46 protein-coding genes and 1 pseudogene (1 of these 47 running past the window's edge) are annotated in these 57,671 nt (G+C 41.0%); 28 read left to right on the top strand and 19 right to left on the bottom strand.

Annotated elements, in window-relative coordinates:
- From FBQ94_RS01120 to FBQ94_RS01095, 6 genes are all read left to right on the top strand, one after another.
- On the top strand, positions 1-2,212 hold the 3' portion of the coding sequence (locus FBQ94_RS01120; protein WP_007220349.1) for a DNA polymerase III subunit alpha. The gene continues 1,256 nt to the left of window position 1, outside the view; the window shows 2,212 of its 3,468 coding nt (coding positions 1,257-3,468); the start codon falls outside the window, past its left edge; its stop codon occupies positions 2,210-2,212.
- Positions 2,213-2,326: 114 nt separating this feature from the next.
- Complete coding sequence (locus FBQ94_RS01115) at positions 2,327-3,517, top strand: nucleoside-diphosphate kinase (RefSeq protein WP_007220350.1); 1,191 nt, start codon at positions 2,327-2,329, stop codon at positions 3,515-3,517.
- Positions 3,518-3,521: 4 nt separating this feature from the next.
- Complete coding sequence (locus FBQ94_RS01110; protein ID WP_007220351.1) at positions 3,522-4,196, top strand: MBL fold metallo-hydrolase; 675 nt, start codon at positions 3,522-3,524, stop codon at positions 4,194-4,196.
- The gene (gyrA, locus tag FBQ94_RS01105; protein ID WP_007220352.1) at positions 4,189-6,696 is read left to right on the top strand and encodes a DNA gyrase subunit A; all 2,508 of its coding nucleotides are present in this window, start codon (positions 4,189-4,191) and stop codon (positions 6,694-6,696) included. Before FBQ94_RS01110 ends, gyrA begins: the two co-directional genes overlap by 8 nt.
- A gap of 181 nt (positions 6,697-6,877) precedes the next feature.
- The gene (locus FBQ94_RS01100) at positions 6,878-7,381 is read left to right on the top strand and encodes a cytochrome P460 family protein (protein WP_007220353.1); all 504 of its coding nucleotides are present in this window, start codon (positions 6,878-6,880) and stop codon (positions 7,379-7,381) included.
- Positions 7,382-7,625: 244 nt separating this feature from the next.
- On the top strand, positions 7,626-8,042 hold the full coding sequence (locus tag FBQ94_RS01095) for a Fur family transcriptional regulator (RefSeq protein ID WP_007220354.1): 417 nt from the start codon (positions 7,626-7,628) through the stop codon (positions 8,040-8,042).
- Between the two features lie 620 nt (positions 8,043-8,662).
- Here FBQ94_RS01095 and FBQ94_RS01090 read toward each other — a convergent pair.
- The 3 genes from FBQ94_RS01090 to hslV form a co-directional block, all read right to left on the bottom strand.
- On the bottom strand, positions 8,663-9,364 hold the full coding sequence (locus FBQ94_RS01090) for a gamma-glutamyl-gamma-aminobutyrate hydrolase family protein (protein WP_007220355.1): 702 nt from the start codon (positions 9,362-9,364) through the stop codon (positions 8,663-8,665).
- A gap of 92 nt (positions 9,365-9,456) precedes the next feature.
- Entirely contained in the window at positions 9,457-10,791 is a 1,335-nt protein-coding gene (hslU, locus tag FBQ94_RS01085; protein ID WP_007220356.1) for an ATP-dependent protease ATPase subunit HslU, read from the bottom strand.
- Entirely contained in the window at positions 10,791-11,330 is a 540-nt protein-coding gene (gene hslV / locus FBQ94_RS01080) for an ATP-dependent protease subunit HslV (protein WP_007220357.1), read from the bottom strand. The genes hslU and hslV overlap by 1 nt, the downstream gene beginning before the upstream one ends.
- 199 nt (positions 11,331-11,529) lie before the next feature.
- Between hslV and FBQ94_RS01075 the strand changes: the two genes are divergently transcribed.
- The 3 genes from FBQ94_RS01075 (at position 11,530) to FBQ94_RS01065 (ending at position 15,984) form a co-directional block, all read left to right on the top strand.
- The gene (locus FBQ94_RS01075) at positions 11,530-11,937 is read left to right on the top strand and encodes a CBS domain-containing protein (RefSeq protein WP_007220358.1); all 408 of its coding nucleotides are present in this window, start codon (positions 11,530-11,532) and stop codon (positions 11,935-11,937) included.
- 316 nt (positions 11,938-12,253) lie between these two features.
- The gene (locus FBQ94_RS01070; RefSeq protein WP_007220359.1) at positions 12,254-14,455 is read left to right on the top strand and encodes a heavy metal translocating P-type ATPase; all 2,202 of its coding nucleotides are present in this window, start codon (positions 12,254-12,256) and stop codon (positions 14,453-14,455) included.
- Positions 14,456-14,679: 224 nt separating this feature from the next.
- Positions 14,680-15,984 (top strand): IS4 family transposase, encoded by a 1,305-nt coding sequence (locus tag FBQ94_RS01065; protein ID WP_007220360.1) that lies wholly within the window; start codon positions 14,680-14,682, stop codon positions 15,982-15,984.
- Between the two features lie 103 nt (positions 15,985-16,087).
- Here FBQ94_RS01065 and FBQ94_RS01060 read toward each other — a convergent pair whose 3' ends face one another.
- The 11 genes from FBQ94_RS01060 to FBQ94_RS01010 all read right to left on the bottom strand — a co-directional run bounded on the left by FBQ94_RS01060 (position 16,088) and on the right by FBQ94_RS01010 (position 31,121).
- Positions 16,088-17,107: a C13 family peptidase gene (locus tag FBQ94_RS01060; RefSeq protein ID WP_007220361.1), complete on the bottom strand. Its 1,020-nt coding sequence runs from the start codon at positions 17,105-17,107 to the stop codon at positions 16,088-16,090.
- A 22-nt stretch (positions 17,108-17,129) separates the two neighbouring features.
- Positions 17,130-17,966, bottom strand: coding sequence for an NHL repeat-containing protein (locus tag FBQ94_RS01055; protein ID WP_040543195.1), 837 nt, complete (start codon positions 17,964-17,966; stop codon positions 17,130-17,132).
- Between the two features lie 551 nt (positions 17,967-18,517).
- Positions 18,518-18,754: a carboxypeptidase-like regulatory domain-containing protein gene (locus FBQ94_RS01050; protein WP_007220363.1), complete on the bottom strand. Its 237-nt coding sequence runs from the start codon at positions 18,752-18,754 to the stop codon at positions 18,518-18,520.
- A gap of 347 nt (positions 18,755-19,101) precedes the next feature.
- Positions 19,102-20,388 carry an OmpP1/FadL family transporter gene (locus tag FBQ94_RS01045; protein ID WP_007220364.1) on the bottom strand — a complete coding sequence of 429 codons (1,287 nt, stop codon included), beginning with the start codon at positions 20,386-20,388 and terminating at the stop codon, positions 19,102-19,104.
- A gap of 324 nt (positions 20,389-20,712) precedes the next feature.
- Entirely contained in the window at positions 20,713-22,905 is a 2,193-nt protein-coding gene (locus tag FBQ94_RS01040) for a hypothetical protein (RefSeq protein WP_007220365.1), read from the bottom strand.
- A gap of 595 nt (positions 22,906-23,500) precedes the next feature.
- On the bottom strand, positions 23,501-25,411 hold the full coding sequence (locus FBQ94_RS01035) for a caspase family protein (protein ID WP_285441933.1): 1,911 nt from the start codon (positions 25,409-25,411) through the stop codon (positions 23,501-23,503).
- 861 nt (positions 25,412-26,272) lie between these two features.
- Positions 26,273-27,049, bottom strand: a complete 777-nt coding sequence (locus FBQ94_RS01030) for a hypothetical protein (protein WP_040543199.1) — start codon at positions 27,047-27,049, stop codon at positions 26,273-26,275.
- Positions 27,021-27,881, bottom strand: coding sequence for a HEAT repeat domain-containing protein (locus FBQ94_RS01025; protein ID WP_007220368.1), 861 nt, complete (start codon positions 27,879-27,881; stop codon positions 27,021-27,023). The genes FBQ94_RS01030 and FBQ94_RS01025 overlap by 29 nt, the downstream gene beginning before the upstream one ends.
- A gap of 2 nt (positions 27,882-27,883) precedes the next feature.
- The gene (locus tag FBQ94_RS01020; protein WP_285441932.1) at positions 27,884-29,410 is read right to left on the bottom strand and encodes a phosphomannomutase/phosphoglucomutase; all 1,527 of its coding nucleotides are present in this window, start codon (positions 29,408-29,410) and stop codon (positions 27,884-27,886) included.
- A gap of 132 nt (positions 29,411-29,542) precedes the next feature.
- Positions 29,543-30,121 (bottom strand): flavodoxin family protein, encoded by a 579-nt coding sequence (locus FBQ94_RS01015; protein WP_007220370.1) that lies wholly within the window; start codon positions 30,119-30,121, stop codon positions 29,543-29,545.
- Between the two features lie 10 nt (positions 30,122-30,131).
- Complete coding sequence (locus tag FBQ94_RS01010) at positions 30,132-31,121, bottom strand: UDP-glucuronic acid decarboxylase family protein (protein ID WP_007220371.1); 990 nt, start codon at positions 31,119-31,121, stop codon at positions 30,132-30,134.
- Positions 31,122-31,328: 207 nt separating this feature from the next.
- Here FBQ94_RS01010 and nadB point away from each other — a divergent pair, with 207 nt between their 5' ends.
- The 5 genes from nadB (at position 31,329) to FBQ94_RS00985 (ending at position 37,540) form a co-directional block, all read left to right on the top strand.
- Complete coding sequence (gene nadB, locus FBQ94_RS01005) at positions 31,329-32,933, top strand: L-aspartate oxidase (protein ID WP_007220372.1); 1,605 nt, start codon at positions 31,329-31,331, stop codon at positions 32,931-32,933.
- A 158-nt stretch (positions 32,934-33,091) separates the two neighbouring features.
- Positions 33,092-33,505 (top strand): secondary thiamine-phosphate synthase enzyme YjbQ, encoded by a 414-nt coding sequence (locus FBQ94_RS01000; RefSeq protein ID WP_007220373.1) that lies wholly within the window; start codon positions 33,092-33,094, stop codon positions 33,503-33,505.
- Positions 33,506-33,603: 98 nt separating this feature from the next.
- Entirely contained in the window at positions 33,604-35,670 is a 2,067-nt protein-coding gene (locus FBQ94_RS00995) for an FAD-dependent oxidoreductase (RefSeq protein WP_007220374.1), read from the top strand.
- Between the two features lie 120 nt (positions 35,671-35,790).
- Positions 35,791-36,495 (top strand): methylenetetrahydrofolate reductase C-terminal domain-containing protein, encoded by a 705-nt coding sequence (locus tag FBQ94_RS00990; protein ID WP_007220375.1) that lies wholly within the window; start codon positions 35,791-35,793, stop codon positions 36,493-36,495.
- Positions 36,496-36,589: 94 nt separating this feature from the next.
- A complete protein-coding gene (locus tag FBQ94_RS00985; RefSeq protein ID WP_007220376.1) occupies positions 36,590-37,540 on the top strand; it encodes a methylenetetrahydrofolate reductase in 951 nt (316 codons plus the stop codon).
- Positions 37,541-37,659: 119 nt separating this feature from the next.
- Here the strand turns inward: FBQ94_RS00985 and FBQ94_RS00980 are convergent, their stop codons facing one another.
- Complete coding sequence (locus tag FBQ94_RS00980) at positions 37,660-39,231, bottom strand: bifunctional folylpolyglutamate synthase/dihydrofolate synthase (RefSeq protein WP_007220377.1); 1,572 nt, start codon at positions 39,229-39,231, stop codon at positions 37,660-37,662.
- A gap of 46 nt (positions 39,232-39,277) precedes the next feature.
- Positions 39,278-40,423, bottom strand: a complete 1,146-nt coding sequence (locus FBQ94_RS00975; protein ID WP_007220378.1) for a Fic family protein — start codon at positions 40,421-40,423, stop codon at positions 39,278-39,280.
- Positions 40,424-40,625: 202 nt separating this feature from the next.
- Between FBQ94_RS00975 and FBQ94_RS00970 the strand changes: the two genes are divergently transcribed.
- From FBQ94_RS00970 to FBQ94_RS00935, 8 genes and pseudogenes are all read left to right on the top strand, one after another.
- Positions 40,626-43,382, top strand: a complete 2,757-nt coding sequence (locus tag FBQ94_RS00970) for a DEAD/DEAH box helicase (protein ID WP_007220379.1) — start codon at positions 40,626-40,628, stop codon at positions 43,380-43,382.
- Between the two features lie 84 nt (positions 43,383-43,466).
- Positions 43,467-44,057: a BglII/BstYI family type II restriction endonuclease gene (locus tag FBQ94_RS00965; RefSeq protein ID WP_040543201.1), complete on the top strand. Its 591-nt coding sequence runs from the start codon at positions 43,467-43,469 to the stop codon at positions 44,055-44,057.
- A complete protein-coding gene (locus FBQ94_RS00960; protein WP_007220381.1) occupies positions 44,041-44,733 on the top strand; it encodes an MT-A70 family methyltransferase in 693 nt (230 codons plus the stop codon). The genes FBQ94_RS00965 and FBQ94_RS00960 overlap by 17 nt, the downstream gene beginning before the upstream one ends.
- A 416-nt stretch (positions 44,734-45,149) precedes the next feature.
- Positions 45,150-46,577, top strand: a complete 1,428-nt coding sequence (locus tag FBQ94_RS00955) for a DNA methyltransferase (protein ID WP_007220382.1) — start codon at positions 45,150-45,152, stop codon at positions 46,575-46,577.
- Positions 46,550-47,544: pseudogene (locus tag FBQ94_RS00950) on the top strand (AvaI/BsoBI family type II restriction endonuclease). The gene FBQ94_RS00955 and the pseudogene FBQ94_RS00950 overlap by 28 nt, the downstream one beginning before the upstream one ends.
- 196 nt (positions 47,545-47,740) lie before the next feature.
- On the top strand, positions 47,741-47,920 hold the full coding sequence (locus tag FBQ94_RS00945; protein ID WP_007220384.1) for a thioredoxin domain-containing protein: 180 nt from the start codon (positions 47,741-47,743) through the stop codon (positions 47,918-47,920).
- A gap of 15 nt (positions 47,921-47,935) precedes the next feature.
- A complete protein-coding gene (locus FBQ94_RS00940) occupies positions 47,936-48,400 on the top strand; it encodes a thioredoxin fold domain-containing protein (protein WP_502872681.1) in 465 nt (154 codons plus the stop codon).
- Positions 48,401-48,518: 118 nt separating this feature from the next.
- Positions 48,519-48,926 (top strand): bacteriohemerythrin, encoded by a 408-nt coding sequence (locus FBQ94_RS00935; protein ID WP_007220386.1) that lies wholly within the window; start codon positions 48,519-48,521, stop codon positions 48,924-48,926.
- 30 nt (positions 48,927-48,956) lie between these two features.
- Here the strand turns inward: FBQ94_RS00935 and FBQ94_RS00930 are convergent, their stop codons facing one another.
- Positions 48,957-49,526, bottom strand: coding sequence for an OsmC family protein (locus FBQ94_RS00930; RefSeq protein ID WP_007220387.1), 570 nt, complete (start codon positions 49,524-49,526; stop codon positions 48,957-48,959).
- 294 nt (positions 49,527-49,820) lie between these two features.
- Positions 49,821-51,116 carry a hypothetical protein gene (locus FBQ94_RS00925; protein ID WP_007220388.1) on the bottom strand — a complete coding sequence of 432 codons (1,296 nt, stop codon included), beginning with the start codon at positions 51,114-51,116 and terminating at the stop codon, positions 49,821-49,823.
- Positions 51,117-51,720: 604 nt separating this feature from the next.
- Here FBQ94_RS00925 and FBQ94_RS00920 point away from each other — a divergent pair.
- Positions 51,721-52,314: a hypothetical protein gene (locus FBQ94_RS00920; protein ID WP_007220389.1), complete on the top strand. Its 594-nt coding sequence runs from the start codon at positions 51,721-51,723 to the stop codon at positions 52,312-52,314.
- Positions 52,315-52,589: 275 nt separating this feature from the next.
- A complete protein-coding gene (locus tag FBQ94_RS00915; RefSeq protein WP_007220390.1) occupies positions 52,590-54,224 on the top strand; it encodes a hypothetical protein in 1,635 nt (544 codons plus the stop codon).
- 241 nt (positions 54,225-54,465) lie between these two features.
- Here FBQ94_RS00915 and cysC read toward each other — a convergent pair whose 3' ends face one another.
- Positions 54,466-55,080, bottom strand: a complete 615-nt coding sequence (gene cysC, locus FBQ94_RS00910) for an adenylyl-sulfate kinase (RefSeq protein ID WP_007220391.1) — start codon at positions 55,078-55,080, stop codon at positions 54,466-54,468.
- Positions 55,081-55,792: 712 nt separating this feature from the next.
- On the opposite strand from cysC, the gene FBQ94_RS00905 reads away from it, so the two are divergent.
- The 4 genes from FBQ94_RS00905 (at position 55,793) to FBQ94_RS00890 (ending at position 57,537) form a co-directional block, all read left to right on the top strand.
- Positions 55,793-56,152, top strand: coding sequence for a hypothetical protein (locus FBQ94_RS00905; RefSeq protein WP_007220392.1), 360 nt, complete (start codon positions 55,793-55,795; stop codon positions 56,150-56,152).
- A 108-nt stretch (positions 56,153-56,260) separates the two neighbouring features.
- Positions 56,261-56,407: a hypothetical protein gene (locus FBQ94_RS00900; RefSeq protein WP_285441930.1), complete on the top strand. Its 147-nt coding sequence runs from the start codon at positions 56,261-56,263 to the stop codon at positions 56,405-56,407.
- Between the two features lie 62 nt (positions 56,408-56,469).
- Positions 56,470-57,177: a hypothetical protein gene (locus tag FBQ94_RS00895; RefSeq protein ID WP_007220393.1), complete on the top strand. Its 708-nt coding sequence runs from the start codon at positions 56,470-56,472 to the stop codon at positions 57,175-57,177.
- 222 nt (positions 57,178-57,399) lie between these two features.
- Positions 57,400-57,537 carry a hypothetical protein gene (locus FBQ94_RS00890; RefSeq protein WP_285441929.1) on the top strand — a complete coding sequence of 46 codons (138 nt, stop codon included), beginning with the start codon at positions 57,400-57,402 and terminating at the stop codon, positions 57,535-57,537.
- The last annotated feature ends 134 nt before the right edge of the window (positions 57,538-57,671 follow it).

The raw sequence follows: 57,671 nt of genomic DNA, 5'->3' as shown, positions 1-57,671 counted from the left end.
ATACGGCGGGGATAGCAATGTAGCTCAAATCATTACCTTTGGAACAATGAAGGCAAAGGCCGTTATTCGCGATGTAGGCCGGGTAATGAATATCCCTTTGTCGGAAGTAGATAAAGTGGCTAAACTTATTCCCAATACAATCAATATAACTTTAAAACAAGCCCTGGAGCAGGAACCTGCATTAAAGACACTCTATGAAGGCGAAAAACATATCCGTGAACTGTTCGATATTTCTAAAAAGCTGGAAGGATTATGCCGCCATGCATCAGTGCATGCAGCAGGTATTGTAATCTCAGATGAACCACTCACCGAGTATGTACCTCTGGCAAAAAGCGGAGACGTTGTTACAACGCAATTCTATGATGAAATATTGGTAGATAAAATTGGTTTGTTAAAGGCCGATTTTCTTGGCGTCCGGAAATTAACCGTCATCGATAAGGCCATAAAATTAATTCATGAGACTACCGGGAAAGATATCGATCTTATGAAAATTCCTATGGACGATAAGCGGACGTATGAATTATTAGCCCGTGGGGATGTAAAAGGGATTTTCCAGGTAGAAACCAGCCGCGGATTCAGGGAATTGTTAAAAAAGCTAAAACCTGATAAATTTGCTGATATTTTACCTCTCGTGGCCTTGTACAGACCAGGTCCACTGCAGAGCGGGATGGTAGAATCTTTTATTAACCGGAAACACGGAAGAGAAGAGGTAACGTATCTTCATCCTTCGCTGGAACCTCTCCTGAAGGAAACCCACGGAGTAATTTTATACCAGGAGCAGGTTATGCGTATTGCCAACCGCCTGGCCGGTTTTTCTCTCAACCAGGCTGACAATCTCCGTAAAGCAATGGGAAAAAAGAAACCTGAGATTATGGCAAAATTTAAAGACCAGTTCGTAAATGGGGCTATCGCATATGGGATTCCTGAAAAAACTGCAAGAAGTATCTTTGAACTGATGGAATATTTTGCAGGATATGGTTTCAATAAATCCCACTCCGCAGCGTATGCGGTAATCACTTATCAGACTGCCTATTTAAAGACAAATTACCCTGTTCAGTATATGATTGCACAGTTGAGTTGTGAAAAAGAAAATACGGATAAGATTGTAGAGTATATTGAGGATTGCCGCCGGATGGGTATCGAGGTGATGCCTCCGGATGTCAACGAAAGTCAAAATGATTTTACTATCTCAGATGGAAATAAGATACGGTTTGGACTGGGAGCTATCAAAAATGTAGGGGACAAAGCTATCGAATCAATCGTCCTGTCCAGAAATAAGGGAGGACGATTTACCTCAATCCTGGATGTATGCAAACGGGTTGATATGCGGGTCGTTAATAAGCAGGTAATCGAATCGATGATCAAATCAGGATGTTTCGACTCGTTGCATGATAATCGCGCGCGGCTGCTTGCAGGGCTTGATACAACTATGCAGATGGGAAGCGTAGCAAACAAAGATAGGCGTACCGGTCAAAAATCCTTGTTTGCTATCGACACCGATATGGATATGTTTGGGAAAGGCAACCCGGGAAAAGACAGCGATACGAACCAATGGTCAGAAAAGGAACTGCGGCAAGCAGAAAAGGAGAGTCTTGGCTTCTACCTGAGCTCTCATCCCTTGCATGCCTATCATGAGAAAATCAAGCAATTATCCACCACGTCATCTGCAGAGGTATCGGAACTTTCTGAAGGAGATGAAGTAGTTATAGGGGGAATTATTACAAATCTTCGGCAAAGTACTACAAAACGAGGCGACCCCATGCTCTATATTACTCTCGAAGATACGAAAGGCATAGTTGAGTGTATTGCTTTTCACAAAGAAACAAAGACGTATAAGCCACTATTCAACATAGATGAGGTTGTTTTTGTGAAAGGCCAGGTCGGCTTCCAAAGCACTGTCCCCACCGTACGGATAAAGGAAGTTATTGCCGAAAAAGATGCATTCACACGTCTTGTTACATGCGTAGCCATTCGCTTTGATGCCTCTCATTTTGAAGAGACAAAATTCCTGCAATTAAAAGAGATTATTAAGCTCCACAGCGGCACATGTCCCCTGTTTTTTACTATCATCACTGCTCAGGGTGCTTATCAAATCAAGACATCCCGTCAATATTTCATCTCAGCAACAGATGCCTTCGTATCGCATATACAAGAACTCTTCGGTTCGGATGCGCTTCTGATAAATCAGACGGAATACGAAACAACGGCTTAAAAATGTTTGACCTGCCTCAATTATTGTGTTATAGTTAAGTGTTTATTATTTATAATTATATGCTTATTCTTATATCATTAAATATCATTCTGAATCTTGGAGAAAAACAAATTTATGGCGGATGAACTTACGTATGCACTGATTACTCCCTACAGCCTTCTCAAAAGCCGGACTGGCGGTATTCTGGGGCGTCTACTTTCGTTAGCAAATCTTGAGCTTATCGGGGCAACAATGTTTGCGCCAAGTGATGATTTCGTCGATAAATATTGTGCAACTATTGAGGAACAGGATATCAAACAAGCATGGAAGAAAGTTATGATTAACTATATCAACAGTAACTTTCGTAAGGAAAATAAATTTGGGATTACCAACCGGACGGTATTGCTTTTCTTTAAGGGTTCCCATGCTATTGAAAAGTTAAAGGATGATGTAATCGGACCTATTACCAGTTTCCAGGGACATACCATTCGGGGCAGCTTTGGAGATTTTGTAGAAAATTCTGATGGCACCATGGAGTATTTTGAGCCGGCCGTCGTCACTTCAGCGGACCCTATTACTAACGATAAACAACTTTCCTTATTTGCCGAATATCTGCCAAAAGACGGAGGCGTTTTGGAAGATATCATTAAGTTTCCCGAAGGGGTAAAGGCAGAAACAACTTTGGTTATCCTGAAGCCGTTTGAGGAACAAAGTCCGCTACCCGGCAATATCATCGATATGTTTTCCCGAACGGGTTTATTCATTGTTGGACTAAAGCTTTTAAGAATGAGTATTGCACAGGCTGAAGAATTTTATGGCCCTTTAATAAACATATTTCGTGAAAAACTAAAGCCAAAACCAGAAAAAATAGCAGAAAAATTAAAAGAAAGTTTTAAATCCTGCTTCACCTTCGAAGTACCAGATGCTATTATTAAAAACCACGCAGCAGAATTATCAGAACAATTAAAAGATATGAATGCTATGCATGAATTCAATAAGATCATACAGTATATGACAGGCCTGGACCCTGAAAAGACAAGCCCGTCCGATAAGGAAAAACCAGGGACTGCGCGTTGCCTAGCCCTTTTATACCGCGGGCCGGATGCCATCCGTAAAATCAGAAATATTCTGGGGCCTACCGATTCAAAGAAAGGGGAGCCTGGTAAAGTCCGCAGAATTTACGGAGAAGATATCATGAAGAATGCTGCTCACGCCTCAGATGCTGTGGAAAATGCTGAGAGGGAACGAAAAATTATCGGATTGTGGGAGAACAAGGAGCCGTATGAGCTTAAGGAAATAATCGAAGATTATTTACGGAAAAAGTAGAACTATGTTTATTCACAAGATACCTGTAGGACCATTAAAGGTATGCTGTTATATTGTTGCAGGTAAAATCTCAAACGATGCAATGATCATCGACCCGGGCGCAGATGCAGAAGCTATTATTGATTTTCTGAAAAAAGGGCGCCTAACACCTAAAATTATCGTACTTACCCATGGTCATGGCGATCATATCGGCGCCAACACTGGTCTTAAAAAAGCATTTCCCGATATTCAAATTTGTATACATGAGGAAGATCAGGATATGCTCCCTTATCCGGCAAAAAACCTTTCTATCCTTTCCGCTTTTTACGGCGGCCCAACGGTACGGTCACCCCTGGCAAACCGATTACTCAGGGATGGAGATACGATCACCGTGGATGAACATATCTTTGATGTAATCCATACACCGGGGCATACCCCTGGCGGAATATGCCTCTCCAGCAAAAAGCGGGAGAACGGAAGACCTCCCATATTATTTTCCGGAGATACCCTATTTAAAGAAAGTATCGGCCGGACAGATTTTCCGGGAAGCGATCAGGAAAAACTCCTTCGCGCTATCAAGGAACGATTGTTTGTTCTGGATGAAGATACAATTGTATACCCTGGACATGGTCCATCAACAACTATTTTAGAAGAAAAGAAACATAATCCATTTGTTACCGAGGTAACTATGCATGGTTGAAAATATAAAAGACTTATTCATTGAAGAAGAGATGAAGGATTCGTATCTGAATTATGCCATGAGCGTCATCATGAGCCGTGCACTTCCCGATGTAAGAGACGGCTTAAAGCCATCACAAAGACGCATCCTCGTTGCCATGAATGATCTTGGTTTGGGCCCTCGTTCCAAATTCAGAAAATGCGCTAAAATTGCGGGTGATACTACGGGTAATTACCATCCTCACGGCGAGCAGGTAGTCTATCCGACCCTTGTCCGTATGGCACAGGATTTTAATTACCGGTATCCTCTTATCCAGGGACAAGGAAATTTTGGTTCTATCGATGGTGATCCTCCTGCAGCTATGCGTTATACAGAGGCCCGCATGACGGAAGTCACTATGATTATTATGGAAGATCTTGAAAGAGAAACTGTTGATTACGTGCCTAATTACGATGATACGCGGCAGGAACCGATTGTCCTTCCATCGAAATTCCCCAATCTATTGTGTAACGGCTGTTCTGGCATTGCGGTGGGCATGGCTACCAGTATCCCGCCACACAATGTACATGAAATTTGTGATGGAATTATTAAAATTATTGATAATCCTGATGTCACTATTGATGAATTAATGCATATTATCAAAGGGCCGGATTTTCCTACAGGCGCATTGATTTGCGGTACTGAAGGTATTAAAGAAGGGTATCGGACGGGACGCGGAACGATTACGGTACGGGCACGCGTACATACAGAAACCACGAAGAGCGGGAAAAAAAGTCTTGTGGTAACCGAAATACCCTATCAATTGAACAGGGATAACATCCTGGAACGAATTGCTGACCTGGTAAAGGAAGACCAGCTTAAAGGTATCTCAGATATCCGTAACGAGAGTGACCGGGAAGGAAGCCGTCTGGTTATCGATTTAAAAAAGGGTGAGGATGAAGAAGTAGTTCTCAATCAACTTTACAAGCACACAAAACTTCAGGATAGTTTCAGCATTATTATGATTGCCCTGGTTAACAACCGGCCGGAGACGCTTAACCTAAAACAGATGTTAGTGTACTATATTGAGCATCGGAAGGTTGTTATTATACGCAGGACTCAATATTTACTGGCAAAAGCACAAGCGAGAGCTCATATCCTGGAAGGATTGAGGATCGCACTCCAAAACATTGATAAAGTTATCCAGTTAATCAAGACCTCCAGCTCTGTCGATCATGCACGACAGGAACTTATCAGTCAATTTTCCCTTTCCGAGGTTCAAGCGAATGCTATTCTGGATATGAAACTTCAAAGATTAACCGGTTTGGAGCAAGAGAAGATTGAGGAAGAGTATAAAAAACTGTGCGCCGATATTAAAGAATACGAGGCCATTCTTGCCAACGAAAAATTAGTATTGGCTATTATCAAAAAAGATATTGAAGAAGTTAAAGAGCGTTTTGGCGATAAGCGACGCACAGAAATTGTTAATGCAATTACCGAACTCAATCTGGAAGATCTTATCGCGGAGGAGAATGTCGCCGTTATCATTACCCATGAAGGGTATATTAAACGGCTGCCACTTACCTCATACCGGAAACAACATCGCGGCGGTAAAGGCGTTACCGGCGCCGAAATGAAAGAAGGAGATTTCATAGAACATCTGTTTGTAGCATCAACGCATGATTATATCCTGTTTTTTACTGACCAGGGCAGGGTTTACTGGCAAAAGGTTTACGATATTCCGCAAATGGGCAGGACATCAAAAGGGCGGGCGCTCATTAATTTGTTAGAACTGAAAGAAGACGAGAATGTAACCTCTCTCATTCCGGTACGGGATTTTGATGAACGGCAGTTGGTTATGGCAACCAGCAATGGCATTATTAAAAAGACGCCGTTGTGCGCTTATGGCAATCCGAAAAAGGGTGGTATTATTGCCATTACCCTCGACGAAGGGGATAAATTAATCTGTGTTAAATTAACCAACGGTAAACAAGATATTATTCTGGGCACAGAACAAGGAAAAGCCGTGCGTTTCTCCGAAACAGATGTAAGAACTATGGGGCGTGTAACTCATGGCGTAAAGGGAATAACGCTCAAGGACAGTGATAAGGTCCGGGGTATGGTAATTGTAGATGAAAACGCTTCCCTGCTGACCGTTTGCGAGCACGGCTTCGGAAAACGTACCGATTTCGGAGAGTATTCGGCTCACCATCGGGGTGGTCAAGGCGTTATTAATATTAAAACCACCGATAGAAACGGAAAGGTTGTGGCGCTGCTTGATGTCAGGGATGAGGATGAATTGATAATGATAACTGCAAAAGGTATGGTTATCCGTACATCGGTAAATACTGTTCGTGCCATAGGAAGAAATACCCAAGGGGTAAAACTCTTCTCTGTAGTAGAAGGTGATAAACTCGTTTCCGTTGCCCGCGTTGTCCCGGAAGAGGCAACTTCTGAAGGCGGTATAGAAGAACCATTGGCAGGAGAAATTACCAATAAAGAGATGACGGAAGAAAGCTCCCAGGAAGAAACGGAAGAGTAACAGAATAAACAAAACGAAAGAAACATGGTAATTGCTTAAAAATAAGGTGTAAATGATAGTAAGTAATACGGGGCAAGCATATTCGTACCTGTTTTTGCAAATACTTCTTCCCTTCTCTTCTCATACGTAATAATCTCAAGAAAACACTTCATTCCAATTTATGACAACCTGTTAACTCAATATGATACATAAATATCGGATATACAACATATTCTATTTAGCTTTTCTGCTATTCCTGCCTTCAGGGGTTGGAATTGGAGAAATATTAGAGAATAAAGATAAGATACACGCGCACATGTTATGGCACTATATAACCAGAGAAAAACCATACAAAAATTACCCTGCCTGGCCTGGCAAAGAAGGTTTTTATGAAAGTACCATGCCGCCGGGTAATATCCTTAAATTATATATAAATGAACTTGCCCTTGACACGGTTCTCCACAAGAAGGGAGTGTTTCCAGACGGCGCACTCTTAATTAAAGAGAACTATACGGATAATGGAGAGCTGTTTTTAATTACGGTGATGTATAAAGCAAAAGGATTCAACCCTGCAGGACATAACTGGTACTGGGTAAAGTACAAACCGGATGGAGAAGCGCGTCTGGAAGGCAAGGTTGATGTATGTATCAGTTGCCATGTAGGGGTAGCAGGAAACGACTATGCATTTACCGGTAGTATAAAGTAAATAAAACCAGCACTATTTCATCAGAGTTTCAATAAGAGAGACCATAGGGTGCTACCTTCCAAATCCTGCTACGGCTGATTTATCATAAACCAATAAGTATAAGCTCGCGCTATCCAAAAAGTTCAAATAGTAGCTGTTATTGTGAGAGTGTTACCCGAAGCAATCTTTTTTGTTGACATCTCTAAACCATTAAATTATATTTTATATTAATTAACAATCATTTTTCTTTATAATTTATAATACTATGGAATCTGTAGAAAAATTAACTCATGTATTACGAAATAACGGTATGAAAATCACCCCACAACGGCTGATGATTTTTAAAATTTTAGAGAATAACACTTCTCATCCATCTGCCGAAGAAGTTTTTAAAAGGGTAAAGAAGATCTATCCTGCCGTATCATTTACCACAATCTATAAGACCTTAGAAACCTTAAGAGATCTCGGTGAGGTTAAAGAGCTTATTATCGATGAAGACCGTAAACACTATGACCCCAACACGAACTCTCACCATCACTTCATCTGCTCTACCTGTAAAAAGATACTTGACATCTTTGAAGATTTCTCTTCACATATTAAATTACCTGATTCTCTCAAAAGTGATTACACGGTTTTTGGATTTCAGATATCCTTCTACGGTATCTGCAAAGAGTGCGGTTAAAAAACTTGCACGGCAAGGCAGTCTAAAGAACAAAATTCCGAAGGCTGTTATCATTCCTACATACCCTTATTTTGCGCCATATTTTAACTATAGATAACTTTATGAGAATTATGGTATATTTTGGTTTACTGTTGAGGAATTTCAATTTCGTTCCGTAGGGCAAGGGGCTAAAGCCCATATGCATCAAGTTATCGTTTAATCAAGGGTGGCACGGACAAACTTTGTTTGTCCGTGTGTTCTATTCCCTATCAACGCTGGCATTTGAAGCAAGCACGGACAAACAAAGTTTGTCCGTGCCACCCTGAAAACCGCTTACATAAAATGAAAATTCCTATACAATCAAGCTAAGCTTTAGTTGCTTGTTGGCTTGTTCCCAAACTCTTCCCCATTTACATGAGAACATAGTTTGGGAACATACTTGTACGGAAAACTCTGTTTTCCGAATTCAGAAGTACCTGATCGGATGATTCCTCAGGAGGGACAGGGTTGAAACCTATTCTTACTCGAAACAGAGTTTCGAGGCAATTGCGTTCCCAAACACAGAGTTTGGGAACGAGTTACACATGAAGCTCATGGGCACAGAAATCCTTAGCTTGATGCATATGGGCTAAAGTCTTGCCCTATGAGGCATGAATAAGGGCTTGAAATAAGGATGCATGACATGGATTTTCTATCATACGTTCAGGATGCCATTGAACCCCTAAAAGGAATGGATAATCATCTGCCCATTCAACAGCTTCTATAATACTATCAACAGCATGGGCTGCATCTTTTAAACCATTACCCAATCTTTTAATAGCCTGATGGTGTATGCTGTTAGTCTCAATAGAGCCTGATCCGATAATGCTGTAAAGGAGAGAATCCTTCTCTACCATTACAGAGTGAGTATAACTCTTGTTGTGCGGGTCATTATGAAGGATTGAGGATTTATATTCTGAAGGTATATCCTGTATAAGAGAGCCACCTAAGACAACATTTACCAGTTGAACACCATAACATATAGCCAGAATAGGCTTTTTCATTTCAAGGGCTGTTTGTAACAGAACGAAATCGGAAGCATCTTTATCAGAATGGACACATACAGTTTTTGCATGTCTTTTTTCCTCATAGCGTTCGGACGGAACGTCGTTTCCACCGGTGAGAAGCAGGCCATCAATCCTTCCCAGAAAGGACTCTACATCGCGTTTATCCTTAATTACGGGTAGTAGGAAAGGGATTCCGCCAGCCCCAATGATGGCTTCACTGTAATCTCTATACAAAAAAGAATAGGGTAACCTGCCTTCCTCTTCGTAATCGCAATTTATACCAATAACTGGCTTCATATTTTAACCCCATATTTCACCGGTAAAAGATTTTATTTTTAAACTTTTTATTTATCTGTGTAATCTGTGAAACCTGCGGTTTCAAATATCTTTTATAAAATATACCGGCTCAAATCTTCGTCTTTCGCTATGGCTTGTAATTTATTCTCCACGTACTTCGCATCAATAATAATCTCTGCGCCATTCATATCCGGCGCATCGAAAGAAGCATCTTCCACCAGTTTCTCCATAACGGTATGTAATCTTCGCGCGCCAATATTCTGAGTACGCCTGTTAACCTGCACAGCAATATTGGCAATAGCTTCAACAGCATCATTTTCAAATCGTATCTTAATTCCTTCCGTCTCAAGAAGCGCCTTATATTGTTTAATTAAGGCATTTTTTGGTTCGGTTAAGATACGCAAAAATTCTTCTTTTCCGAGATCCTCTAACTCCACGCGAATGGGAAAACGTCCCTGAAGTTCGGGTATTAAATCTGAAGGTTTGGAGACATGAAATGCGCCTGCTGCAATAAAGAGAATGCGATCCGTTTTAACGATCCCGTATCTCGTGTTTACCGTTGTGCCGTCTACTATCGGCAATAAATCTCTTTGCACACCCTGCCGGGACACATCGGGACCATGAGTAGATTCACGTCCTGCAATCTTATCAATTTCATCAATAAAGATAATGCCAAACAATTCGGTTCTCCGGATTGCCTCCTGCATAACCTTTTCCTTATCGATAAGCTTCTCAGCCTCCTCTTGTATCAAGATCCTTCTTGCTTCGGGCACGGAGACCTTTCGCATTTGCGCGCGCGGAGGAACCATTTTTTCCAGCATATTCTGGAAGTCCATTCCTATCTCTTCTACCCCTGCCACAAAACCCTGAAGTACATAGGGTTTTTCGTGAATAGTTAATTCCACGGTACGATTTGAAAGCTCACCATCCTGTAATTTTTTCCGGAATTTTTCCCGCGTACTGAGACGCTGTTCTTCAGCTTCAGTAGCAGGCTGCTCGGTATTTTTCGGTAAAGGGGGCAAGAGTAAATCGAGGAGCCTTTCCTCTGCCATCCTTTCTGCTTTTTCCTGGACACCTTGTATCATTTCCGCCTTGACCATATTCACACCGATCTCGGTAATATCACGTATCATAGACTCCACGTCCCGTCCGTGGTAACCAACCTCAGTATATTTTGAGGCCTCCACTTTAAGAAAGGGGGCTTTGACAAGGGCAGCCATGCGTCTGGCAATCTCTGTCTTCCCTACACCGGTAGGACCGATCATAATGATATTCTTCGGCAATACCTCTTCTCGTAATTCATCAGCAAGTTGATGCCTGCGCCATCGGTTACGAATAGCAATTGCCACCGCGCGTTTGGCATTTTTCTGACCGATAATATATTTATCAAGAGCTTCTACGATCTTACGGGGTGTCAGTTTATCCACTACTTGATCTCCTCTACCTTGATATTTTTATTGGTATAGATACAAATGTCTGCTGCAATGTTGAGGGATTCTTCCACAACCTCTTTTGCTGTTAACGACGAGTGTTTTATCAATGCCCTGGCTGCTGCAATCGCGTATGAGCCGCCAGAACCGATACCAATGATACCATCATCTGGCTCGATTACATCACCGCCGCCAGATATTAAAAAGGAGTAATTTTTATCTACGACAACAAGCAGAGACTCCAATCGCCTCAAAATTTTATCCGTTCTCCACTCTTTCGCCAGTTCATGAGCGCTGCGCAGGACATTCCCCTGGTACTGTTCAAGCTTGGCATCAAACCTTTCCATAAGGGCAAAAGCATCCGCTGATGAACCGGCAAATCCAACAATGACCTTATCGTGATAGAGCTTGCGAATCTTTTTCGCGTCTTTTTTAACTACCGCAGCGTTCATGGTAACCTGACCATCGCCGCCAATAGCAACATGTCCATTCTTCCGAACTGCTAAAATTGTTGTAGATATAATGGTAGGTTTCATAATACGAGCCCCTTTTTTAGTATAGAATATTTCAGATGATGAACATAAATGTTATCAATTTGCTTAGGAGTTAGCAAGGCTTTTCTCATTTCTTACTGTTTGACAAACAAGGGATTAAGCGTATAATAAACTTAAATTTCTCCGCATGTTAAGGAATAATCTGAAGGTAAATAAAAACCTAATTAAGGGAGGTTATATCATGATAAAGAAGACAGCCAAAGATATTATGAATAAAATTGTTACTGCAGCAAAAAAGAAAACGATTGGCAGAGATCTGGCTGTAAAATTATTATCGGGTATGTATAGTGGTTTACCTGTTGTGGACGATAACGGAAAGGTCATTGGGATAGTCAGTGAATTTGATCTTTTAAAGGTCATAAAAAATGGGAAGGCTTTGGAACAAGTAACGGCAGAGGAAATCATGTCAAAAAACCCTATATGCGTTTCTGAAAATACCTCAGTCGATGAGATTATAGACCTCATGACAAAACATAATATTATTCGTATCCCTATTATAAGAAACGATGTTCTGGTGGGAGTCGTATCAAGATGTGACATCCTCAGCAGCATTGTGGAACCTGAATTTGTCACGGTTTTTGCCGATTAAGGTATTAAGAGCCATTGCCTTATGGTAAGGGAATTGGGTATTTAGGCTTATTTGCAAGGCTTTACAGGCTGTCCGAGAATTCATTGGCGACCTTAAACATATACTATTTATTGTCTAATATTAACACAATCGGTCAATATATAGTATAGCATCTCGTGTTCAAAGTAATTCTCGGACAGCCTGTTGAGCCTTGCCTCCCCCACCAGAATATATGCACCGGGATAGCAACCCGAAAGGGTTGCCTTACAGAATTGCAATTCCTATACATTACATGAGGCCTTGGACAACTTTTTTAAAACACTGAATAAACTGAAAAATGGCTGAACAGACTATAAAATTTGATATTACCGGTATGCACTGCGCCAATTGTGCCATAACTATTGAGCGAAAGCTGAAAGATGTTAAAGGGATTAAGTCAATAAGGGTTAATTTTTCCAGCAATACAGGGATGGTAACCTATGATACTGATATCATAAACAAGGCCCACATTTTTAAACAAACGAAAGATATCGGTTACCCTGCAAAAGAACGGTTCCAGTTAGATCAAACCTCAGCACGATATATTCAAATGGGATGGCTTATCTTGAGTATTGTAGCTTCCATTGCTATTATGATCCTGATGTATATACCTTTCCCCGGTTTAACACATACGCACATATCCTATACCATGATGATCATTGCTACCATAACGATACTTGGACCAGGAATGGATTTTTTCATAAGCGCATATAAGTCTATCAAAAACCTCTCCGCCAATATGGATGTGCTGGTCTCCATAGGCGTATTATCCGCTTACCTCTATAGTGTTTTAGCCCTGTATGGCATCTTTGGTATGACAGGTCACTCATTTTTTGAAACAGCCGTAATGCTAATCGCCTTTATTCGTATCGGGAAATATATGGAAGAACGGGTAAGGGGAAGGGCAGGACAGGCGCTGCAAAAGCTCCTGAGACTACAAGCGGGCAGGGCGCGATTACTGTCACCGGAAGGGAAAGAGCTGGAGGTGGATGCATCCGCCATTCAGAAGGGTGATGTGGTAGCGGTCAGGCCCGGAGAGATTATTCCTGTAGATGGCGAAGTTACGCAGGGTATCTCATCTGTGGACGAATCGATGGTAACAGGCGAATCAATGCCTGTCGTAAAACAAAAAGGCGATACGGTAGTGGGAGCAACAATTAATAAGACAGGATTCCTCATCGTGAGGACTACGAGGGTAGGTGAAGAAACCATCTTGTCACAGATTATTAACATGGTTGAAGAGGCCCAGATGGATAAACCACCCATCCAGCGATTTGTAGACAAGGTAACGAACATATTCGTACCGGTGGTAATAGGACTTTCTCTCGTAACATTTATGTGCTGGTACTTTCTTTTCTATAATTTTATTGGAGAACACTATTTTCTCTGGGCATTAAAGACAGCAATCGCCGTATTGGTAATCGCATGCCCCTGTGCAATGGGACTGGCCACTCCAACGGCCATTATGGTCAGCAGTGGCATAGGTCTCAACCGCTCTATCCTTATAAAACGCGCCAGCGCACTTGAAAAGATCGCGCAGCTCAATATCATAATCTTAGACAAGACAGGAACAATTACTGAGGGGCATTTTGCAGTAACGAACCTTATCGCATCAAAAGCCGCTCATGAAACTGAGTTCCTTGCAATCGCAGCAGCCGGATGTGCCTTTTCCAATCACCCCCTTTCCCAATCGGTTATAGAAGAGGCAAAGAAAAGGGGGGTTGCATGGGATACCGTGCAGGATTTTCAGGAAGAGCCAGGAGCCGGCATTACCGGTAAATATAACGGGAAGGATGTATTCATTGGAAATAAAGGCCTTATGACCTCGCATCAAATAAGAACCGACGAAGTAGATGATAAGGCAAAAGAATTAGAGATTCATGGAAAGTCGCTCATCTATGTGGCTTATGATCAAGCGCTTTTGGGTATTGTGGGTCTCATGGATACGATAAAGCAGAATGTACACGATGCGGTGAGATTATTAAAGCACATGAGCATACAGACCGTTATGATAACCGGCGATAGCGAGCAAGCGGCAAAAGCAGTGGCGTCAGAGGTTGGTATTGAGGAGTACCGGGCCAGGGTATTACCATCGGAAAAGATGGAGATTGTGAAGGGCTTTCAAAAGGACGGCATGCAGGTTGGAATGGTCGGAGACGGCATTAACGATGCCCCTGCGCTGGCGCAGGCCGATGTAGGGATTGCCATAGGAGCGGGGACGGATGTCGCAAAGGAAACTGGTGATATTGTCCTGGTAAGAAACGACGTGATGGATATTGTAAGGGCTATTCAGTTAGGGCGGCAGACATTAACCAAAATAAAGCAAAATCTTTTCTGGGCATTCTTTTACAACATCATCGGAATCCCCATCGCCGCCGGAGTACTGTACCCATTCTTTGGTATAAGCCTGAAGCCTGAGTATGCAGGGCTAGCAATGGCATTTTCATCGGTATCGGTAGTAACAAATTCCTTATTATTAAAACGCATTTCCTTTACATAGGATTACATACCTATTATAAAGTCTCCTTGCGGGTTCAGGTTTGCAACCCAATGTCATTAAGTTAAGAAAAACACGTGAAAATACAGCATATCATCTTGATTATCAATAAGCTATGTGATATCATTGTTGTGTATTAAATGCAATTTGCCAGGATCGTAAACTTTATCGGGAGGACAAATACATGTCAGAAAAAGTATCAAATACCTTAGAAAATGGCATGAAAAGTGGTTCGCGATTTATGTGCCGCAACTATTACGTTTCTTAAAAAGAAACTGCTCTCGCAAGAATTTATTTCCCGCCATAAACAAAACCTTGCTGATTTTACCAGAAAACGATCCCTGCCATTCCATATACTCTTTACCTTTTTGATAAACCTTATTAAATCCTCCTTGCAAAATGAACTGGCCATGTTCTTCAAACAGATTCACCATACCGATATTCCGCAGAGAAAGGTTACGGCAAGCGCATTATCCCAGGCAAGACACAAACTCAAGCATCAAGCATTCATTGAGCTCAACCATGAAACCACTAAACATTTTTACGATACGTATTCTCCCAAAACATGGCATGGCTTTCACCTTATAGCCATTGATGGCAGTACGGTAAAAGTTCCACAAAACTCCACATGTAAAGAATACTTTGGTACATTACCGGTCCGGCAAGCAGAGCCACGCGCACTTGCCAGAGTATCTCACTGTTTCGACGTTCTTAACCATATTACCAGAGACGCACTTATTGATTCTTTGCATATCGGTGAACGAGATTTCGTAGTAAGACATTGTGCACACTTGACCCCTAAAGACCTTATTCTCCTTGACAGAGGATATCCAGCATACTGGTTGTTCCGCTTCCTTAGGGAAAAAGGAATTCATTTTTGTGCCAGATTGTCCATTGGCAAATGGAACATTGCAAAACAATTTCTCACCTCCGGTCTATCTCAGCAGAATATCCAATTAGATCCAATCGCAGATTCTCAAGAGAAATGCCGGGAACTTAGCTTATCCCTTAAGCCCATACAACTGCGTCTTATTCGTATTCATCTTGAGGGTGCACAAGAACCCATAGTACTTATTACCACCCTGACTGATTCAGATTTCTATCCCTATGAATTGTTTCATGATCTTTATTTCCAACGATGGCCGATTGAAGAAAACTACAAAGTCTTAAAATGCCGTATTGAGATTGAAAATTTTAGCGGAAAAAGTGTAGAAACCGTATTGCAGGATTTCCATGCAAACATCTTTATGCGCAATATTACGGCAATCCTGGCTTTTCCCGTCCATTCCCATATCGAAATGGATGCTCAAGAAAAAGAACTTGATTACAAGATCAACTGGACACAAGCTTTGGCAAAAATGAGAAATTGTGGTATTGTACTTTTCTTCAGAAAACATATTTTGTCTCTCATTAAAAAACTCCACAAATTATTTATTGAAAACAATTCTGCTATAAGAAAGGGAAGAAAATTTCCAAGAAATGTTCAACCACGTAAAAAAATTTTCGCTTTTCCTTATAAACCAATCTCTTAACTTAATGACATTGGGTTACAAACCCGAACCCGGCGTGGACGAAGTGAATCCACCATTGCATCTTAATGACATTGGTGTGCAACCTGAATCCATTTATGAGCATTTATTGCAAGTGGGTTGAACAGCTTATCCTGTCATGATCTCCCATCTGAGGCGTTGATTCCATCATTGCCATTGTATTATATTCATGCACCTCCAATAACGATATATGACCGTCACCGTTTCCGATTGCATCCGATGGGACATTTCTACCACACGGATCCTGCTGACACAGGGCGTTTGTTAGTTCATAATTAAATTCTGCATGAAATAAGTCATCACAGTCTGAATAAATACTGTAAGAATTTTCCTGACATGCTGATGAAGTAAGGGTTACGGTTCTGTTATCTTCAACATCCATATTATCAATGATACCTTCAGAGTAGCAAGTCATTACAGCAATAGCTCGTTTTTTATAATGAGAAACACGATTAATACATTCGCTCAGTTCTTCATCGGTAAACTCTTCGGTCGTACCACTAATAGGCAGGGTCAATTTGCAAGTATCTGATTTACTCCCATGTCCCATCCACCATACATATAAAAGATCATTTTCCTTTATTAAATCACTTAATTCATCAAATACTTCTCCAATATTCTTTTTGGTTACAGGTCTATTTGTAATTGAATGCCAAAATACACTATCAAAATCGTGCCCTCTATCATAAAGAACGTAAATATTTTCTTCTGGAAATCCATTCATTATTAACATCTTATATTGCAATACAAGGTCATCCCAATATTCGGAGGCAAGCATTACACCTTTTTGGGCTACACCAGCACTGATTAAAACTGCATATATATTTGCGAATTCATAAGTCGATTCTAGTTCACTCGTTATTGATGCCAGTTCAGGCGCAGATTCAAGGGTAAGTTCTGGCATAGGCTCTGTAACGGATTCCACAGCAGGTTCTGTAATGGGTTCAGCTATGTTACCTGAACAGCAATTACAACGATAAGCATGCTTTGGCGCTAACGGGTTTTCAGATACAAGCTTACATTTGGATTCAACTGTGAAGCAGCCTACGGAAAAGATAAAACACAGAGTAAAGGCATATTGCAACTTCTTTAAATGTGATTGCATGATACTTTCCCCTTTTTAATGTTTACCTTATTGGAGCAGGTGGTTTAACAGGCGGTTTGACAGGTTTTATAATAGTCGGCGTAACCCTGATAATCCTTTTTGACATTCTGTCTGCATACCAGAGATGTTTACCATCGAAGACAAGGCCTGTCGGTTCAGCATCTTTATCTATATCCTCGATGAATGTACGCGAACGTAACATTTTATGATCTTCCTTGTCCATTTTTCTCTTATCTATCTTTGAAGGAAATTTGTTCATATTGTAGCAAATGCTCCAGAGCTCCTTTCCATCCGTCGCAATTCCCCGTGGATAGCAATCAGCAAACATACTCCTTTCGATTTCTCCAGTCTTAAGATTAATCTTGTTGAATGAACTTGAAAATCCAGCATACATAGCAAGCCAGAGGTATTCACCATCCCATGCAATGCCCTCAATGGAATCAAACCTTACAGGAATTTTCATCGGTATTGTTTTTAACGTCTTTCCATTCGAAGGGTCGAGCAACATCAGTGTTTTTTTTCCTTCATCAGCAGTCCAGAGTGCTCTTTCTTTTTCGTCAAAGGATAAGCCTTTTAGTTTTTTCTTTTTCAAAACAAGTGATTGTACCAGTTCACCTGAATCAGGATTAATCCGATGGATTTTTTCTTTCTCACCATCTAACACGAAAAGATTTTTTCCATCCCAGGCAATTCCCTCGACTCTTTTAACTTTGGGAATGGGGATTTGTAGTAAATAGTCTTTTATTGGTGTTAGTTCTGCATAAGTAAGATCTGACACTATTAGAATCGAAATCAGTGTTGCAAAAAAAAACAGCATATTACACACCTTAAACGGTTGCTTCCTGATCATATTTTTCATATAGCTTTCCCCTCTTTTCTTGTTAAGCATTGTTCAGGACTTCTGTTATAAAATCTTATCTGTTTCTGGAAATTACGACTAAATAATCAGATCTATCAAGTACATACGATATTGTAATCGTAAGAAAAACTACCGCTATTCAAAAATATCTTATACTACTAGTAGCCAAGTAAAGCTGATTGAGCAAAACCCAACTTACTTGACGGTAAATTAGTAAGAGAAAATCATCGTTGAATTGGTGTTATTTTGATTAGGGTGGGTTTTAAAAGACAAAACCCAACGACTTTTTCTTTTTTACCTACTCCTCTTACCCACCCCTAGATCCCCTCTCAAGAGGGAACTTGTATACTTCCCTCTTGAGAGGGGGTTTAGGGTGTGTTAACGGCATCATGAAAAACTTCGAATTTCCTATGTATACATGTACGTATGATTCAGTGCTTATCACATAAGGAATAAGAAACAGGAAATAATTTATTGGAAATGTTACATGCTGAAGTGGGTTCAAATTACAAACTCGAACCCGCTCCAGTTAACTCGACCTACTTTACTAATTACTGTGGCTCCAATATATAGTTTTTAACTACTGTGGTAGCAGGTAACTCCACACCCTCTTCTATTTTTGGTTTATAACCAAAAGCTGTAACAGTTATTTTATAAGTACCTGGAATCAAATCAAGGGTCTGATAACCTCCGTTGCTATTTCTATTCCTGGTATGAGTTTGAGGTCCCTCAAAAAGCATTTGTGCACCGGGAATACCTGCACCAGATTGATTTTTTACTGTACCCATAAATTTTCCTGAAGGCCATGGACCGTTTCTACCCCCTTCTTTTCCACCTTGGCAACAATTATTAATAATTTTTGTGCATCCGCAAATTGATATGCTAAATAACAAAATGAATACGATCATCAACTCAGAAAAGCGCACGCACCCATCCCTCAAACGCATCTTTTATCTCCTATAAAATCTTACCCTTTTTAATGAAGGTGGGGCTCATACCCCATACCTTGACGTTTAGGAAATTAAATATTGTTGAATAAGGTATTTGTTAATTTGTAACACACCTCCAACCCTCTTATTATGAGAGGGAAATTCTCTTATATTTTTGAGTTTAAATAATATTTACTTCTTAAAAATCAAAAATACACAATAACAGATGCCAGAAACAGGTGCTCGTTAAGGTCAAAATGAGTATCCTCAATGGTTCTGCCAAAATCTTCCCCTTCTACGTCATTCGCCCATCGGAATTGGTATGCACCGTCAATACTGAATCTTTTGAAGGCAACACCGCTTCCCACACTAAAGCCATATACGTCTGTAGGATCATCCAGGGATGGACGGGGGTCGTAAAAAATTCCGCCACGCAAGGGAATAATCATCTTTTGTCTGAATATCAGATATTCTGTGCCACACCGTATTGCATAGGTATCATCAATACCTCTGTCTGTTGATACATTGCCCAGAGGCCGGGTTTTTTCTCCCCGATCGTTCTCTTGCTGAAAGCTTGACCAATCAGTCCACGTCACATCCATAGAAAAGGATAATGCATCATTGTACCGGAAGCCCAAGCCAGCGCCAAAGGACATGGGAAAATCTATCTCCAAATGTTCTCTAAAATGCGTTGATTCTGTTTGCGTTCCAAATTCATCGGTTAGACTGGACACCCGGTCTTGTACATGATCAACATCTGCCGTATACGGGGAATGAAAAACAGCGCCAAAGGTAAGGAGCTTATCCTCTTTTTCCCACACATCCAGAAGCATACCTGCTGTTACGTTTACTGCCTGAAAATTTTTAAATGTCTCCTCTTCATCTAAAGAACCGCTAAAAGGCGAGCCAAAAAACGTGCCATTCCTTTTCTGTCGGAATGTTTCCCTCCAGGCAAAATCGTCAAAAAATTCATCGGTATAGATATTTACTGCTATACCGAGTGATAATTTTGGTAGTATTTGTATAGCGATGGCAGGTGTCAGAGCGCCCACGCCACCCTTTGATTCAAAATCGGTTGATACATCCTCAATAAATTCGAGATCCGGAATCTCAAGTATCTCATTAAAATCAATCTGCATATGAAAATCGTATTTCTGCTGATAATTCAAATCACCCCGAGACACATCTTCATTGCCCAGTGAAAATAACCCACTGTTTCCCGGATTAAAATCCTGTTGCGTATATAAAAATGAACCAACCAGGGAAAATTCTGGTCTTTCTAGTTGTATCAAACCGCCAGGATTCCACGATGCCGCCGTGGCATCATCAGCAACTGCGATAAAAGCACCGCCCTGTCCTAAAGCTCTGGCGCCTGACCCAACAGGAAGGGGAGTCGCATTAATAGGCGGGGTAATCTGGGCAAAAGAGGTTTTGGTTAATAACGTGGAGAAGGGAATAAATATCAATATGAATAGAAAGTATTTCAATCTCATATCTGCACTTCCTTTCCTCTAAGTGGATTCAAGTTTGCATTGCAGGTTCGGGTTTACCTTCCCGTGTGTTCAGATTTATAACTCCCGCGGGTTCAGGTTTGTAACCTGAACCCAATAGTTATAATACCGATTCAAGTTTGATTTTACTCCCGATGTTAGCAAATGATCACTTCCAATCCTCAAAACTCTCAACCTATTGTTTCCGCACTGGAGGTAATGAATTTTCAATCTTAGGCTGAACAACTCTTTAGAATTGCTATCCCAATCATATATTCTAGCGGGGAAGCAAGGCTAAAGCCTTGCCCTACATTACCTCAATCTGTCTCATTTTGTTATCACAAGGTCCTTCTTTTTTATCTTCTTTGTACCCTTCGTGCTTATTTTAGCAAATGAGGTATCGGGTTGTACCAGTACAACCCTGGCAATGGCGTCCAGAGGTTCTTTGAGCACAAAATCGCCTTCTTTTACTTTCCGAAATAAGAGCAGTTTCATCCCTAATTTAAGGCCGCTGGCTCCACCGGCATCGATATGGAATCCATTCCCTGAAACCCGGATAACGTTCCCTTCTATCAAGGGAAACTGTCGTTTCATTTTGAGCGATAATCCGTGCACAAGCCAAGCAAGGTTTTTCATACTTTTATCCTCATCATACACATCGACATGGGCAAGCACCTGTGTTGTTTCTGTATCTACGAGTTGCAGCGTTATGGTAACACCTCTCAAGTCTTCCTCCACAGCACCAAAGAATATACCCTCGGCTGCATGGATTTTCCCGATCTTTACGGCCGTATCAGGAGAGGCAAGTTGCGTATTACTGATTTTTTGCTCACGGAGAATTTCTGCGAGTCTCGCCTGATCCCTTTCCACAAAGTTGAATCTCTTCGGTTCTTCGTCAAATGCCTTGAGCAGCATAGAATAGAGGATTTCAGGTGACACCTCCCGCTCTGCAAATGCCCTCAGGGGCAGCCACGCAACGGTATACCGGGCATCCGTTTCCAGCAATTCAAAGGTCCTTTTGGTAATTTTTACCGGTGAGAGCTGCGTCTCATTTCCCTGGATATCAATGGCCCTGACGGTAACAACATTTTCCCCCATAGTAAGCGGCAATAAGTAATTGAAGAAGATGTGTTTGCCGGGACGGATTTCTAATGGATATTGATTCACAAAGAGTTTGGCAACACCACTGTCATCATGCGCATCCATGCTAAAGAAGAGGTTTGCGTCATGGACAATGGCAGGTTTTAAATCGGTATGTACGACAGGAGGGATATTATCCGAAGCGGCACCTTGCAAATGAGTTGATCCTTTTTCCTCTTTCTCCATATCTTTGCTGGTATAAGAAGAGGAAGAGGTACAGGGTGACAGCGCAGTAACTGCCTCGTGAGACGCTAAAAGACTCCTCGCCATATACCGGTCCATTTTGCCCGATGCAACCACGAGAGGTGTATTTGTGCGGTCGGCATACTGCCTCTTGTTCAGGATGTCTTCCGGCCATAATAACAATGCCTTCCCACCGATCCGTTCCTCACCCCTTGTCTCATTTCCGGCCGCATCGATTACTTTCAATGAGATTTTATCCAGGCTCGTTACAATAATATCCTGTTTAAAATGCACCTCTTTGCCCGAAATGATGGGTATCTCTGTATTGTTGATATAGAGACGTTTTGCGGCATGGTTATCCTCGATAATTCCCTGGATAGTAGCGGTGTGTTTACCGTCTCTTTTGGTCATTTGTATATCATCCAGATAGAGAATTGGCGGGTGCATATCCAGAATAAGGTTAAAATCCTGCCGGATACTCTTTCCCAGAAGGTCAAAGGCCTCAAGGCTTATCGTATTTCTACCGGTATGAAGAAGAATATCTTCCTGAAAATATAGTCTCTTCTCAGCAAGTTCTACAAAAAGTCTCTTTCCGTGAATATACATATCGCCAACATAGAAATCATCGGTGGTAAATCCTTTTAACTTTACCAGAGGCGTATTGACAACCATACCATCTGTATGAGAGGTAATTTTGATCTCCGGCGGTTTCTGATCTCTCCCCGTGAGTTTCAGGATTACCTCGTTACATTTATTTAAGTAGAATTTAGCCCTTGCAGAATCTTCTGTGGAAAGGGAGGTTTCAAGCTCCGCCTTCGCATCCTCGTATTTTTTCTGTTGGTAATAAACTATCCCAAGCTCACGATGGACAAAGTACTCCCAGAAGTGGAGTCCATAGCTTCTCGCCAAACGTTGATCTTTGCTGCGAAGGCTGATAGATTTTTTAAAATCACGGACAGCCTCATCATAGTATCCCTCCTCGGCGAACCATCGTCCGCGGGCGTAATAGTTCCACCACTTCCCTTTATAAAGATTGAAATCTTTGGCGATTTCTTCTTTTGAACGTCCCGGCTTGAAATAGTCCCGCCAGTTATCCGTACTAACCGGCGATACCGTTGCGCAGCTCACAAACGGTAAGGTAAATAATAGTATGGTAGTAATGTATTTGATTTTTTTATAGAGTATCTGTTTGCGCATATATAACTTAATTTTTTTGCTTAGAGGTCATCCCAAAGCCTTAATTTGGTGTCTAGAATCATTTGAGATATAGCATATGTAAGGAGAGAAATTTCATATTTATGCAAGCCGATCCCAGGGGTGTCACTGACAAACTTTGTTTGTCAGTGTTTTGTAATCCATGTCCATGTGCATAGGTAAATAAGCACGGACAAACGAAGTTTGTCCGTGCCACCCGGTCTGGAATCCCAAAACCTCAATTTCGTATCTATAGGTAACTTAATAGGCCTTCGATAACTTTTATAACAGTAGTGGCAGGGCGCGCCTTGCCACTACAGAATCGCTTTGAAATTCCTAAACGTAGAGATGTAGGGCAAGGCTTTACAGGCTGTCCGAGAATTCAATCGGCCCACAAGTACCATACTAAATATTGTTGTTAGGTAAGTAGCACCCATATGCGTTACCTTAAGAAGTAAAATAAACCTTACCTTGTGGCTATAACCGCATCTCTCAGATTGAGCACGGACAAACCATCCCTGTTCAAGACATACAGGAACAGGGTTTGTCCGTGCCACCCCGAATACTGTTTAAGGTAACGCTTATGTAAGTGACACTCCTATAACTTCCGCTTAGCAGTAATCTTCTCTTTAATCTTTATAGCAACATCGTTAGCCACAGTCCTCAAATTTTCATCACCCTGAAAGGCATGCTCAAGGGTATCGACGAGGGTAGTTGTCGTATCCACAATCTCCATTCTTAAGACAAGTCGGCTAGATGCCTCTCCGAGGGAAACTCCACCGAAGCAGAGGAAGGCCGCCCCTTGTATCTTTCCTAACTCTATTCTGAATAACTCATCAGCAAGGACAGAACTGCCAAGCCTTTGCTCCCTTAAAATCTCTTCCTGAAATTCCAGGTCCCTCTCTACCACGCTCAAATCCTCTTGATCCAATAACGCATCGATGATTTTTTGACGGAGTTTTTCCATCTTACGTCTATTTGATAAAACCCCCATCTTCAAGCTGAATTCTTTAACAGATATAGGTATAACCCGTGGGACTTCTTCTGGCTTAGGGCTTTTTTCTCTTGTCTTTTTCGAGATCTTAGATTTATTCTCTTTCAACTGTTCCTTTGCCATAGATTCTAATTCTTTAATGAGCGTATCAATATTCTCCTTTGTCTTTTCTATATCTACTTTATTACGGGGAGATTCCGCATATTCCAGACTACGCATAGATTCAGTATGTTCCAATTGCGTTTCATGCAAGGTGGCGGGGTTTGCCCTTGCGAGTTCACGTTCTTCAACATTGATCAATTCTATATATGCATCTGTCGTCTCGTCTGAATTAATAAAAACGATATCTGACACATCCGCGCAATTCCTCTTTTTTAATGTTATCGGATAGGTACCGCTCATGAGCTTAATATTCAAAGGGGTTGTACCAACTTCCTTTCCATCCACATATACCGATGCTCCTTCAGGATTTGTAGTAATTTGTAAGGTTCCCAGACATGGTATCTCAGTTATCTTCTCATTTTCTTTGAGAGAAGTTTTCACACCGGGAAATCCAAGAGGGAGGTTGTTATCGAAATTACCCGATGTATCGGGATGTTGGGTGTTCTGTGTTGCCCGTTTTACCTTTTCCTCTAAAAAGTCGAATGCCTCCACAAGGGTCACAATACCATTTCTATTCCCCTCTTCATCTGCCTTCCCCTTCAGCCCTTCCAGCAAATAATAGGTAAATACGCCATGTCCACCTCCCCAGAGATTAGATTCCATAGAGACCTCACTAGCCCGGCTGGCGCTCACTACCCCCCAACCTTCTCTCGTTGATTTCAGGGTGGAAAGTGCTACATTAACAGTATTTGAAACACCTCTCGTGCCTATGGTACTTGTAGTAAGCCCTGTGCCATGACAGACATCAGCAAAAAATACAAGTCTCCTGGAGGAGATATACCGCTTCATATCAGCATTCACATGTTCCATAAGATAAGCCGTTGCAGGTAAACTGTTGAGTTTACTATCATACGTCAACAAATAGAGGTCATCGGGTCGACCTGGTTCGGGTTCACCATGGCATGCCATAAAGATCATAACAAAATCAGAATCGGTTGCTTGCCTGAGAAAACCCGTAATGGCTAATTTAATATTTTTAAGGGTTGCCTGATTGTTCTTTAACAGCAAAACATTTTCTTTATGAAAACTGCCGCCAACCGGGCTTGTTAGAAAATCATAAAAGGCCTGAGCGTCAGCATCGGCATATTTTAAATCGGGTATCTTTGGATCTTTATAATCAGATATACCAATCACAACGGCGTAACGCTGAATGCGCTTGTCCTCAAAGTATTGTTTCGGCGGTACTATGCCCCGGATGAGTTGCCTACTGGTGTGCACAATATCCCTGTCGTGTAATAATCTATTATTCTTTTGATTATCCGTAACTACCTTTTCAGCGCTTTGAGAAAATACTGAGGTACTAAAACTAAATAAAAATAAAGGCAATAGAAGGGGGATTAGATTTTTTGTCATGCGGGAGGGGTTATTGCTCATAGTTGTGTTATCCTTTACAAATTGAGTGATACGATCAAACTCAGGAAAAACCAACAGTGAATGATTAAAAAAGCAACATTATATTGTTATATAGTAGCAAAAAAAGTACCATGCATATTGTTACTCCTCTATATTTCCCATGTTACCACCGTATGCTCTCGTTCTTTCTGTTTCCTGAACAGAAATACTTAATACTTATACCTGACGAATGAAGGTAAAAAAGCACAAGATACTGCATAATTGATCTTTATCACGAAATGATGCAATTACTTTATTCTAAGTAACAAAATTTCCTTATAAAGTAATTTTCTTTTATGAGACGTTTTAGCTTAAATGATACAAAAGTGTCTCACGAGACACTTTTGTCTTGGGACACTTTTGTATCATGAGACACTTTTGTATCAGATGAATCTAATATTCGAGGAATTTTTCTCTTATGAATAAAGAGTATTCATTTGACCCAGTCTGAGGGTTCTCCCCTACCATGATCCAACAATATTTTGTGTAACTATAGGCATATTGGCCGGTGACAGGTTGTCCGAGGATTAGGATTTTTAAAATTAGCATACAATATATTATGCTTGTAAAGTATGATATACACAATAAATGGTGTCTTTAAAATTCTTAACTGTATTCTCTGACAGCCTGGCGAGGATTGACAAGACCACTTCTTGAAGACATTCACCAGTACTTACACAACGCTATAGTTCTTCCTGTCATTCCCGAACGTCTTTATCAGGAATCCAGCGGGGGGAAGAAAACAGGAAAGGTACTGGATTCCCGATAAACTTGTTCTCGTGAAAACGGGGAAGCATTCGGGAATGACAAACAGAAGATTGTTTATATCTTTGTTTGCCCTCTATCCTCATTTTGAGGGAATCTAATCTGAGATGATAATTCGTAATCTGAAATAAGATCATAAAACATATCCGGTTGTTTCTCCTTTAATTCGATTGCATAATCAAGAAATTTTCGGATACCGCCCCCCAATATCTTTTTTACCTTCTCCATTATCAGTACCTTTTTTTCCGCCTCATAGATGAAAAGATTATCCGGGTTATTGTTTTTAAATAATTTTACGTCGTAGACAAAGTGCAAGATATAAATCATATCCTGAAAAATCTCTTCAAAATTATAAGTAATCGCCCGCTCTCTAAAATTATGCCATACATGTTCAGCTTTAACATACTCCATAATCACCGGCTCCATTGTCTCCGGCGACTTATACTCTATCGTATTCGCTTCTTCTCGCATTTGCTTTAGTTCTTCTAAGGTTGCGTTTTTTATCTTTACCATAGTTATTGCTGGAAATTTTAATGCATTGAAATTGGCGATAAAGAGATTCAGCATCTCCGAACGGAACAAGTAACTTTTTATGAACATAAGCATCCTTCGTTTTTCTTTTTTCTCCCGCCTTTCCAGAAATCTTTCTACGATAAAAATACCCACCAATATCTCAAGCGGTATCGCAGCAAGATGCATCATAAACTCCAGATGGGTCATATACTGAATAAGCAAGAAGAATAAGGAGGCGGCAATGAAGACGATATAGAATCCAGTATTTTTTGGGATTTTCATGAGAGCGGTATTACGGATTTTCCCCGATAATCTCTGCAAGTGTTTCCTTTGCCAGTTCCCGAACGGCATCATCCTGATCGTTCAGTGCATTTTTAATTGACTCAATAGCAGATGCATCGCCTACAGCTCCTAAGGCCTCTATTGCACTCTCGCGTACGGAAGGCTTCTGGTCTTTCAAGGCAAGTGAAAGAGGCTGGATAATACTGCTATCACCGACCGTCAACAAGGCGTCAATAGCACTTAAGCGAACATCTTCATTTGCATCGTTCGTCAACACCTTTGATATAACTTCTACAGCCTTTTTATCCTTGCTTTCTCCTAAAGCGATAATTGCCTCTTCTCTCTTTTCGGCATCTTCATTCTCCAAGGCATCCTTCGCAAGAGAATCGAAAGAAACCATCTCTCTATCATCTCTCTCCGTAAACTGTTGATGTCTTTCCTGAGGTTCTTCTATTTCATCCATGAAGAATTCGTTGGATTTGCTGGCACCAATGACACAAAGCTTCCCTTCTTGTATTTCACGAGGAGCGTAAATAAATGCATAATTTTTATCTTTAAGGATCTTATGAATTCCTTCACGAATAGGTATATCTTGAAATTCTATCGTAACGGCTTCGCCGCTTAGTTCATGAACCCATATCTTGGATTTACTTTGCGACATGATCTCTTTTAGTACCTCTTTTAATGGAGAATTTTTTAGCTTTGCCGATAATCGTCCATCGCTGAACCTGATGCCAAAAGCTTCTTCTTCTGCCGGCGTCTCTGCCCGGAGGATCTGATGCGGGTTACCAGGAGAAGCAAGCAAAAACACGAGCGCCGTAAGAATACCAACAAAGACAGCCTTTTTTATTCTGTGGTAAAAAGTAATCATAGTTATTTACCCCCAATAATATTCATTAATAACCTTTTCCCCTTCTCCATAATCTCTTTTGTCTTTCCTTCCACGTTAAGGCGGAGGAATGGTTCGGTATTAGATTTTCTGACATTGAACCACCAGGTATCGTATTGCACGGTAATGCCATCCAGATAATCTATCTTTCCATTTGAAAATTCTTTCTCGATTTCTTTAATTTTTGCATCTTTATCGTCTACTTCGAAATTAATTTCTCCTGTAGAATAATACCGCTTCAGTGGCGCAATAATATTTGAGAAAGGGACGCGCTTGGCGCTCAGGATCTCCAGCACCATAAAGAAAGCAATCATTCCGGAATCTGAATAGTAATTATCTTTAAAATAGTAATGCCCCGAGAGTTCTCCTCCAAAAATGGCCTTTTTCTCTCTCAGCGTAGCTCTCATGTAGGCATGGCCAACACGCTCGCGATACGGTACACCACCTGCGGCCTTTGTTTCTTCCGGTACAATCCAACTCGAACGGAGGTCATATAAAATAGCTGACCCTTTTTCTTTCTCTAACATTTGCTTTGCAATCAGGGCTGTAATAATATCACATCCGATTGCCCGCCCCATCTCATCCACAAATACACACCTGTCTGCGTCTCCATCAAATGAGACCCCGAGGCTTGCCCTTGTCTCACGTACCTTATTTTGTAAATCAAGAAGGTTTTCAGGCTTCAGGGGATTGGGATCGTGGTTAGGAAAATTCCCATCAAGATCAAAATAAAGGGGAATAATCTCGATGGGAAGCCCTTCGCAAACCAGGGGAATTATCTTGCCAGCCATACCATTTCCGGCATCAACCACAATACGAAGGTGTCTGAGGTTTTTAGCAAATCGCAGAACGTGCTTCTTATAATCCTGAAAAATATCACCCAGAATAACCTTGCCTAGCTGTTCTCCGCGGGGCGGATGATACTGTTTTGTCAGTTTTGCAATGCGATCTATTCCCGTCTCAAAACTAACAGGAATGGCCTGTTCCCGGCATATTTTAAATCCATTATACTCCGCAGGGTTATGAGAAGCAGTGACCATCACGCTTCCATCGTATTTGTAATATCCTACAGCAAAATAGGTCATCTCTGTTGACACGACCCCTACGTTAATGACATTTAAACCAGCGGTACATATACCCTCAACCAGGGCATTGGCAAGTGATTTAGAAGAAGACCTCATATCCCTGCCCACAACAATATTTTTCACATTCGAATTTTCCTGTCGAAAGAATTGTGCTATTGAAAACCCAATTTTTCGCGCCGTCAGGTCATCAATTTCAGCAGGATATTTTCCCCGAATATCATAACTTTTAAAAATACCCATAGACAGTTTAGGCTCAACATCAGATTGGCTTTGACTTGCAGGCTCTACTTTATTTAAGCATACATTACATTTGGGATAACTTACCCTTTGCCTTCCTTTGCATACAGAGTCACTAATCGTGTATGATTCACCCGGGCAGCGATGTTGATTTCCCCGGATATTTTCTATCATGTGTTCTCTTCTCATAAATATTTCTCCCTGAATCTCCGCAGGATAGTTCTTGCTCTTTCTTGTGGGTATGCACCAAACCTGTTGGAGATAATTTTTATTCCTGTCTCAAATTTTACAATCTCTTACAAACAGGATATTCATGGATACCTATACATCAAGCAATCGTTTACCTCTATCAAATGCCTGTTGCAATAATTCCCTTCTTTTATTTACAGCGCCTTTTTCTTCTAATCCGGAACACAACAGTTCACCCGTATACCGTGTATCTAATACATGAAAGAAAGATCGTATTGTTTTTACTGCACCTGTAAACAAGTCCTCTCCTCCATTGCGTGCTGCCGTTGCAATAAGAAAACCCCGGGCAATCCTGCCGCTTTCCCTGATTGGTGAATGTAAAATATATTTCCTGGCCCAAAAAGCCTGACAACGATCAATAAGAGTTTTTAATTGAGCGCTTAGACCCATAAAATAGATGGGAGATGCTACTATAATACCATCTGCTGCTACCAATTGAGAATAAATCTTTTCCATATCATCGTTTATAACGCAGTTACCTTTTTCAAAACACCCGCTGCAGGAATTACAAGGGGCGATATGTAAATCACGGATAATGATCTTTTCTGTATCTGCACCACTTGATGCAGCTCCTTGTATGGCGTGATTGAGTAATATATCAGAATTCCCATGAGCACGCGGGCTACCAAAAATACCAATTACTTTTTTCATATCATATTACTCAGTGAATAGACACGCAATTCTCTTTGTTCTCTTTGTCGCCGGGATTATCATTCAATCCTTGTAATGCATCTTTAAAATAAGTAAGTGTTTTATGAAGTCCATCATTACGTGAAACTTTGGGTTCCCAGCATAAAACCTTCTTTGCCTTGGAAATATCGGGCTGCCGAATCCTGGGATCATCAACAGGAAGCGGATGGAATATGATCTTACTTTTGCTTTCCGTAATGGCAAGTATCTCTTTTGCCAGTTGAAGAACCGTTATTTCTTCAGGGTTCCCGATATTCACGGGATCATGCTCATGAGAGACAAGTAATCGATAGATGCCGTCTACAAGATCAGAAACATAGCAGAAACTTCTCGTCTGAGAGCCATTTCCAAATACCGTGATATGTTCACCTTTGAGCGCCTGATGCATAAAATTAGGCAATGCACGGCCATCTTTCATGCGCATCCTGGGCCCATACGTGTTAAATATTCTTACTATCCTGGTATCCACCTGATGATAACGATGATACGCCATGGTCATTGCCTCCGCAAATCGTTTTGCCTCATCATAAACCCCCCTGGGTCCTATAGGATTTACATGCCCCCAATAATCTTCCCGCTGAGGATGAACTTGCGGATCTCCATAAACTTCAGAGGTAGATGCCAGAAGAAATCTTGCCTTTTTTGCTTTAGCCAATCCAAGACTGTTTAAGGTGCCCAAAGAACCAACCTTCAAAGTCTGTATCGGAAATTCCAGATAATCTAAAGGGCTTGCCGGTGATGCAAAATGCAGCACATTGTCTACGTGCCCATCCACATACATATAATCACTTACATTATGTTTTATAAAGCGAAATTGGCTGTTTCCTATAAGATGAACAATATTTTCCGCCTTACCTGTCAGCAAATTGTCGATACATATAACCTCGTGGCCTTTTTCTATTAAATAATCACACAAATGTGAACCAATAAATCCCGCCCCACCAGTGATTACCGTTCGCATACCGTTAGCCCTCCAAGCACCGTAATTATAATATTATAAAGGAATTACGATGGATTCTACAACATTTTTATTGATATTCAAGTGTGAAATATTATAACCAAACTTCTCTTCGTGGTTGTACGGACTTTTTATCTTATATAATTACTTAAAATAAGGCACAAATCTTAAGGCTTGTACTGAACTTAGCCCAATGATAAAATCTGTTGCATGAAAAAACAAAAAGAACCAAAGAGATACCTTATTTCCTTCGATAGTAATACTACATCCCATGTCTTTACTGATGTGCTGGTGATTGGAAGCGGTTTGGCAGGCCTCAGCGCTGCCATACAGGCTGCGGGGTATGGTTCGGTGCTGGTGGTTACAAAGGATAAAATCGATGAGAATAATACTGCGTATGCACAGGGTGGTATTGCCGTAGTATTATCTGCGCACGACACCGTGATGAAACATATGAAAGATACCTTAGACGCCGGCCAGGGTTTATGCAATACAGCAGCAGTAAGGACCATTGTTAGTGAAGGCCCCAAACAAGTAAAAAAACTAATTGAATACGGAGCAGCGTTTGATAAGGAAGATGATCATTTGATCTTTACCCAGGAAGGCGGACATAGCTTTCCACGCATCATACGCGCACAAGGCGATTCTACCGGCAGAGAAGTGGAACATACCCTTATTCATGTCGCAAGAGAACATCAAAATATCAAGATCTTTGAACACACCTTTACGATAGACCTCATCACGAGAGATAACATATGCCACGGCGCAGTTGCCTGGCACATAAAAAAAGGAACTATGTTGATTTGGGCAAAGCGTACTATTTTGGCAACAGGAGGATGCGGACAGGTCTATCGCGAGACAACGAATCCTGATGTGGCAACCGGAGATGGAGTGGCAATGGCCTACCGGGCGGGCGCAGCCCTCCAGGATATGGAGTTTATCCAGTTTCATCCCACGACATTGTATATTGCAGGAGCAGTGCGATTTCTCATTACTGAGACGGTAAGAGGAGAGGGAGGAATATTACGAAATAAAAAGGGGGTGCGGTTTATGCCAAAATATCATCCCCAGGCTGAACTAGCGCCCAGAGATGTCGTCAGCCAGAGTATTTTAAAAGAAATGCAAAAAACCGACCATACAAATGTGTATATAGATGTCCGCCACATTGCAAAAGACCGGTTATATGCTCGTTTCCCAAAAATCAAAGAAATTTGCGCCTCGTTTGGAATCGATATTGCCAAAGACCTGATCCCCGTGCGTCCCAGCGCCCATTATATGATTGGCGGAGTCAAGGTTAATCGTTTTTCAAGAACCAGCATTCAACAACTCTACGCTTGTGGTGAAGTCGCATGCACCGGAATGCATGGAGCAAATCGGCTTGGCAGTAATTCTCTTCTCGAGGGCTTGGTAACAGGTCACATGGCAGGAGCGGACGCCGGTAAATCAATCCAAAGAACGAAACGTGAATTGATGCCCTACGCTGTTCATGAGTCTGTGGGCTTATCAAAGATTAGCTGGCTGGATTTACATGATATCGGAAATTCCCTTAAGAGCCTTATGTGGAGGGACGCCGGTATTGAACGTGATGAAAGACACTTACTTGAGGCAGAAGAGATGATTGAGATGTGGTGCAGTTATGTCATGGACAAAGAATTCTCAAATACTATTGGGTGGGAGTTACAGAACATGCTTTTAGTCTCTCAGCTCATTGTATCTTTTGCCCGTAAACGGAAAGAATCCCGAGGTGTTCACCATCGCACAGATTATCCTGAAACAGATAATATTCAATGGAAAAAACATACGATAAAAAAATAGTATGGATTTTCTGACAGGGTTTTATCTTCAGAATATATGTTCCTGTCATTTTCCTTGACAACCCTCAATTTTGTCATTAAAGTAAGATGTCTAACAGATGCTGTCTGCCTTTTAACCATTGATTTAGTTATTGTACTCTCATAGACAAGCGATTTTCGATGAAATTTCTGACCGAATACATGACCTTTCATACCAGGAAACGCCGTGAATTTATAAACATCACACAAGAGGTATCCAGGATACTTCTAAAGAGCGGCGTTCAGGAGGGTATGATTTTAGTCTCTGCCATGCATATAACATCAGGAGTTTTTATTAACGATGCCGAACTTGGTCTCCATCGGGATATTGAAGAATGGCTCTTAAAGATAATTCCAGAAGGTCATGACTATTACCATCACAGGACGGGAGAGGTAAACGGGGATGCGCATCTCAGAAATATCCTTGTTGGCCATCAGGTAATCGTGCCGGTAACTCAGGGAAAACTAGACCTCGGCCCATGGCAGCAGGTATTTTATGCCGAATTTGATGGTTTACGCGACAAACGACTCATTATGAAAGTCATGGGCGAATAATACTTTTTAAACAATATCCGGTAACCCGATACGAAAAAAATAAAATCCGAATCGTACAGACACCCTAACGGGGCGTCTTTCTTTCATACCACAATGTTATGAATACAACAGGTACAAAATCTGATAAAAAAATAGGCGAAGAAGCTCCCTGTATTGCGGCCTGTCCAATCCGTCAGGATGCGAGGGACTATATACAACTTATTGCCAGAGGGCGTTTTCAAGAAGCATACCAGCTCGTAAGATCAAGAAACCCCTTGCCTTCGGCATGTGGCCGTATTTGTACCCATCCCTGCGAAACAAAATGCCGGCGGAATAGCACCGAGTCCCCGATTGCCATTGCATGGCTTAAACGTTTTCTCGGCGATAACTTTTCTGAAGAAATCAGAAAAACGCCTATTGAAAAATATCCGGAAAGAATCGCTATTATTGGCGCAGGACCAGCCGGGCTTGCAGCAGCCAATGACTTAGCCCTTTTAGGCTATTCATGTACAATCTTTGAATCCAATTCCACTCCGGGTGGTATGCTCCGTATGGGTGTACCAACCTATCGTCTCCCCAGAACGGCTATTGATAATGACGTTGAATTTATTAAAAAATTAGGGGTTGAAATCAAATATAATACAACTTTTGGCGCGGATATTACCTTCGACAGCTTAAAAAAAGAAGGCTTTTCGGCAATCTTTATCGGCGTGGGACTGCTGGAAAGCCGTACCTTAAATATTGAAGGAGTACAACTTGATGGTGTCATCAGGGGTGTGTCGTTTTTACATGAGGTAAATACCACAGGAAGGGCAAATATCGGAAAGAACGTGCTGGTGATCGGCGGGGGCGCTGTTGCTATGGACTGCGCACGAACGGCATTGCGCCTGAAACCAGATAAGGTATCCGTTGCCTGCCTTGAATCCCGTAAGGAAATGCCAACAACTGATTTTGAAATCGAAGAAGCTGTTCATGAAGGGGTGATACTGCACAACTCTGCAGGTCCAAAACGTATCCTCGGAAAAGACGGAAGGGCAACAGGCTTGGAAACCCTTAAGGTAAAATATGTCTTTGATGAGCAAAAACGTTTCAATCCTGCATTCTACGATGGTTCTGAATCTGTTATTGACGCAGATACCATTATCCTCGCAATAGGGCAGGCATCAAACCTTTCTTTCTTAAAGGGCCAGGAAAGGATTCAAGTGACAAGAGGCGGCACCCTCGTAGTCAATCCAACCACATTCAGCACCGCTCTGCATGGTGTTTACGCAGGGGGCGATATTGTTTTGGGCCGGGGAACCATGACCGAAGGTATGGCACAAGGTAAGAAAGCGGCGCTTGCCATTCACAATGCCCTGAGAAATACAACCCTAAAAGATGAAAAGTGGAATGATAAGACCGCAGTATCCGATATTGCCCCGTCCAGGATCGTTCTTATTAAGAAAGAGCAAAAACAGGAAATGCCCACCATGCCCTCAGGGAAAAGGTTGGATAATTTTGATGAGGTAGAATTGGGATTTTCGATCAATGCAGCCGTAAAGGAGGCGCAGCGATGTATGAATTGCGGCGCAGGCGCCTTCGTGGATGACAACCTCTGCGTAGGATGCCTTACCTGCGTGAGGATATGCCCTTTTGAAGTACCTGAAATTAAAAAGGGAGATACCACAGCTTATATTAATGGAGATTGCCAATCCTGTGGTCTGTGTGTTGTGGAATGTCCTGCCAGAGCCATCAGCTTTAAAACACCTTTGGAAGATCAGGGGAAAGATACCCTTCAGGCTGTATTTCAAGATACATTTATTCAGGGTGTAAAGCCTCTTATTATCAACTTTTATTGCCAATACGGCGCATATAATGAAGATAAAACCGATACCATAAATAATTTACTCTTCTTTCATGTCAGGAGAGTAGGCGTACTGGGGCTTGGCAAGGTGGATCCTTCACTCTACCTGAAAGCCTTTGAATTAGGCGCTCATGGGGTATTGGTAACGGCATGCAAGGACGATACCTGTCATTTTTGTAAAGAGCAGGAGTGGATTGAAAGACGGACAAAATTTACTGCTCAGCTTCTTTCTGGATTAGGAATGGATGCCCGTCGATTTAAGACCCATTTCATTTCTTCACAGAACGGTAAAGAAATCCTTGATATAGCCTTTACCATGATTGAAGAATTAAGAAATATATAACCGAAGAACAGCCACAAAGACACCAAGCCACTAAGAGGAATAGTCTTTATACCTTAGGACTTTGTGGTATTTCTAATGCTTTTAGTATAATTCCGTAAAATTCAGTAATGGATTTTTATTATGATTGTAGCTGCATCAAAACCGTTTCAAGAAATCAAACAGATGCTTTCTGAATTCAGGAAGATCTGTGTGCTGGGATGTGGTTCGTGCGTAACGATATGCCATACCGGTGGCGAAAAACAGGTTGCGGAACTTGCCGCACAACTCAGGCTTTCTGCCAAATTAGATGGCAGACAAATAGAGGTGAAAGAGGATTCAACACTCCGGCAGTGTGAGTGGGAATTTATTGATAATATCAGAGAGGTTATTGAAGATTGTGACGCCGTTCTTTCTATTGCCTGTGGAGTAGGCGTGCAATACATGGCCGAGAAATTTCCCAGGATAAGGATCTTTCCCGGCGTGAACACTACCTTTATGGGCGGACCCACGGAACAGGGCATCTTTTGGGAGCGGTGTGCCGGATGCGGCAATTGTATCCTGGCAACTACCGGAGGACTGTGCCCGGTAAGCCGATGCGCAAAAAGCCTCATGAACGGACCGTGCGGCGGCTCTCAAAACGGAAGGTGTGAAGTATCGCAAGAGACTCCTTGTGTATGGAATCAGATATACGATCAGTTAGATACCCAGCAACTGTTAAAAACGATGGAAATGATCGTACCACCCAAGGATTGGACTACTGGCGCAGAAAACCATCCACGAAAAATGGTTCTTGAGCATTTGGTTGTGAAAAAACAAACTAATGAGGACACAGATTATCACCGATAGAAGAGCTGGTAACTTTATTATATAGTTTCTCGTTTCTCATATCCTGATAATCTGCGTTTATCCGCGTCCCAAAAAAAATTCTCTAGAGTCGATTATGATTGAAAATAGGTCTGATATAAAATCTGGAAGTAATTTAGAAAAACTCCTTCTAAGCGGTCAGTTTGCTGTTACCGCAGAGCTTGGTCCGCCACGGGGTGCTGATCGTTCTGCAATAGAAAAAAAGGCTGAAATATTGAAGGGCTATGGAGACGCTTTTAATATTACCGATTGCCAGACCGCGGTAGTACGTATGTCCAGCATTGCTTCTGGCCGCATAGTTCTGGATGCCGGGATAGAACCGATTATCCAGATGACGTGTCGCGATAGAAACCGTATCGCTATACAAAGTGATTTGCTAGGCGCTGCAGCCCTGGGTTTAAAAAATCTCTTATGCCTGACCGGTGATCACCAGAAGTTTGGAGACCATCCTATGGCAAAGGGTGTTTTTGATATAGATTCGGTACAACTTATCCACATGGTAAAGACGCTTCGTGACGAGAAGAGATTCCAATCCGGCCAGGAATTGAAGGCATCAGAGCCGAAATTCTTTATCGGTGCAGCTGAAAATCCCTTTGCTGATCCCTTTAAATTCCGTGCTGTTAGGCTTGCCAAGAAGATTGCTGCAGGCGCTGACTTTATTCAAACTCAAATCATCTATAATGTCAAAAAGTTTCATGAGTGGATGAACATGGTTGCCGATATGGGTCTCCACGAAAAGGTGTTCATCCTGGCCGGCGTGGCTCCGCTCAAGTCCGCAGGCATGGCTAAGCATATGAAGCATAATGTTCCCGGTATGGATGTACCCGATGAGGTGATGAGCCGTATGACAGCCGCCTCCGCTGCTAAGAAAGGGAAGGAAGAAGGTATCAAGATATGCTTAGAAGTGATAGAACAAGTGAGAGAGATAAAAGGTGTTGCCGGTGTCCATGTTATGGCAGTTGAATGGGAAGAGGCCGTCCCTGAAATTATTCAGCAAGCCCGTTTATTCCCCAGGCCTACCGTATAACTTAAAATTAAATAAACCTCAGAGAATCCCGGAGAAAAGGATAAATCATCACGGATTACAAGAATTAAACTGAAAGCAGAAGATCCCCGATACAACACATTCTCATACTATCTTCGTGACTATTCGTGTAAATTCCTGGCTCCATTACGAACCTGGCGTCTTTTTAACCCATCTGAAAAATCTGTGGTTGCCTTTAAGACCTGCAGAGCTTCTCCTGCAACGTATGCCGAGCCGGTAATACAAATCAAATCATCCTGAGAAGCTATCTGTTTTGCTGCAACTACAGCATCTTGAGTGGTATGAAACATCTTCGCTTGTTTTCCACAGAGTCTTTCTACCCTTTGATACAACTCCCGTGGTAAAGCCGCACGTGGATTTTTGCTCTTCGTCACCATAATGAAATCTGCCACGGTAACAATCTCCTGTAAGATATTATCCAGGTCTTTATCCTGAGCAAGACCCAGAATCAATAGTAACTTATTATACGTAAAATTTTCCAACAGGGTATTTTTAAGGAATCGCATAGAATCCACGGTATGGGCATAGTCCAAGATAATCAGGGGCTCTTTCCCAACAATCTCAATCCGTGCAGGACAATGTACCTGCACGAGGGCATTTCTAATTGTCTCATCACTCATTGAAACGTAGCCTCGGTCTTGTAAGATTTCTAATGCACCGAAGGCCAGAGCACAATTCTTTGCCTGGTGAGTACCGATAAGAGGTAAAAAGATACTATCATAGGTACGTCGCCAGGTTTTTATTTTACATACCAATCCCCTTGTCTCTTCAGCAATCCTTCCCTTATCAAATGTATTAGCTTTCCCTTCCCCAGGGGAGGACGAGGAGCACCTTCCCCCTTTTCTAAAGGGGGATCGAGGGGGATTATGTACAGAACTTTGGCTGTGCTTGCAGAACGCTATACCATTTCCATCTACACTTCTTACCTCTTCAATCCAAATATCCCTTCCAAGTAGATACAATGTAGCGCCCTTCTCTTTGCATACCCTCTCTATTACAGCAAGGGCTTCAGGGTCTTCTACAGCAGAGATAACAGGAATCCCTTGTTTAATAATCCCTGCCTTCTCATAGGCAATACTTGAAAGGGTATTACCTAAGATAGCTGTATGGTCAAAACCAATATTCGTAATAATCGATACCTGCGGTATCACAACATTCGTGGAGTCAAGACGCCCGCCTAGTCCTACTTCCAGCACCGCCATGTCTATATGCTTTTTTTTAAAATACAGCATACATACTGCAGTCAGAATTTCAAAAAATGTGGGGGATGCAGATGGACTTGTCTCGCGCAAATGCTGGATATATGGACGGAGTTCATTCAGGTTATCAGTAAAATCGTCTTCAGATATATTCTGGTGGTTTAGTTGAATACGTTCCTTTAGATCAACCAGATGAGGAGAGGTGAAAAGTCCCGTCTTAAGACCTGCATGTTCCAGGAGAGTTGCTATCATAATAGAGGTAGAACCTTTCCCTTTTGTGCCTGTTATATGAACGCTTGGAAATGCCCTGTGTGGATTTCCCACACACTCAAGCATTCTCACCATTCTATCAAGATTGAATGTCGATGCGTTATACTGATAACTGATCAGCTTCTCATAATCGATAGCCTTATAGAGAAAGGCCTGAGCTTTTTCGTATGATTGAAGACCTATTTTGTTCCTCTTGTTATCCATAATTTTTTCTTATCTTAATGAACTATATGCATGTCAAATATGTCTGTTATGGCCTAAACAAACCAAGGTATTTTGATAAAGCAAACAACCGGTTACGGGCAAATCCAGTAATTTCCTGAAAAAGTCCTAATCGTTGAAAATCTTTTACCAGTGCGTTAGCGGAAGGAAATGTTATGTTAAGATTTTCAGCAATTTGATTAGCATTTATAATGGGGCTTGAGAATAAAATCTTCAATAATTCCTGAGCTATTTTTGCACGTCGTCCAAGGGTTAATATTTTAGCCTCGTAATCTTGTCGCAATGTAATAATTTTCTCAAAGGTCATTATCCCATTCTTGGCCGTCTCTATAACCCCGGATAAGAAGAATTTAATCCATTGCTCAATATCATTCGATGACCGGACCAATGTTAGCGAATCATAGTATGATCCTTTATTTCGCTCGAAAAAATCTGAAAGATAAAGAGTAGGTTTTCGTAAAATTTTTCGCTCTACTAATTGCAACGTAATCAACAACCGTCCAATCCTTCCATTACCATCTAAAAAAGGATGTATGGTCTCAAATTGATAATGGCCCATAGCTATTTTGATTAGATACGGAATATAGAGATTTTGGTTATGCCAAAATTTTTCCAAATCGCTCAACAATTCAGGAAGCTCATTATGATGAGGTGGAATAAAAAAGGCATCTTGCAAACTTGATCCACCAATCCAATTCTGGCTTATTCTTATATCACCAGGACGTTTATGTTTTCCTCTTACACCCGAAAGTAAAATTTTATGAGTCTCTTTCAAAAGCCGCAGAGAAAGTGGCAACGTATTAAGTTCACTAACTGTATGGTTCATAGCTTTTATATAATTTTGCACTTCCTCCCAATCATCCCTTCTCTCTGGATTGATTTCCTCTTCCGGTAATAGCGCTTCATCAATTTCTGTGCGGGTTCCTTCAATACGACTCGAAGTAGTTGCTTCCTTAACAACATGCATTTGAATAAAAAAATTTACATCTGGAATAAGCGAGGAATACGCATTCAGTTCTCCCAACATTCTTCCTGCCTCTTCCAAAAGAAGAGTAATCTTCTCATCACACCATGTAAAAGGCTTATTAATGAGTGAAGGACTGAAGCTTTTATAATGGTATTGCTGCCTATAGGTACCAGCAAAAAATGTTTTTTCTCTTTGTATCATATGCATAAACTTTTAATAAGAAAATTTATATTAAAAGTTTACCAAATAACTTTTAATATATCAACACTTATTAAAAGTTCCATTATTTTCAAACATAGCATGAAATGTAAGGCCATTAGTTGACTTTCAACTCATAAAAATGGTATATATGTAGTACTTTTGTTGTAAAAGTTTCAAAATCGTTACCTCAATTACAGGAGTATAAGTTATGGGTACCTTTGCTTTGGATTCCATTACTGTTAACTATATTAAATCAATTACCTCTGGTAGTGTGTACGATCGCGGATTTCTTTATTACAAGAATGGCCGTGTCCGCAATATAAAATATTGTTATGGAGAATTAACGGCAGAGGTTACCGGAAGCGAATTAGATCCCTACCTTGTTGAAATCTTTTCTGATGAAGATGAAATCTATGATATACAATGCACCTGTTTATACGCCTCTGAAGGAAAAACATGCAAGCACACGGTTGCAACATTATTACAATGGATTGAAAATCGGGATAAAAAAAATGCTTATCATTTACTGGCGCCCAGACAACGCACAGGTTTCAATCCGTTGCCATTTGAAATACCGAAATTAAAGCTGACAGCAGATGATAATTTTCCTCTTTATAATCACGATAATCCTGCGCATATTTTAGGTAAAATATTTTCTGAACTCGATAATTTCAATCTTAAGGTAGATTTGCTCAATGGCGGGCCACAACTTGAACTTAAGCTCGTCTCTCATGGAGGGGATGAAACCGTGATGCATATCTCACCGGAAAAAAGTCCACGTGTTTTTGAGAAATTAACAGAGATGCGGAGTTCTGATACGATAGAATTATCAGAGCGGGTAATTCAGGCAAAGCTCTACAAGACTCCCCTCATTCCCCATCTTCACGCTGATGTGAACGAACAAGGACACATCGAATTATCCCCCATCCTAAAGATGAAAGGTTCTGGCAAAAAGAACCAAACGTTTCTCTGGGAACAGTTACGCGCGCAGAGAATAAATACCCAGTGGATATGGCATAATAACAGCTATAGGCATCTTGCGCCTATCCCTCATAATCTTATCCCTTACTTTAACAACGAAAAGCCACTTATATATAAGGGAAAAGAGGTTGTTGACTTTCTGAAAAACGATTTTCGTCAATTGCTCCTTGAACACTCTTTTAATCCCTCTGACCGGTTAAAGCGCGTTGAACTTCATCGCAATCCTAATATTTCCTGTATGCAGGTCGAGGTTTGCGATAAAGATTGGCTCTGGCTCGATCCCACCTATAAAATTGGGAAGCACACCATTACACTTCCGGAAATTCTCGCATGTATCGATAACGGCCATTGCATCCAAAAGGACATGGATTATATAGAGATCCCAAAGGATATCATGGACCTTTGGCAGCGTGGTAACGGCGCCATTGAAAATGGACGGATAAAGATGCCAAAACTAGGCTATCTGCGTGCCAGGGCAGAATGTGGCAAGGATGTAAAGGTCGCCGCATGTGAAGAAACGAAGAAATTTTTGATGAGCTTTGATCGGATTACTCCACCGCAGCCTGCGCCATCCGTTACCTCTTACAAGGGAGATTTGCGTGCCTATCAGCGCACAGGTTATGATTGGCTCTGGTTTTTGCATACAAATAACTTTCATGGTATCCTGGCCGATGAAATGGGGCTTGGCAAGACACACCAGGCAATGGCATTGATCCTTGCAGCCTTACAAAAGGAATCAGGTTTACCAAATCTCATCATCTGTCCAACCTCTGTGCTGGATCATTGGCAATCCAAGTTTCTGGCCTACGCCCCTGAATTAACCTTAGCTCTGTTTTATGGGAAAGAAAGAAATATCCTCCTTTCAAACAACCTTCCTTCGGTTGTATTAACTACCTACAGCATCCTTTCCCGTGATGTGGAAAATCTCAATAAGATTCAATGGAACTACATAGTATTGGATGAGGCCCAAAAGATCAAGAACCATACGACACAGATGAGTATGGCAACAAAATCCCTCAAGGCACAACACCGCCTGGCGCTCACAGGCACCCCTATTGAAAACAGGCTAACAGAGCTATGGTCAATCTTCGATTTCCTCATGCCTGGTTATTTGGGAAGCATACAAGATTTCAGGTTACGCTATGAGAATCCCATTACAAAATATCAGGATGATGAAAAACGCCAGGTATTAAAGAGGATTATCCATCCCTTTAAATTACGACGACTCAAAAAAGACGTCCTGACCGAGCTACCTCCCAAAACTGAAGAGAAACGGTATTGTACTTTATCACCCATCCAAATCATTATGTACAGAGACTTAATTAAAGAACAGGGAAGCAAGCTCATTATGAAATTACGTGACGAGAGCAAACCGGTAGAATACATTCATATCTTTGCCCTGCTTACCAAACTAAAACGACTCTGTAATCATCCCAAACTCATATTGAATGGAAGAACACCAAAAGGTACAACCTCCGGCAAGTTTGAACTTTTTAAGGAGATCATGGAAGAAACGATCGAGGCGGGAGAAAAGGTTGTCGTCTTCTCTCAATATCTGGAGATGCTGGACATCATGGGTAATTGGCTCCATGAGATTGGCGCCAAATATGAGACCCTGCGGGGCAATACCAGAGACCGTGGAAAGGTCATCGCCAGATTCCAAAATAATCCTGATTGCAACGTCTTCTTAGGAAGCCTCATGGCAGGCGGTTTAGGTATCGACCTCACTGCTGCCTCAGTCGTCATCCATTACGACCGGTGGTGGAATGCCGCCCGCGAAGACCAAGCCACCGACCGCGTCCACCGTATCGGACAGAATCGCGGGGTCCAGGTATTCAAACTCATCACCAAGGGTACTCTGGAAGAAAAAATCGACACCATGATCACCACGAAAGCCACTCTCATGGATTCTATTGTTGAATCAGACGATGCGGTGTTCAAGGCATTTTCGAGGAAGGAATTGATTGAGTTGTTGACGTTTTGAAACTGAAAGATTACCATAATAGGCAATAAACAAACCGTCAATCTTTACAATTGATGCGCATTAACTCTCCAGTAAATAGAAATAATGTCCATAAACCAGTTTCCTAAATTTATCAAAGATCATTGTGAAATTCATGAATGGCGCCATGCCTTAGCAATACTGCGACAAGACTTCATGTCCGAGTATAATGATATATGTGATGTCTTAACACGATTTCAGTTAAAAAAGAGTTGGATTACAATTGGAGGAGGAAGAAAGTCAAAGGTAGCCGACTGGATCGATTGTGAACTATTTCAAAAAGGATGGAAACCAAAAAATTTTGATACAAAAATTACTGTCGATGATAAAGAAATGATATCTCCAACGCATGAAGTTGATTGTTTCAAGAACCGTGTCGCACTTGAAATAGAGTGGAATAATAAGGATCCTTTCTTTGATCGTGATTTGAACAACTTCCGTTTGTTGTTTGATCTTCGTGCAATTTCCGTTGGGGTAATAATAACCCGTTGCGATGAATTGCAGGAGATTTTTGATAACCTTGGCCGTGGGGCATCATATGGAGCTTCTACCACACACATGTCTAAGCTTCTTCCGAGAATTCAAGGCGGAGGCGGCGCTGGATGCCCACTCCTTGTTTTTGGCATTAGGAGAAATCTTTATGAAGAAAATTGTTAGTGTTATACAACCAACAGCAGCACAAGATTTTATATCTAAGATCCACGACCTTTATTCTACCATTCTCGCCGATCCACCTTGGCGTTTCGATAATCGAACAGGAAAGATGGCTCCTGAACACCAAAGGTTACTTCGTTATCCAACGATGACCCTTGAGGAGATTTGTGAGATACCGGTATCTCAAGTTGCTGCTGCGAACTCGCATCTTTATCTCTGGGTGCCAAATGCTTTACTCGCCGAAGGTCTTGAAGTAATGAAACGTTGGGGTTTTACATACAAGACCAATGTCATTTGGTATAAAATCAGAAAGGACGGAGGTCCTGACGGCCGAGGGGTTGGTTTTTATTTTCGTAATGTTACAGAACTCATTCTATTTGGTATTCGCGGACACATGAGAACACTTCAACCCGGACGAACTCAGGTAAACATTATTTCATCTCAGAAGAGGGAACATTCCCGAAAACCGGATCAGATTTACGATCTTGTTGAAAGCTGTTCGCCTGGCCCTTACTTGGAATTGTTTGCTAGGTTTAGGAGAGAAGGATGGAATCAATGGGGAAACGAAAATATGGAAGAGAACAGCTTCAATGGAGTTGCACGAAAAAAAGACCATGCTGCCATTCAGATGAGATTGTTCGAACCACCAATTCAATGTAAAGCCAAAAAGAGGTGTTAAATGGCAGGAATAAAACAGCAAGTTATTCAGATGATCCAGTCCTTGCCTGATAATGTCACTATTGATAATATATGGCAGAATTATATTTCAAGCTACAGGTTGATGCTGGATTAAAGGAACTGGATGAGGGAAAAGGAATACCCCACGAAGAAGTTGAAAAACGAATATCAAAATGGCTTACAAAAAAATAGCCTCCAAGGGCGGCTTCTAATTTTGAAGGCATATGCACCTATATTGGTAAAGATTCAGAATATTATGCTTCACTATTTGCAAAGAAAAAAAACAATCAATCGAAAGAAAAAATAGCTCGTAAGATTGGATTAATCGAAACGAAATCTAACATCAAATATGGCATACCGTATTATTTTATTTAGATTACATAATGCTGCATACTATACAGAAGAAAGTGTTTTCGTATGCTAACGCAGTCTAAAAATGTTAATGCATTTAAACAATCGATAGCTCTGAGCAAGGTTGAACACCTTGATCGAGAGTTATATCATTACTTCAAGGACAAATTTCACCTTGACCTTTGTTTGTCCCGTTCAATCGTTAGTTTTCAGGCCAATAAGAATAGAGAAGTTTACCGATGGTATAAATACAAAGAAGCGTTCTCCGCTTCCTTAGTCGAATATCTGCTTGAAAAGTACAATATCGTTAATGGCACAATGCTGGATCCATTTGCCGGCAGCGGAACTTCTTTGTTTGCCGCTAGTGCACAAGGAATAAACGCAGATGGAATCGAATTGTTGCCGATTGGCCAACAAATAATCAACACGAAAAAAATACTAGCGTTAGACTTCACACAAGATGATTTTAATACCCTTAAACGGTGGTTGCTCGAACAACCATGGGAAAAATCTAAGTTACGAATACCACTGAACGAATTACGCATTACGAAAGGCGCATATCCAGAACAAACAAAAGAAGCAATCGAAAAATACTCAGGCGCATGCGAACAAGAGAATGAACGCATTCGAACAGTTTTGCAATTTGCTTTATCGTGCATTTTGGAATCGGTGAGCTATACACGCAAAGATGGTCAATATCTACGCTGGGATTACCGGTCTGGTAGACGACAGGGTAAAAAACCATTCAATAAAGGAACTATTCTCAGCTTTACGAAGGCTATTTGCGATAAAATAGATGAGATCATTTTTGACTTACAAACCAGAGGAAAACAGAAAACACTTTTTACCTCAAAACATTCACACGGTACGATCCATCTCTATAGTGGTTCATGTCTTGATATCTTGCCGATTATTCCCACAAATACGTATGATGCAATTATTACTTCACCTCCATATTGTAATCGATACGATTACACACGCACGTACGCTTTAGAACTTGCCTTACATGGGACAAGTGAAAAAGGATTAGTACATCTCCGGCAACACATGCTTAGCTGCACGGTTGAAAACCGTGCCAAAGACTTGCTAAAGATAAATCCACAGTGGTTAGAGGCCATTACTGTTGCTGATCATCAAGAACTGCTACAGTCCATCTTGAAATACTTAGATGATCAAAAAGCACAAGGTATGCTCAATAATAATGGTATTCCCAGAATGGTTCGAGGCTATTTTTATGAGATAGCTTGTATAATCGCTGAATGTTCAAGAGTAATAAAACCTAAGTCTCTTTTATTTATGGTGAACGATAACGTTCGATATGCGGGAGCCGGTATTTCAGTAGATATGATACTTTCCAACATTGCAGAGAAGTTGGGGTTTCAGATAGAAAAGATCTTAGTATTACCTAATGGCAAAGGGAATAGCAGTCAACAGATGGGCAAGCACGGACGCGAATTGCTCCGAAAGTGTGTTTATGTTTGGAGAAGAACCTGATGCGCAGGTCGAATCTGCCGCATGTAAAGTCGAGCAAAGACCTTGAGACCACGTATGAGGCTGTCCGTGCAGGTTTTGTAGCACAGGCCTTAGAGAAGAACAGACAGGCTACTCCGTATGTTGAAGAAGCAAGGGCATTAAAAGTTGCCGCTTCAACTGCTAAAACACCGTCTGATTTGCTTAACATTCCTGATATACAATCAGCCCTATTAACTGCTGCCGGTGTATCAGATAAGGCAAACAACCATCTACTGTCAAAGGATAAGGAAGAAGCAATAAAAGGGCTAATTGATAATTTTCTTGAGCCAGCAGGAAAAAAGTTTGTTGAAGAACTCGTTTTCAGATTTTTGCTGATACGTGGAGATACCTTGGACGGCTCAATGCGGAACATCGGTGGGGTTTTAGCCCAGCGGAAGTTGACTCGGTCTATCATTTCTGCACTCAAGATTGCTGGCAAATCATATGAGTTGCTTCATTCTGAAACAAATACATGGATACCTATGTCAGAGAATGATGCAGAAATTGAAATATTTGTAAAAGGAATCAGTTGGAAAAAAGATAATGAAAGCCGTACAGCACTCTTTAATTTATTCGTACCCATCGTTGGCAACAATATTGACTTGTGTTTATTCAATTGTGCGCCAAAAAACTTTTCTAATAAGAAAATTGGCAAAGATACAACAAATTCTCCTCATGCGTATATTGCACTTGGAGAACTAAAAGGAGGAATAGACCCTGCTGGCGCTGATGAACACTGGAAGACTGCATGGACAGCGCTCAGCAGGATTCAAGATGCATTTGCAAAGTCCAGACACAAACCTTATCTTTTCTTTATAGGGGCAGCCATAGAATCAAAAATGGCAACAGAAATCTGGTATCTGTGAAAAAAGACATACTTACCAATGCCGCAAACTTAACCGATGATAACCAAATAGCATCTTTATCACGTTGGCTGTGTAATCTATAAAGCTTAAAAATATTTAGGATGGTCAAACAAAGTTGACCTCAACAACTTAATATGGCAAGATAATTTTGAATAGTATTTATGAAAATTTCGCCCGATACTTGCGGTCTAAATAAATTGTTTGATAATCAAACTCAAGATAGAGTTCGCCTTGAGTCAGAATATTTTATATATCTCTGTTTATAAAAAGGAGTATCTTATGTTAAAAAATATCTTACTGAATTTTACCTTGTTAGCCACGCCCTTTATTTCTCTCGCTTTTGCTGATGGAAAGGAAATCCCGGCAGTGATTCAGTGGGAAAAGGGACTTGATGAAGCAATTGCTAAAGCAAAGACAACCGGAAAACCAATTCTTCTCGATATTTTTATGATCGGCTGAGCAAGCTGTGAATCTCTGGATACCGTGACGTATCCTCATCCCGCAGTTATTGACTATATCAATAAACATTTTATTCCTGTACGATATAATATACAAACGAACCCCGATATTAAAAATACCTATCGGCTCCTCTGGGCGCCAACGGTGATAGTTCTGGATTTGAACGGTACAGACTATCATCGGTTTAATGGCTTCTTACCGCCTGATGAATTTATCCCTCAGCTAGAGTTTGGGATCGCTAAAATGGCTTTAGAAAAGCAGGATCTGAAAGCAGCAAAAATACAATTCACCAGCGTAGTGGAAAAATACCCGCAAAGCGATATTGCCCCGGAAGCTCAATATTGGGTTGGTGTTGTTGATTTTCAACTCACCAATGATGTAAGCACAGAAATCAATGCGTGGAAAAAAATACAAGAGCATTATCCGGGCAGCATATGGGCAAGGAAGGTGTCAGGGGCGATCTCATGTGAAAAGGAGTAAATAGGGTACGATTCTATGCAAGATACAACAAAATACAAGCTGTAAATCTAACAGTAACAGAGAATCGGTTTTATGAAGTATCTTGAATTTATTCATGAAAATTCTGTAAAATATTGAAATGGAAAAAATACTATGGGACGAAAGTTTTAGTGTCGGCGTTCGGGACCTTGATGAACAACATAAACAAATCATCATCATGGTAAACACCTTAATTGAGATGAATGATACAAAAGTCGATTCAGAAATTATCTCGGATACATTAACAAAAATGACCCGGTACGCCACTGATCATTTTAACAAAGAAGAACACTATATGCTCGAATATGGTTATCCGGAGTATTCATTACAAAAAAAACAACATCAGGAATTTAAGAGAAAAACTGTTGATTTTTGTATGGAAACGATGATCCACAATACGGCAGTCCCGATAGCAATATTCACGTATTTAAAATCGTGGTGGACGAACCATATACTGAAAGATGATATGAAGTACAAAAAGTTTTTCAACGAGAGAGGACTAAAGTAATTAAAATCAATTCCTGCATACCACAGTTGTTTATTTCTTCTCTATTTGGACAGTAACATTCGTCCCATGGGAAGTAACATCAAACACGGGCGATAACTTACTTAATGCCTTTAGTCTTTCTACATTTTCAGCGTCTGTCTTTACTTTAAAGTTAACCCGTATGTTCTCGTAACCTTTCCTGACTTCATTTGATAATCCCAAAAAGCCCCGAAGGTCAATATCACCCTCCAGCTCCGATTCTATCTCATCCAATTTGATACCCCGAATAGCAGCATGGTAGACCATAGTTGAAGTCAGACAGGCTGCCAGTGCATTAAGAAGGTGTTCCACAGGATTAGCGCCAAGATCTTCTCCTGCAAGAACGGGAGGTTCGTCCGCCTCTAAGGTAAATGGTTTATTGTGAGGAATATTTTTATTAGCGCCGTAAAAATCCTTGACAGTCGAGCGATTATGACCGCCGTTGATCCATTTGTTATTTATATGAAATTTGAATTTAGCAAGCTCAGGATTGCCTTTTATGGCATTGACCGTATCCTCAATCATGCTAACGTTTACTCCATTTATTACTTTTTGCTCTGATATGGTTTTTTGTTCTGTCATCTTAGCTTACCTCCTAAATCGTAAAAATGAAACCCGGCTTCAGTGGCATGAGAATGCCGTTTATTGAAAGTACTTGCTTGACCAAACGTGTGCTTTTTTCCCTGTTACTGCATCAAAGCGGATTTTTAGAGAAGACATTTATTGAAGGGGCACTTCTCGTTTACTGGTAATTACTCAGATTAATTTTTAAATTATCATGAATATCTGTATGAATCAAATATATTTTATTTTTAATTATCACTCAAAATACATGAGGCCTTCGGTTTTTTTCCTCATGAGTAAATCACGAATGAATCAGACGGGGCCATGAGGATGCCAACAGGCCATATGCGTAGCATGGGTTTTCAAATATGCCCCAGGCTTATAGAACGTATCATAAAATTCCAGATCCAAATGATGCGCCTGCAGGTAGGTAATAACAAAGATCGATGGTACCGTACCCGGAAATTTGCCGAAAGTATCAAAGACATATTGGGCCTGCCAGGCCACACACTCCCTGAACTCCTCACTGTGTACCTGGGCGGCAGACCGCACCTTCCCAGAGTCTTTCCAGAGACCGGATGTATCGGGATGAAATGGACCGCCGGGACCAAACTTGCGCTTACATATTGCCTCTACGGCTGCACGCATATCCTGATAATGAGGAGGACAGAAACCTTCCATAACGCCCTCTAAGCCGGTAGGATTAGGATAAGGCCAGCGCTTATCTGAATCGTATCGAAATCCCAGGCCGGGAACACCTGCACTGCTGTTTGTACCAAGCACACTGAAGGGGTCAAGGCCGTTGAACATCCAGCCTCCCAGACCCATTGCCTGCAATATAAGGGTACCAGCGTAGCAACTCGTCGACAGTTCAGCCGTGAGTTCGGCAAGGGACCATTGCTCCACAAACGTCAAAGGCCAGACATTGTTTACGTCTACAATGTTTTTAAACCTTTCCACCCCTGGAATGGAACACCTATGTATGTCATCCGTAAGGACGAGGCCATTTTGCAGCATATAGCAAAGAACGAGGAGAACGTGCTGCGCGAGGTCTCCAACAGGGATAACGAGAAGCGTTCCCGGGTGATTGGCAACCCAGGTATTATGCGCCTCTGTATACGGTACTACCGGTGGTAAGCCAAGCCGACCATCCTGAATTTTTCTGATGTAACTCTTCAGAACATGAAGAATCCCTTCGGGTTCAAGACTACCGTCCTCTTCCCTTTCAGCAAAGGCCGGGGCATCACGGATATCCAGCACATACACTCCTTCGTCATCTGTGAAGAAAGTCATGCTCGTATGAAAACCCGCCGATGAAGGAAAGGTACGGCCGCCAGCCGCACCGGTATAATTTGATAGGAACGGCGCATACCGACGAGCGCGACAAATCATATCGTGCCAGCTTGTATTGGTGCCGCATGCAGCCACCACAAGAAGTTTCTCCAATTCAGAGAGAGGTATGGAAGAATGTCGCGACTTGTAAGCAAATACGCCATCAGGAATCTCCGCACCCAGAAAAAACCGCCGGGAACGGCGACCTAACAGGGCCTCAATGAGACCGAAACCAAGCATATCCTGGAAACCCGGGGGTACAGTTGCTTTCTCCATAAGAACCTCCTTTTCGTTTACTATTCACTGTTGGGACACTTAACATAAAACAGAGATATAAAAAGCTATCTTCGAAGCTAAAGTATGGATCAATTGGCAGCGGTCCTTTATCCTATTATTGAACCAAACCTCCTCTCATTAAAGTTGCTTATTGTTATATAACCTAGCAAATTGCTCACCAAAACAATATGGAATACCCGTATCATAAATTGGGAAATTTACCTATCGCCTGATTATATCCCCGCTTTCACTGCTCTGCAAATTCTTGCTGTTGAGTTTGCTTTGCTTAATTCAATGTATAGGAATTTCAATATTTGGTGTAGAGACGAAGCATTTGCCGTTCAGAGTATACATAGCATTTTAGGCCAATAACGGCAAATGCTTCGCCCCTACGTCTGATCACAAACAAAGTCGCTGAAGGCCTATTTTAACTTTACATAACTACCATTGGTTTCAAGATATTTTGCATGATAAAATCGGCAAAAGATGATAAAATTTGTTATACAATAAATAAGGCTGCCTTATAGCAGTAACAATGTAGGGCGAGGCTTTAGCCTTGCCCTATATAATGATAAACATTAAAACTATTACGAGGTAAAAAAACATGAGAAAAATAACTCCAATTCTTATTATTACCATAATTGCCTTTTCCGGATTTAGCTACGCCCAGGACTCTCCGAAAGCAGTAGTAGAGAAATACCTTGAGGCGGTAAGGAACAACAACTACGATACAGCCTATTCCTACATCTCGAAAACCGATACTACCATTATCGATTGGCTGGAGCTTATAAAATATGTAAGAAAGATAACGCCGCCAAAGCTAACGGAGGTTATTGATCTTGCCCATAGTGCAGTACAACAGGAGATAGTAGATACATCAATACGTGATACTACCGCTTTCGTAAAAACCCAGTCTATTATTCCGGACATGGAAGAAACCCTGCGGGTTACACAAGACCCTGAGGGTATAAAGTTCCTTTTACAGCATGGTGGATTACCGGTAAAGGAAAAACCAGGAGAGTGCACATTAGTGGTAGAGGATGGCAGTTGGAAGATTTCAAAGGTTAGGGGTGTTTCCTCAGATCAGGCAGCAGAGATTGCCACTGACTTTGCAGAACTCATTCTCGGCAAGGATGAAGCTAAAATAATACGTGAAAAAATCAATGAATTCATGAGGAAACGGGAAGGAGGTATTTAACCCGGCGCGATTGCAGGACACCGGTATCAAATTCCACCAATATTAACACAGGCGCAGCAACAACTAGCCTGGTTGAAGACGTTCTGGATATTTTCGGTATGCTTATGCTTATAATGTAATAGGTTAAACAGTCCTGTCTCGTGTTCAGTCCTAACGAATATCATTATGCAACATTTCCGTTCCTGCTGATACTCAATTTAGTGTTTTGGTATAGCTTTCTTCTTATGGTAATATTTTTTCACAGCAAAAATATAAAATAGCAGGTTAATAAAACTATGTATGATTTAACAAAATTTGCCTTACAGGACATGACAAATTGTGGAGATGCATTGCAGCAATTTGAGTCAAAAGCGAAGAACATAGAAGAATTAACCAACTTGATGGTTCGCTATTTATACGACCATCTTATCGATAAACAAACAGGTGAAAAATCCTGCGCTCTCGTCCGTTTTTTCATGACATATCCTTACGCAAGCCTTGATAGTGAACTGCGCCAATTGACTGATAAGGCGCTCCATGGACAGACCGCTCCGCAAGAAATGAAATGCCTGATTCTTATGGCCACTGCGGGAATACAACCTGAATGGAATTCGATAAAACTTTCGAAAGAACACCGGGTACTTCCTCTGCTGAATGAACAAATGCTAAAGCAAAACCTGATGGTTTATCAATTTATTTATCAGCTAGGGATAGGGGTTACCAATATATTGAATCCCGATCCAAGTCTTGCAATTGAGTTAGAAAGTAAGATTTTCAATGTATATTATGTGCCTGACGCCATTGGAAGTCCCTATATTCCTGCTCAGCATGAATTTGTAGTTCCATTCGGAATTAAGTCTGCATTGGGATTTGGAGGTATGTTGCCCACGGGAAATTTATTTTCGCTAATTTTATTTTCTAAAACAAAGATTCCCCGTGATACCGCTGACATGTTCAAAGGCATTGCATTGAATGTGAGGATGGCCGTATTACCTTTTGTATCAGAAAAGATTTTTGTTATTGATAAAAACGAGATTACGGAGGCAGAAAAGCTGAGATCACTGATCGCAACACAATCGAACCTTCTGGAGATGTACAAAAAAACTGCCATTGAACAATCTAGGCACATAGAAAGCACCTCGTGGAATATTGCAAGATTTTTGGGAAATTTTACTAAAAAAGCATGGTTATATGTTTCTTTGGTATCCGTCTCTGCACTGTTTCTCTTTGTTCATTATCAGACACATATTGAATTTATCTTGCATGTAGCGGCCATCCCCCTTGAAATCCTGCTAGGCGCTTTGTTAATTGAAAAGTTATTGGAGAAAAAAGAGAAGGCAGAGAAATTGAAAAAATTAATGCATGTAAAAGGTTACCTGTTCCGATCAAAGATGCGCAATCTCTTTCTGAATCATTTCCATGCGCTCAAATTTCCTATAATAACCATATCAAAAATCAAAAACGCAAGCCCGGAAGAATTAAGGCACATGCGCAATGATGCTCATCACATCGAATATGTATCATTAGAAGCGATGGAAGCTATCATTATGGAATACGTTTCAACGTATCATGTGTTTTATGAATTTATGGAGCGGGCAATATTTCGCGATATAGATTCCAACTTTGAGAACATGATTTATATCTTGCACTTCATCGAAGATGTTAAATTATTCAAACAAACGAATCCAGACAAACTCTTCATTCACGAAGCACAAAAGCAGCGCTTATTAATGAAAAAGGTAAAAAAAATCTTAAGCGACGGTATCCTCAAATTTCTTGATTATATGATCGAGTTAAAAGAAAAAAATCCGGACATGTTCTATGAGATTTTGACTGATTATGAGCTATCATACCAGAACAACATAACAAAGCATGGTCACACAAAAAATCCAAAGAATTTCACGGATGAGGCACTGAGTACAAATGTATAAGGCCGCTCAGAAAGTGCTTTGTCAGATCGTATCTATTGAGTAAAGTAGCGATTCACCCTCCTTATTTTGGAGACGCAAGATGTCGTGTCTCTGCTTAATCCCGTAGGGATGTTATGATTACAGAAAAAGCAGAAAAAAACCCTTAAATCCCGAAGGGGTGACATAAGAGAATCTGCGTTGAGAGTCATCCCTTCGGGGTTGAATGCGGTATATCTGGTTTCATACAGAGGGTACTATAGAATCAACCAAAACTTACATACCCCTTCTCTTCAAGATAATTTAGTACAGCCCTCGTCGACTCTTCAATTGACATTTTTGATGTATCAATTGTTAGTTCAGGATTTAAGGGTTCCTCGTAGGGCGCTGATATGCCGGTAAATTCCTTAACTGTACCCTCACGCGCTTTTTTATAGAGCCCTTTTGTATCACGCTGCTCACAAACTTCAAGAGGACATTTTATGTAGATCTCTATAAATTCTCCCTCTTTCAGCAGTTTTCTGGCGTTATCTCTGTCTTGTCTGTATGGCGATATAAACGCTGTTATTGTTATTACGTTCGCATCGGTAAATAGCTTTGCAACCTCGCCTATGCGGCGAATATTCTCAGAACGGTCTTCAGGCGAGAAACCAAGATTTTTATTCAAGCCATGGCGTATATTATCACCATCGAGTATGTATGCCAGATGTTTATTCTCAACAAGGGCATGTTCAAGCTCAACAGCAATGGTTGACTTCCCTGACCCCGACAGACCTGTCAGCCATATGGTCACCCCCTTTTGCTTTAATAACTTTATTCTGTCCTCTTTTGCAATTTTACCATGATGCCATTTAATATTGGTGGATTTTTGCACTGCCATACCGTCTCCTTTTTATGTAGTAAACCGAAACTAACAGGGGAAATAATAGAGAACTGTTTTTTTAAATTTCTATATTATAAGAACCGGTCTTGAAATGCAATTTTTTTCTCATTTACGCAGAGTTATCTCAAATTTCTCTATGTAATTTCCAGGCCATTTTTAGGTGTTTTGGTGATTTCTTATGTATTCTTATTGCTTCCGATTTGCCCAGCATTCTCAAGGCTTTCAAGGGAATTTAATTCTCGCTTGTATTTACCAGTTTTGATATGTTTTTACGATTAGGTACTGACATAAGTACGACATAAAACCTGATATACCGAATGCCTTTTAACCCTATTCCTCTACTGCACCCTTTTCGAGCAGGGTCGAGAAATCAAGGCAAGCACCCTTGCACATGGTTTAGGGACTGCGATAACATTCCTGGGGATTGTGTGATGAGCTTGCCTTGCCTCTACTTGTGCGCATGCATGACCGAATAAAAGGTTGGATGCGGGGATGTCTGATAAGCCAAGTGGTGGCAGGGTGTGAGGTGAAAAATAACTATTGAATGGTGGAAAATTTATAGTAACATAAATAGAAAAGATGCTTGTAATGAGTCATGGTCATTACGAGACGGTAATAACGTGGGTGTTTTATACACCTGCAATAAAGGCTAACCACAGCGCCATGACCGTTTGTGGTTAGCCTTTGTATTTTCAAGGGGAAAGAAACTATGAAGGGGATTATAAAGCATACCTTAAAGAAGGTAACACTTGAGTTAGTCTACCAGGTAGTGGATGAAAGAACTACAGAACTTATCCAGAAGATCGATGAAGTAAAAAAGAAACAAGAGGATGACTTTCGATATATTGTCCAAAAGATTGATACTGATATTGGAAGCGTAAGAAATGAGATCGGACAGTTAAGAAGCGAGGTAAAAAGCGATATTGGCAGCGTAAGGGGGGAAATAGGGCAGTTAAGAAGCGAAGTAAAGGCAGAAATCGGTCAATTAAGAACAGAGATAGGAGCACTAAACCAGAGACTAGATGCTATTATCCAAATGCTGATGACGCTAAGAACAGATCAGAAGTAATATATTCCCATAATTAACGGCTAGGGAATCTAGACCCGAAAAAAGATGCCCTCTAACATCCTGCCGTTAATTCATTCTTTTAGAGAGTTATTTTTAGAGGAATAACACATGCCAGAACCTGCAAAAGAAAACCTTGCCAGCATATATCTGGGATATTATGAATACATCACCAAGACCAAACCCTTTGTGTCTCCTGTTTCTGTGTCCCTAGGATGCGTGATTCCAGCAGAGTTAAAGGGAAAAGGTAAGTTTTAGACACCCTGACGGCAAAGACGAATCTTATCGAGAGAGGGAGTATAACAATTTTATCAAGTGGTATGTGGATAATTTGCCGTCTAATTTCCTTTTCCATAATCAGAGACAGTAAGCCTATTGTTTCCTGGCGTGATGCAAAGCATTTATGGTGTGATGCTGTCAGCGCCAGCCCTGAATCTATTGGTTCATGTAATAGCCTGATGGATGATCTATGCCGAAAAAGGGTTGAGTTGTATTTAGAAGAAGAACATAAAAGCCATCTGGACAAGCTTGAACTAAAGACACAAGGCATACCAAAGAAGCAAAGCAAATCTAACGGACAAGACACTATCTCAGGAAATGTATTTCATAAAGAAGGTGATTCCTGGACGATTCAATATAACAGCAAACCTATCAGGATTAATCACCGTACAGGATTTGAGTATATCGCTTACCTGTTAGAGAACAAGGATAGGGATTTCTATCTTCATGAGGTAATGCATGCGGTGAATAAAGAGCAATTCCAGGCTATTCGAGATAGTTTTAAATCGAGGCAGAAAGAACAGGATGACTTCCATGAGATAGATGTATTTGACGAGAATATAACCGTTAAAAAATTACTTACAGACTGTAACGAAAAACTCCGTAAGCGAGTCAGTAAGAACATTAAAGACGCACTGGACAATATCAAGAAATACAATAACGACCTTTGGAAGCATTTGAATAGTTCGGTTAACACAGGAAAACACCCTGTCTTACAAACCCGCAAAACCCATTCAGTGGGATATTAAACGCTAAAACACCTTAATAAATGCTACTTTTTAGGTAAGACCCTCTACCTCTTAAGTAGCATTTTTTATTTTCATACCACAAGTCAAATTGTAAACACCTACATACCAAAGCACTTAAAATTTATTTAATTTGCTACCTCAAAAGTAGCGGATGCTACCTCAAGAGTAGCACATTGCTTCTAGAGTAATTTTACTTTCCAAATTTTTCTAGGAGTAATGACTATGGCAGACAAAGTAACACCCTCTTTACCGCTAAGGCTCGAGGAATGTCTTTTGTGTTTCAAAGACAAAATGCTTCGGGCGGGATTTACTGAGGAACGGGTAACTACTCAGGTAGTTTTACAAAAACAGCATAAATAGCGAATAAATTTTTGGGTAAGTTTCTTGTTCTTTGACACGTTTATCCATAAACCGGGATGAATGGAGAACCGCTAAATATAGTTCCAATGGCCTCTATGATCTTTCGGGATTGTTTACGAACGGTTGAGATAAAA

Origin of the sequence: Candidatus Jettenia sp. AMX1, assembly GCF_030263775.1 — a bacterium.
In the GTDB taxonomy this organism is placed as follows: domain Bacteria; phylum Planctomycetota; class Brocadiia; order Brocadiales; family Brocadiaceae; genus Jettenia; species Jettenia caeni.
Note: the sequence above shows the minus strand (reverse complement) of the source record. Positions and strands in the feature narration are given on the sequence as shown.

Coding starts and splice junctions, on each gene's coding strand:
- FBQ94_RS00895 (WP_007220393.1), top strand. CDS start 56,470: ATGTGGATAATTTGCCGTCTAATTTCCTTTTCCATAATCAGAGACAGT.
- FBQ94_RS00945 (WP_007220384.1), top strand. CDS start 47,741: ATGTTAAAAAATATCTTACTGAATTTTACCTTGTTAGCCACGCCCTTT.
- FBQ94_RS01020 (WP_285441932.1), bottom strand. CDS start 29,410: ATGAGAAGAGAACACATGATAGAAAATATCCGGGGAAATCAACATCGC.
- FBQ94_RS01090 (WP_007220355.1), bottom strand. CDS start 9,364: ATGAAGCCAGTTATTGGTATAAATTGCGATTACGAAGAGGAAGGCAGG.
- FBQ94_RS00900 (WP_285441930.1), top strand. CDS start 56,261: ATGCCAGAACCTGCAAAAGAAAACCTTGCCAGCATATATCTGGGATAT.
- FBQ94_RS00915 (WP_007220390.1), top strand. CDS start 52,590: ATGTATGATTTAACAAAATTTGCCTTACAGGACATGACAAATTGTGGA.
- FBQ94_RS00905 (WP_007220392.1), top strand. CDS start 55,793: ATGAAGGGGATTATAAAGCATACCTTAAAGAAGGTAACACTTGAGTTA.
- FBQ94_RS01050 (WP_007220363.1), bottom strand. CDS start 18,754: ATGGGTACAGTAAAAAATCAATCTGGTGCAGGTATTCCCGGTGCACAA.
- FBQ94_RS00930 (WP_007220387.1), bottom strand. CDS start 49,526: ATGACAGAACAAAAAACCATATCAGAGCAAAAAGTAATAAATGGAGTA.
- FBQ94_RS00920 (WP_007220389.1), top strand. CDS start 51,721: ATGAGAAAAATAACTCCAATTCTTATTATTACCATAATTGCCTTTTCC.
- FBQ94_RS00955 (WP_007220382.1), top strand. CDS start 45,150: ATGCTAACGCAGTCTAAAAATGTTAATGCATTTAAACAATCGATAGCT.
- FBQ94_RS00985 (WP_007220376.1), top strand. CDS start 36,590: ATGATTGAAAATAGGTCTGATATAAAATCTGGAAGTAATTTAGAAAAA.
- FBQ94_RS01055 (WP_040543195.1), bottom strand. CDS start 17,966: ATGAAAAATATGATCAGGAAGCAACCGTTTAAGGTGTGTAATATGCTG.
- FBQ94_RS00990 (WP_007220375.1), top strand. CDS start 35,791: ATGATTGTAGCTGCATCAAAACCGTTTCAAGAAATCAAACAGATGCTT.
- FBQ94_RS01070 (WP_007220359.1), top strand. CDS start 12,254: ATGGCTGAACAGACTATAAAATTTGATATTACCGGTATGCACTGCGCC.
- FBQ94_RS01115 (WP_007220350.1), top strand. CDS start 2,327: ATGGCGGATGAACTTACGTATGCACTGATTACTCCCTACAGCCTTCTC.
- FBQ94_RS00975 (WP_007220378.1), bottom strand. CDS start 40,423: ATGCATATGATACAAAGAGAAAAAACATTTTTTGCTGGTACCTATAGG.
- FBQ94_RS01000 (WP_007220373.1), top strand. CDS start 33,092: ATGAAATTTCTGACCGAATACATGACCTTTCATACCAGGAAACGCCGT.
- nadB (WP_007220372.1), top strand. CDS start 31,329: ATGAAAAAACAAAAAGAACCAAAGAGATACCTTATTTCCTTCGATAGT.
- FBQ94_RS01045 (WP_007220364.1), bottom strand. CDS start 20,388: ATGAGATTGAAATACTTTCTATTCATATTGATATTTATTCCCTTCTCC.
- FBQ94_RS01095 (WP_007220354.1), top strand. CDS start 7,626: ATGGAATCTGTAGAAAAATTAACTCATGTATTACGAAATAACGGTATG.
- hslV (WP_007220357.1), bottom strand. CDS start 11,330: ATGAAACCTACCATTATATCTACAACAATTTTAGCAGTTCGGAAGAAT.
- FBQ94_RS01015 (WP_007220370.1), bottom strand. CDS start 30,121: ATGAAAAAAGTAATTGGTATTTTTGGTAGCCCGCGTGCTCATGGGAAT.
- FBQ94_RS01100 (WP_007220353.1), top strand. CDS start 6,878: ATGATACATAAATATCGGATATACAACATATTCTATTTAGCTTTTCTG.
- FBQ94_RS00965 (WP_040543201.1), top strand. CDS start 43,467: ATGTCCATAAACCAGTTTCCTAAATTTATCAAAGATCATTGTGAAATT.
- FBQ94_RS01110 (WP_007220351.1), top strand. CDS start 3,522: ATGTTTATTCACAAGATACCTGTAGGACCATTAAAGGTATGCTGTTAT.
- FBQ94_RS01025 (WP_007220368.1), bottom strand. CDS start 27,881: ATGATTACTTTTTACCACAGAATAAAAAAGGCTGTCTTTGTTGGTATT.
- FBQ94_RS00970 (WP_007220379.1), top strand. CDS start 40,626: ATGGGTACCTTTGCTTTGGATTCCATTACTGTTAACTATATTAAATCA.
- FBQ94_RS00960 (WP_007220381.1), top strand. CDS start 44,041: ATGAAGAAAATTGTTAGTGTTATACAACCAACAGCAGCACAAGATTTT.
- FBQ94_RS00995 (WP_007220374.1), top strand. CDS start 33,604: ATGAATACAACAGGTACAAAATCTGATAAAAAAATAGGCGAAGAAGCT.
- gyrA (WP_007220352.1), top strand. CDS start 4,189: ATGGTTGAAAATATAAAAGACTTATTCATTGAAGAAGAGATGAAGGAT.
- FBQ94_RS01060 (WP_007220361.1), bottom strand. CDS start 17,107: ATGCAATCACATTTAAAGAAGTTGCAATATGCCTTTACTCTGTGTTTT.
- FBQ94_RS00980 (WP_007220377.1), bottom strand. CDS start 39,231: ATGGATAACAAGAGGAACAAAATAGGTCTTCAATCATACGAAAAAGCT.
- FBQ94_RS00925 (WP_007220388.1), bottom strand. CDS start 51,116: ATGGAGAAAGCAACTGTACCCCCGGGTTTCCAGGATATGCTTGGTTTC.
- cysC (WP_007220391.1), bottom strand. CDS start 55,080: ATGGCAGTGCAAAAATCCACCAATATTAAATGGCATCATGGTAAAATT.
- FBQ94_RS00890 (WP_285441929.1), top strand. CDS start 57,400: ATGGCAGACAAAGTAACACCCTCTTTACCGCTAAGGCTCGAGGAATGT.
- FBQ94_RS01075 (WP_007220358.1), top strand. CDS start 11,530: ATGATAAAGAAGACAGCCAAAGATATTATGAATAAAATTGTTACTGCA.
- FBQ94_RS01035 (WP_285441933.1), bottom strand. CDS start 25,411: ATGACAAAAAATCTAATCCCCCTTCTATTGCCTTTATTTTTATTTAGT.
- FBQ94_RS01040 (WP_007220365.1), bottom strand. CDS start 22,905: ATGCGCAAACAGATACTCTATAAAAAAATCAAATACATTACTACCATA.
- FBQ94_RS01010 (WP_007220371.1), bottom strand. CDS start 31,121: ATGCGAACGGTAATCACTGGTGGGGCGGGATTTATTGGTTCACATTTG.
- FBQ94_RS00935 (WP_007220386.1), top strand. CDS start 48,519: ATGGAAAAAATACTATGGGACGAAAGTTTTAGTGTCGGCGTTCGGGAC.